Source organism: Streptomyces sp. NPDC041068 (assembly GCF_040647455.1).
Lineage (GTDB): Bacteria > Actinomycetota > Actinomycetes > Streptomycetales > Streptomycetaceae > Streptomyces.
Map to the genome: position 1 here is coordinate 390,591 of NZ_JBEZCG010000008.1, position 44,366 is coordinate 434,956.

Consider the following 44,366-nt stretch of genomic DNA (forward strand, 5'->3'; position numbering starts at 1 on the left):
CGGGGCCCGGGGTGATTCCTCGCGCGCGGGCGGCGCGTATGCCCGCAAAGGGAGGATAGTTGGGGCCCAGAAGCACTCTCCTCGGGTAGCAGGTCGTCGCTCGATGGCCTGTCGGCGGCCGACCCGTGGCCTGGGCGCGGCAAGGCTCATGTTCCAGGCCCCCGGGTGGGCTGGGGGCGGAAGGGGCGAAAGCATGCCGTACAGGAAGACCGCTGTGCTGGTGGGGTTGCTGTTCCTCTCGTCGACGCTCACCTTCTCCGTCGGCAGCTCGCTCCTGGAGGACTACTTCTCCGGCACGGACTCCGGAGAGGGAGGGCTCCGCGCGGGCGTACTGCTGGAGAGTTACACGGGTCTTGCGGTCGCCGGGATCGGCATCGCGCTGTTCCCCGTGCTGAAGCCGCACGGGATGCGCCTCTCGGCCGGGTATCTGGCTCTCAGGTGCGCGGAATGCGCTGTCATCATTGCGGTCGGGTGCTATTTCCTCGTGAGCAAGAACGAGTTGACGGATTACGATCTGCTGGTCTATGCGTTCTCCGGCGCCGGTGGTCTGGTCCTGTCCTACCTCCTGCTGCGTTCCGGGCTGGTCGCACGGTGGCTTTCGGTACTCGGACTCGTGGGCTACGCCGTTCTGCTGGCGGGAGTGGCGAGTGACCTGCTGGGGCTCGTGGACATCAACTCCGGTGCCGGGACGGCGTTCTACGTTCCCGGTGGCTTGTTCGAAGCAGTGCTTCCGCTGATGCTGATCTTCAAGGGATTCCGCCTCATCGCGCCGGAGCCCGGCATGGGCGATCGTGATGAGCGGCCGATGCCCAAGGGGGCCCGCGGATGACCCCGCCCGGCGGGGCCTCGCTGACGGTACGCGATGCCGCTCTGGTCGCGGGAACGGGAATCCTGGCCATGGCCTTGTTGGCGGTCTTCGCCAACTTCGGCGTGCTGGAGAACCTGGTCACCGAGGACGACGCGGCACGCACCGCCCGGGACATCCGCGGTTCCGAGGCACTGTTCCGCTTCGGCGTCGTCGCCCTGTTCCTGGTCGCTGTCCTGGACGTGGTGGTGGCCTGGGCGCTGAGGGTCTTCTTCCAACCGGCGCACAAAGGAATCGCGACGCTCGCGGCCTGGTTCAGGCTCGCCTACGCGGCTGTGCTCCTCGTCGCCGTCGCTCAACTCGTCGGGGCGTTGCCCCCGGCCAAGGACGCCGAGTCCCTGGGGGCGTACCGCGCGGACCAACTGGACGCCGAAGCACTCATGCGCATCGATGCCTTCCACGACATCTGGGACGCCGGGCTCATCTTCTTCGGCGTCCACCTGCTGTTGCTGGGGTACCTCGCCTTCCGGTCGGGCTACGTACCCCGGGTGCTTGGCGTCCTGCTGGTCCTCGCGGGGCTCGGCTATCTCGTGGACAGCCTGGGGGCGTTCCTCTCCTCCGGGTACTCGACCGAGGCGGCCGTGTTCACCGGCGTGGGCGAACTCATCCTGATGATCTGGCTCCTGGCCAAAGGCAGGAACGTCGGCTCACGGCTTCCGGCACAGGCCGAGACTGCGCCCTGATCCGACCACGCTCGCCCCCACTGTGGTGCAGCCCGGCATGTCCCAGGTCTCGCCCGCTCGTGGCCGCTTCTCCTTAGCCACGCGGTACGCGAGCCACGCGGTACGCGTCCGACTCCCGCAGCCGCAGCGCCGCCAGACCCAGCGCCTCGGCCGCGGTCGGACCGTCCGTCCCGCCGGGCTCCGGTCCTCCCAGATCGACGTCGGGCCCCTCGGGAACGGCCACGATGTTGACCCGCCCGTACCGGTGCGGCGTGGACCCGCCCCCGGGCCATGAGCGCACCGTGCTCCCCTGCGCGACATCCGGACCCAGTACCGCACGCTCCGTGACATCGAGGTTTCCGGCCATTGCCCTCACCCATTCCGCGTCGGCGGACGGAAGCCAGGACGTCCCTGCCTCACCCGGCTCCGGGCCTCACGCTTCTCCCGCCGCCGCAACCGTCAATACGCGCAGCCGTCGCCCGCCCCGGGCAACCTGGCGTACGTCCCTCGGCCGAGGAGGCACTGCCTCAGCACCAGCCGACCGCCTTGCTCCGCTCGTCGACGACCTTGAACGGTGGGGCCGGCAGCAGAGCGTCGCGTGAAGAGAGCCGGAGCATGGGTTCAGGTCCAAGATCTGTACCGATCCGAGGCTCTGCGCGCCGATCGTGGACCGGCTCACTGATCCGCGTTGCTCAGCTGCCCGGTCGCGTCACCGGGAGCGGGCGTACTGCCGGTTCGAGCAGTGACAAGGTCCGCTGTCGCGCGTCGAGGGCGACGCGGATACCGACCGGCATCGGCAGATTCGGGCCGGCGTGGCCGAACTCGACGTTGCCCAGGACCGGGATGTCACGGTCGCCGAGGACGTCGAGGACGATCTCGGGCAGGGTCGGAGACCCCTCGGGCGATCCGAGTCCGTCGATCTCGCGCGGGACGCCCACGACCATGCCGGAGATCCGATCGAGGACGCCACTGTGCCGCAGTACCTGGAGGTAGCTCCACACATGCGACGCATGGCCGCCCATCTCGTCCCAGAACAGCACCGCGCCGTCGAACCGTTCGAGCGGCAGCGCGAAACGCGTCGCCTGCGCCAGCACGATGCGATTCATTACCCCGCCGATCAGCCGGCCTTCGGTGCGGCCGGCACGCCAGCACTCCCACGACGGGCTGGCGGGCAGAGCACCGATCGGCTCCGTACCGGTCAGCAGCGTCGCGTAGAGCTTCTCAAGGTCTGCTCTACGTGCTGGGGGCGCGGCGTGCCAGTGCCCGCCGAGACCGGGCGTGGCCAGGTCGGCATGGAACCCGACCAGACCCGTGCGCGCGTAAAGCACCAGATGCAGCAGTGAGATGTCGCTGTAGCCGAGGATCGGCTTGGGATCGGCAGCGATCGCGTCGACGTCGATCAGGTCGAGGTAACCGAGCACCGTCGCGCCGCCGTCGTGCGCGATGATCGCGCGCACCTCAGGATCACGCAGCAGCCCATTGAACTCCTCGGCGATCTCCGCCGGCCGGGCCGCGCTCCACCAATGTTGCCGCCCTGCTTCGAGCAGGGGTGCCCGGCGCACGCGGAATCCCATCTGCTCGAGTACGACTACCGCCTGCTCGAGGTCGGGCTCGTACACGGCGTGGAGCGGTCCGGACAGCGATGCGACAACGACGAGATCTCCGGGCCTCAGGGCACGGGGGCGAAGCAGTCGAGGGAGTGCGGTGAAGGTCACCGAGGCAGTATCCCGACGCCCTCAGCACTATGCGACACATTTTCCGATGGACCGTCCAGCATGCGTTGCCTGGATACCCAGGCTGGTCCCAACGCCTGAGTCACTATGGTGTCCATCCAGCTAGCTCCTGGGCCCGGCGCAAGGCGCCATCTGGGCCCACTTGACGATGTGTTTGATCTTCGCGAACCATCCCTGAACCGGGGCCGGTTGGAGACTCCCCGGGTGGAGCCCCGAAGTGCCGCGCCGCCCTGGCCACCTGAGCGCGATGGTCCGTCGTGGGGCCCCTCCCTGACCGCTACTTGACCTCTGGGTGACGTGTCGGCGCGGCCGCGTCGGCCTTGACGACGTATACCTCCCAGGGTTCCTTTCCGGGGCCGTGGACCCAGACCTTGTCCTGGAGGGCGTAGCAGCAGGTGGTGTCCGTCTCCACCTGGGTGTCCAGGCCTTGGCCTGCCAGGCGGGTGGTGGCCGCGTGGACGTCTTCGGAGGAGGCGACTTCGACGCCGAGGTGGTCCATGCGCGTGTCCTGCCCGGGTTCGCCCTGGATGAGGACGAGCTTGAGCGGGGGTTCGGTGATGGCGAAGTTGGCGTATCCGTCGCGGAGTTTGGCCGGCTCGGCGTTGAACAGCCGGCTGTAGAAGGCGATTGATGCGTCGAGGTCGGCGACGCGCAGGGCGAGTTGCACGCGGGACATGGCGTTCCTCCTGGGGCGGTCGATGGCGCTTGGGGTGGGTCAGCAGCCGCCGGACGTAGGTGCCTGACCGGTGGCGGGAGTGCCGAGCTGGATCAGGGCCGGGGCCGGGGCCGGGGCCGAGGCGGGGGCGGGGCGCAGCAGCCGCCGGTGTCCGCCTCGTCGGTGTCGGGGGTGTCGAAGAGGCCGGCGCCGCCGCACACGCCGGTCTCGGGAAGGGTGAGTTCGATGCGGTCGGCGGAGTCGGTGTCCCCGGCGAGGGCGGCGACGACGGAGCGGACCTGTTCGTATCCGGTCATGGCGAGGAAGGTGGGGGCGCGACCGTAGGACTTCATGCCGACCAGGAAGACGCCCTGTTCGGGGTGGGACAGTTCGCGGTGGCCGTGCGGGTAGACGGTGTCGCAGGAGTGCTGGTTGGGGTCGATCAGCGGGGCCAGCTCGATGGGGGACTCAAGGCGCTCGTCGAGGCCCAGGCGGAGCTCGGAGAGAAAGGACAGGTCGGGGCGGAAGCCGGTGAGCACGATGACCTCATCGACGGCATCCAGGCGGCGGCCGTCCTCGGCGACCAGGACGAGCCGGCCCGCGGCGTCGCGCTCGATGGCCTCGGTGCGGAAGCCGGTCACCGCCTCGGCGTGCCCGTCGTCGACCGCCGCCTTGGCCGCGAGGCCGAGTGCGCCGCGGGCGGGCAGCTGGTCGGCCTCGCCGCCGCCGAAGGTGGAGCCGGAGATGCCGCGCCTCAGGACCCACAGGCCCTTGGTGTCGGTGCCGTCGTCGGCCTTGGCGAGGTCGGCCAGGTAGGCGAGGGCGGTGAAGGCGGAGGCGCCGGAGCCGATGACGGCGGTGCGCTTGCCCGCGAAACGGGCGCGTACGGCAGGGTCGTTGAGGTCGGGGACGCGGTAGGTGATCCGGTCGGCGGCGCTCTGCTCGCCGAGGGCGGGCAGGCCGCTGGCGCCCGCCGGGGAGGGGGTGGCCCAGGTGCCGGAAGCGTCGATGACGGCACGGGCGAACAGCCGTTCCTCGCGGCCGTCGCCGGTGCGCAGGTGGATGACGAAGGGCTGGGCCTCGCGGTCGGCGTCGACGATGCGGTCGCGCCCGGAGCGGGAGACGCCGGTGACGGTGGTGTTCGTGCGGACCCTTTCGCCCAGGGCGTCGGCGAGCGGCCGCAGGTAGTCATTCGCCCAGTCGCCGCCGGAGGGGTAGGTGGCCGGGTCGGGGCGGGTCCAGCCGGTGGGGGCGAGGAGCTTCTCGGCGGAGGGGTCGACGACCTCGCCCCAGGTGGAGAAGAGCCGCACGTGCGACCACTCGCGCACGGCCGCGCCGACGTGGGGGCCTGCTTCCAGGACGAGCGGCTCGATGCCCTGCGCGACGAGGTGGGCGGCGGCGGCCAGCCCGATGGGCCCGGCCCCGATCACGACGACGGGCAGTTCGGCGGTGGCAGGCGCGGTCACGGCGACCCCTTGTTTGTTTCGATGGATGTCGATGGGTTGTGCGGTCAGCATCGCACCTGCTTCGATAAGCGTCAACATAGACATTCGTCGAAACAGTGGGTTGGGTTATGCGGTACGCCGACATCGCCGTGATCGGTGGCGGACGGTCCGGGCCGGCCATCGCGTGCACGAGCGGCTGCTCAACTGGCGCCGCCCTGTCGGTCCTGCCTGTCCTGCTGCCGGGCACCGGTCTTCTCCAACAGCTGCGCGGGCGACGGCAGATGGCGGCCTACTCGACTCGTCCCCGCACCACGCCAGTCATCGTTCCCTTCGCCGCTCACGCCATGAGCGGCCCGGGCGCCACTGCCCGCGACTACGCAGACTCCTGTCGCGGCAGAGGCCTCACCGCGTGCACTTGAGTCGGCGAGCGGTGCCAACGCAAGTGCACCGTCGCAGTCACCGTCACAGCCGGCGTCGGAGAACTGTGCGGAATCCCCTTGCTCAATGGTCAAGAATCGTTGACCATTGAGCGCATGCCTGCTGATGATCTTCCCGAGACGTTTCACGTCACCACTGACGAGCAGCTACGCGCCGTCTCCAATCTCACCCGTCACCGGATCATGGCCGTGCTCCGCTTCGAACCGGCGACGATCACGCAGATCGCCGAACGGGTGGGCCTCGCGAAGGGGAGCTCCAGCTATCACGTGAGGCTGCTGGAGCGGGCCGGCCTGGTGAAGGTGGTGCGGACGCGGAAGGTGCGGGGGGTCACCGAGCGGTACTACGCGATGTCCGCCCGGTCGATCGTGCTGCCGGATCCGGGCGATGGAGGGCCGGATGTGCTGATGCGGCATGCCGTGGCGGACCTGGAGGCAGCGCCGGCGGCGAGCGAGCGGCACGTACGGATGGCGCATCTGCGGCTCACCGAGGAGCAGTTCGCGGAGCTGGGGGCACGGCTGCAGGCGCTGGCGGACGAGTACAGGGAGCTGTCCGATCCGTCGCTGCCGGACGCGTCGCTCGTCTTCGCCCTGTTCCACCCGGCACCGCGCGAACAGGCTGAAGGTGACGCCAAGTGACCTCAGACAGAAGGAAGTTGCCGCCCGGGTTCGGACGGCTGTGGACCGCGCAGACGGTGTCCTCGCTCGGTGACGGGGTGTCGCATGCCGCGCTGCCGCTGCTCGCGTTGACGTTGACGCGCGATCCGATGGCACTCGCTGTCGTCACGGCCGCCGGCACGCTGCCGTGGCTGTTCTTCGGGGTGCTCGGCGGCGCACTGGTGGACCGCTGGGACCGTCAACGCACGATGTGGGTCGCCGACGCGGCGCGCGCGGTGCTGCTCGCGATACCGGCGGCAGCGGCCGCGCTCGATGTGCTGAGCATTCCACTGCTCGCGGCCGTCGCCTTCCTGCTCGGCCTCGGCGCACTCTTCTTCGACACCGCCGCCACCGCCTATCTGCCGGATCTGCTCGGCCGCGACCCCGCACTCCTGGAGCGCGCCAACTCCCGCCTGCGCGGCGCCCAGACCGCCATGTCCGGCTTCGCGGGCCCGCCTGCGGGCAGTGCCCTGCTCGCGCTCGGCCGGGCGGTTCCGCTGTTTGCCGACGCGGTGTCGTTCGCGCTCTCCGCACTGCTCGTACGGTCGCTGCCCGCCGCACCCCGGCCCGCACCGCAGGCCCGTGAGTCGCTGCTGCGCCAGGCGCGGGCCGGAGCCTCGTACGTATTCCGGGATCAGTTGCTGCTCGGGCTCGCGCTGCGTCCAGCGGTCGGGAACATCGCCTTCCTCGCCGTGGAGACCGTACTCGCCCTCTTCGCGCACGACCGCCTCGGCATCGACACCTTCGGCTTCGGCCTGCTCCTCACGGCGGAGGCCACCGGCGGTCTGCTCGGTGCGGGCATCGCCTCCTTCCTCGGCCGACGGCTCGGCACCGGAACCGCGCTCACCTGCACGGCCGCAGCCGAAGGACTCGCCATCCTGGGGCTCGCCGCCGCCCCGAACCCGTATGTCGCGGGCCTCGCGCTCGCCGTCTGCGGAGCGGGCATGGGCGCCACCATGGTGCTCGGCCCCTCCCTCCGGCAGGCGATCGTCCCCGCCCACCTGATGGGTCGAGTCGCCTCCACCTCCCGCATGCTCGCCATGTGCGCCGCCCCGTTCGGCGCCTTCCTCGGTGGCTGGCTGGCCACCGCCTACGACGTACGCACCCCGCTCTACACCGCCGCCGGTCTCCTCCTCGCCATGACCGCCGTCACGTCGACCATGACCAGCAACCGCCGGGTCGAAGCGGCGCTGCGTAGTGCTGCCCCGGCCAGTGGTCCAAGCCGCCCGGAATCCGGGGATCCTGTTCAGGAGGGCGCACCCGAACCGTTGTGACCCTTTCGCGGAAGGCGTCACGACAGTGTGGCGCGGGCGTCGACCGGTGGGGTGGGTCGTCGTCAGTGCCGGCGCCACTGGTCCGGGCCCTGCCGGGAAGCCCGCGAGGGCCCGTACATCCTCATTGCTGTGCGTACGACGCCCCACCCAACTGGTCATCGCCGACGGCCGCTACCGCAGCGCTGCGGCGCCCCGACCGGCGTGCGCTGTTCACGGCGATCGAGGGCGTGAAGGCAGGCCGACCGGACGGCCTCGAGCGGCAGCGCAGCCTGTCGTAGAACTCGTTGCGCGGCGTGGGGCGGGGTGGGACCCGTGTTGCCCACCCGCTTGGTGGCCGCGGGGTCGGGGTCGGCAGGGCCTGACCTCACCCGCTGTTTCGACGTGTGTCAACATAGACGTATGTCGAATGCGAAGGCGCTGCCGCTGCTCGAACCGGTCGATCAGGGCGCCGCACCGTGCTGCCCGCCGCTGACCGAGCGGCCCTTCTCCGCGGAGGAGGCCGAGACCGCGGCCCGGATGTTCAAGGCGCTCGGCGACCCGGTCCGCCTGCGCCTGTTCTCGCTCGTCGCCTCCCACGAGGGCGGGGAAGCCTGTGTCTGCGACATCTCCGACGTCGGGGTCTCCCAGCCGACCATCTCCCACCACCTCAAGAAGCTCAAGGAAGCCGGGCTGCTCACCTCCGAGCGGCGCGGCACCTGGGTCTACTACCGCGTCGAGCCCTCCGTGCTCGCCGCCATGGGGCAACTGCTGGCCCTGCGCCCTGCGGCTAACGACGCTGTCTGACGGCACCCCGGTGCGCGCTCACAAGGACCGCACGGACATGCACGGCCCTGGACCGGCTCCGCCCTTTCAGGGACGAACGTCGGGGACGGTCTGTCCCCAAGCCTCTGATCTGCAGCTCTCTGTAACCGAATTGGTGATGGCAGAGGTATCACAGCGAGACGTTGCGGAGGGCGAGAGCCGCTCCGCCTGCCGCCTCAGTACTGTGACTTCGCATGACCGACACCGAGATCGAGATCACCGCAGACCTCGTCCATGACCTGCTGCAGGAGCAGCATCCAGACCTGGCAGGGCTGGCCATCCGCGAAGTGGCGGGCGGCTGGGGCAACCAAATGTGGCGTCTCGGGGACGAGTTGGCCGTGCGCATGCAGCGTATGGACCCCACCCCGGAGCTCCAGCTCAAGGAGCGGCGGTGGCTGCCCGTGCTGGCCCCGCGCCTGCCGCTCCCGGTGCCGATGCCGGTGCGGTTCGGCGAACCCTCCGAGCGCTTCCCCAAGCACTGGACCGTGATGACGTGGGTTCCCGGCGAGCCGCTGGACCACGGCTCGATCAGCCGGGGCGCACACGCGGCCGACACGCTGGCGGGTTTCCTCCGGGCGCTCCATGTGGAGGCGCCCGCCGAGGCGCCGATCGCCACGGACCGCGGTGCCCATCCCAGGAACTGTACGGACGGCTTCGAGTACTTCTTCCAGGCCGTTGCCCCCGACGACATCGCTGCCGAGGTCCGGGCCGTCTGGGCCGAAGCGGTTGCGTCCCACGCGTGGGAGGGCCCGCCGGTGTGGGTGCACGGCGATCTCCATCCCGCGAACGTCGTCGTCTCGTACGGAACGCTCTCGGGCGTCGTCGACTTCGGCGAGCTGTTCGCCGGCGACCCGGCGTGGGACCTCGCCGCCGCATGGGTGCTGCTGCCCGCGGGCACGGCCTCACGGTTCTTCGACGCGTACGCGCATGCAGACGAGTCGGCGATCCGGCGCGCCCGCGGGCTGGCCGCTATGAAGAGCCTCTTCCTGATGCTCATGGGACAGAACGGAGACCGGGGCCTTCCCGGCGGCAAGCCGAACTGGGGACCTGTAGGCCGGGCGGCACTTGATCGTGTTCTGAAGGGCCTTTGATTCACGCTTCTTTGGACTTTTTCTCGATCTCGATTCAGGGGCGTGCGGCAGCCCACCTTCGTGGGTTCATCGACACTCCTCGCTGAGGGCATCTGCCACGGGGGAAGGCTTTGTCTTCCGGCGTGATGATCTCGATGGCGCGACTCGGACGAACGGCCCTCGCGTACGTTCGAACGGCCCTTGAGCCCGTTTGCGTACTTGTGAGCGCGGGGCCTGTGCGCGCCGAAGCGTCCCATTTCGGCGTTCCAGGCAGACCACGTTTCCCCAGAGCAACGCCCATTGCGGCGTTCCAGCGTCCCGAAGTGCCCAGATCCAGTGGTGGCCGGGACGGATCACACTGCAAGTTCGGGTTGTTCACGTGGCCCGCCCACCGAGTTGGGGGGTGGGCCAGAGTTCGGGGTGCGCCCGTGTGCCGGCGCGCCCGTGTCACTGGAGATTGTCATGCGGCGTCTTGCCACCGTACTCGGCGTACTCGGCGTACTCGGCGCGAGCGTTCTGCTCACGCTCGGTCTGGCGCAACCGGCCTCTACCCCGCGACCGGAACCCTGAGCATCAACGGTCGCATCATCGACAACCCCACCGGCTGCAATACCGGTTCAATTCCTGGAAATCCCGCCGTGGTCGGCAACTGCACCAGCAGCATCGCGTACGTCTTCTCGGATCCGTTCTGTGTGAACGTTGTCAGCGTGGTGATGCCACGCACTTGCGCGGAAGTACCCCGAGGGCGGTCCGTCCTCTATCTCTGAGCCTCCACGCGACCCTGGGTGACGAGGACTGTCGCACACCGGATACAGGCAGAAAGCCGCCCGGTATCGGTCGTCTGCAGCGGTGGCGAGCAAGTGCAGCTCGGAGGACGAGTTCCGGGTGGTCGAGCTCGGCCCGGCTGGTGACCCTACGGTGGCGCCGCCGTCTTCAACCTCGCCTACACCATCGACACCAGCGGCGAGAGCCTCACGAGCCCGACCAACATCGAGGTGACGCCCCCCAACGAGACCCACAGCGTGACCCTGGAGTGGCCCTCGGGCGCGGGTGACATCAAGGGCGCCTACACCGACGTCCAGGTGTACCCCACCCACACCACCCACTAGGCGTGACGCTCGCGGTCGGCCCCGGTGACCAACCGCCGTATCCGGCCGGGATCCAGGCCCTTCAGCCGGCAGCCGGCGCGTGTCGGCGACGCCTGGCCTGCCCCGTGCGCGGCAGTTCTCGACTTGTTCACCGTTTCAGCGCGGGCCCACGCCGGTCATGCGTAGGAGCGGTGAGCCCGAGGACTCAGGGTAGGGCTGTGAGCTTGCCAGGCCCTCCGAACGTTCTGACCGAGCAGGGGAGAGAGAATCCGGGCATGGTGATGGCACGGCACTGGTACTCCTCCTCGCCCGTCGTGGACGGGCATCCGCTCCTGGACGAGCCGGATTTCTGGCCCCGCGCACTTGGCGGGCCTGTACGAAGGTTTCGCCCCGGAGGCCTTCGGCGCGGACGCGGGTGACGCCGATGCCATGCTGGACAAGCTTCACGATCCGTCGGCGTGGCCGGTGTTCACGGTGCCTTTGACCGACGGCTCGGCGATCGTCGTGCACTACAACAGCGGTGAAGAGTTCACGACCACGGATCACTTCCTCACGCATCCCGGCTGGAGCCAGGACCTTGTCCTGGCCAGCGACGATGAGGACCGTATCGGCCCAGGGCTGTGCTGGCCCGAGCTCGCCGCACTGCTGGAGGCCCCGCAAGATGCCACCGGTGTCACCGATCCCCATCGCCGACTTCTTCTCCTCCTGCCTGTGCTCGGGGACGCGGCGGCCTCGGAGGACGCGGTGGCCGCAGTTGCCCAGGCGCTCGTTGCTCAGGGTGCTCCCGAGGCGAGCGAGCCATTGGCCAGACGCCTGCTCCAAGGGCACCCCATGTGGGGCGCCCAGGACTGGTGGTTCGACCCGGACGAACAGAGCTGGATCTGCGAGGGCGATCACAGTCCCCGCAAAGTGCCTCTGGGAGAGCACCTTCCTCCGCAGCAGCGGGCTGCTCTCGAAGCCTGCCTCACACTTCGTGATCGGGCAGACGCCGCCGACTCCAACAGTCGGACCGTTGCGGCTGGTTGGAGCCTCCGGACCGGGCCGCCGGGTGGGTGCGTGAGACGATCGGGAAACAGGCCAGAAGGAGAGGAAATTCATGGGGGACAAGGGTCGGCTGCATGCCAGTGAGGAACTGGCGGGGGTGCTGGAGCGGATCGACGCGCTCGGCGGGATGCTCGATGAACGGGCCGATGCCGCCGAGGAGTTGGGGAGGCTGCCGGAGGAAACGGCGCGGGTGCTGCTGGACACGGGGATCGTACGGGCCGAGCTTCCGCTGAGCCTCGGGGGATACGAGTTCGCGCCGCGGCAGCTGATCGAGACGGCGGAGCGTGTGAGTTACCACGACGCCGCTGCCGGGTGGACCATGTTCGCGCTGCAGATGATGACCGGGACCACAGCGGCGTACCTCGCCGGGGACGCGGCGGCCGAACTGTTCCCCGACGTGCCGAACGGGAAGTACGCGCTGCTCTCCGGGCACGGCACACGCCCCGGCCTGGCCGTCCCCGTGGAGGGCGGCTACCGGGTCAGCGGCCAGTGGCAGTTCGCCTCAGGGATGGCGCACGCCACCCACATCCACAGCGCGATCCAGGTCGAGGGCACCGGTGAGCTTCGGGTCCTCGCGATGCCGAAGTCGCAGGTGACCCTGGACGGCAACTGGGACGTGCTCGGGCTGCGCGCGACACACAGCATCGACTACCACTGCACCGATGTGTACGTACCGCACGAGTACACCTACGTCGCGACCACGGACACCCCGGTCAACGGCGGCGCCGTATACCGCCTCGGCCTGGTCAACATGTCGGCGATCGGGCACACGGGCTGGGCCCTCGGTGTCGGCCGGCGGCTCCTGGACGAGCTGAAGCGGGTCGCCGCGGCGCGGACCGGTTCGCGGGGCGCCGCGGTCGACACCTCCCAGTTCCACGCCGAGTACGCGACCGCGGAGGCCGGGCTTCGGGCGGTCCGGGCGTGGGCGGACGACGTCTGGCGGGACGTCGAACAGACCCTGGACCAGGGTGAGTTGCCGAGCACGGAGCAGGACACTCTGATCCGTCTCGTCCTGAACCACACGACCTCGACCGTGTGCGAGGTGGGCCGCACCGTGCACCGCTGGGCCGGCTCGGCGGCGATCCGCCGAGGCCCGGTCGACCGCTTCCTGCGCGACCTCGGGACGGGCGCGCAGCACATCACGTCGAGCCCGGTCGTGCTCCAGAACTGCGGCAAGTGGCTGAGCGGCGCCCAGCCGGACGCCCGGTGGAGTTTCCTCGACCTGATCTGACCATCCCGGGGGCCGGTGAGCGAGGGCCCACCCCCTGGGGCCCCGCGGCCTCCGCCGCCGACCGGGCGGACCGCTATGCCGTTCGTCGACGACGCGCTCCCGTTGGATCGGTCCCGGGAACTGCTGGCGCGCATCGAGGGCGAGTGGCGCGCCGACGCAGCGGCCCCGGAGGTCGTGCGTGTCGAGATCGGCGACGACTTGGACGGTCATCTCGTGCTAGCCCGCACCGGCTTCGGCCGGGCCGAGCGCGGGGCGATCGGCTGGCTGGGATCGCGCGGGGTGACCTCCATCGTCGCTGAAACCGGGTGGTTCACCCGAGGGGAGACGGACAGTGGAACGAACGCGTTCCGCGAAGCGACTGATATGACTGGTGCATGCAGGAAGAGACCGCGCAGTCGGCGATCGACACATTCATCTCCGCGTTCAACGCCTCGGACGACAGCTACGTGACGGTGCTGCTCTCCCAAGCCCTGACCTCGGACGTGGTCCTCTGGGGACCATTGGGCCGCAGTGAGGGGATCGAAGCGGTCGAGCGGTTCGTGCTGGACATCCGGCGACATCCGGCGGGGACTGGCACGATGGTGCGCTGCTCAGCGGTGGACATGCCGGGCGAGTGGGCCAGGTACCAGTGGGTCTTCACCACGCCGGATGGAGGCCCCCGTCTGGCGGGAACGGACATCGTCCATCTGCGGCGAAGCCTCATCGACCAGATCATCGTCTTCGCGGGGGAGGTCAAACCGTCCGCCTCCTGAGCTGTTCTTCCCCGGCACTGACGGTCGACGGGGGCCGGGGCGGCCCCCGTCCATGACGTCTGGGTGCAAGTACCCCCACTTACCGGCACTGTTCGCGTCGGCCGGCCGCCAGCACGGGTGCGGCACCGATCGTTCGTCGCAGTGACACGAGTCGCGGCAGTCTTGGGTAGTGGGCAGGGGAGTGGGCGCCGCCCTGCTGGAGTCGGCTGAGGTGCCCCTGCCGTCTGGGGACGCATGCGTGAAGAGCACGTCGACGCGGCGGCGGGCGAGACATGTCAGGGCCTGGTTGTGCCCTTTCCCCTCGTCGCGTTTCCGCTGGCAATAGGTACGGGAGGCGGGGTTGGGCAGGGCCGCGAACGCCGCCAGGAAGAACGCGCTCTTCAGCTGCTTGTTGCCGCGCCGGGACGGGTTCTCGCCGTGGACGGAGCTGCCGGATCCGGCCAGGGCGCGGTGCCGGCATCCGGCAACCACGTTACGAAGAGCGTTGCCAGAAGTTCCGGCGCCCCTGCCCCTATCGGCGAACTACCGGCGCCTCCCGGTCCGGTGACACCACGACCCGGGGTCATCCGAAAGGTAACCGGGACACCCCGTGGGGCAGGCGGGGACGGACGTGCACTCCCTCGGGCCCCTGAGGCCCCGGGCTCGGGCACGTGGCGTGAGGGGCGTTCCCGGGGTCCTCATTCCCGCTCCCCGCAACACCCCACGCCTGGCAGGCAACTGTTGCCGGACTTGCGGGCCTCGGCAGGCGTGATTGTTCCTGCTCGTGCGTGCCCAGCGGGCTGATGGACATCGAGAGACGTCCGCTGTCGTGTTCCGCCAGCCGCCAGCCGCCAGCCGCCAGCCGCCAGCCGCCAGCCGCCAGCCGCCAGCCGCCAGCCGCCCGGTGCGGTGCGACAGGTTCACCGCTCCCCAGACCTTGACAACTCGATTGGTCTGGACCAGCTTTGCGCACAGTAACGGTGACCGCCGTCATGTACTTCCGTCTTTGCGCCCTTCATTCCTTCCTGGAGGCACTCCGTGGACCGTGTACGTCAGGGCAGACCCGGTGTTCGCCGGAGATTCGGCGCGGCGATCGCCGTCGGTGCGGCCGCCGCGCTCGCCGTCACAGCGCTCGCCGCGCCCGCGCAGCCGGCATCCGCCGCAGCAGCGGAGACCGCGGCAGCCGCTGCCGCGGCGGCAGACGTCAACGTTGCCAAGAACGCCGGGTTCGAGGCGGACCTGAGTAACTGGACCTGCAGTGCGAACAGCGGCGTGGCCGTCACGTCGCCCGTGCACGGCGGCGCGAAGGCGCTCAAGGCCAGCCCCTCGGGCCAGGACACCGCCGAGTGCTCCCAGATCGTCAAGGTGAAGCCCAACGCGACGTACAAGCTGAGCAGTTGGGTGCAGGGCAGCTACGCCTACCTGGGCGCCCGCGGCACCGGTACCACCGACGTGTCGACGTGGACGCCGGGCAACACGTCCTGGCAGCAGCTCTCCACCACCTTCACCACCGGCGCGAACACCACGTCGGTCACCGTGTACACACACGGCTGGTACGGACAGAGCGCGTACTACGTGGACGACGTGAGCGTCTTCGGGCCCGACGGGGGCGGCGGCACCGACCCGGTGGAGATACCGGCCGTGCCGACCGGCCTCGCGGCGGGCACGACGACGTCCACGTCGGTGGACCTGTCCTGGACCCCGGTGTCCACGGCCACCGGCTACACCGTCTACCGTGACGGCGCGAAGGTCGCCCAGGTCAGCGGTGCTTCCACGACCGTCACCGGCCTCACGCCGGACACCACGTACAGCTTCCGGGTGAGTGCCTCGAACGCGGCGGGTGAGTCCGCGAAGTCGACGGCGGTGTCCGCACGGACCGCCAAGGGTGATGGCGGCGGAGACGGCACCGTGCCCAGGCACGCGCTGACCGGCTACTGGCAGAACTTCAACAACGGAGCGACGGTGCAGAAGTTGCGGGACGTGTCCTCGCAGTACGACATCGTCGCCGTCTCCTTCGCCGACGCGACCAGCACGCCGGGGCAGATCACCTTCAACCTGGACCCGGCGGTCGGCTACGCCTCAACCGCCGACTTCAAGGCGGACATCGCCGCGAAGAAGGCCGCGGGCAAGTCGGTGATCCTCTCGGTCGGCGGCGAGAAGGGCACCATCTCCGTCAACAGTGACGCCTCCGCGACGGCGTTCGCCAACAGCGCCTACGCGCTGATGCAGGAGTACGGGTTCAATGGCGTCGACATCGACCTGGAGAACGGCCTCAACCCCACCTACATGACCAAGGCGCTGCGTCAGCTGTCGGCGAAGGCGGGTCCGAAGCTGGTGCTCACGATGGCGCCGCAGACCATCGACATGCAGTCCACGTCCGGCGGCTACTTCCAGACGGCGCTGAACGTGAAGGACATCCTCACCGTCGTCAACATGCAGTACTACAACAGCGGTTCGATGCTGGGCTGTGACGGCAAGGTCTACAGCCAGGGCAGTGTGGACTTCCTGACCGCGCTGGCCTGCATCCAGTTGGAGGGCGGCCTTGACCCGTCGCAGGTCGGGATCGGTGTCCCGGCCTCCACACGGGCCGCGGGCAGCGGGTACGTGGCCCCCTCGGTGGTGAACAACGCCCTGGACTGCCTGACCCGAGGCACCGGCTGCGGCTCGTTCAAGCCGTCGAAGACGTATCCGGCGCTGCGCGGGGCCATGACGTGGTCGACGAACTGGGACGCGACGGCAGGTAGTACGTGGTCGAACGCCGTCGGCCCGAAGGTGCACGGCCTTCCCTAGCGGAGGGGTGTCCGGGGCGGGTGACCGCCCCGGACAGCGGACAGCGGACAGCGGACAGCGGACAGCGGCCGTTCTGGGGCTGCCACGCTCTTGCGGTGGGTTGTAGTGTCCATGACTATTGGGTGCATGTCGCAGCAGACGGGCACTTCCCGGCGTACCGTCCTGACCGCAGCCGCGGCCGCCACCACGGCCGGAGCCGTCGGCCTGCAGACGGTCACCGCCGCCGCCCGCGACGGCGCGGGCCCCACCGCGCAGGAACCGCCGCGCGAACTGCGCGCGATCCTGCGGGAGATCGACCACCGGCGCATCGAGGCGACGGTGCGGCGGCTCGCCGCGTTCGGCACCCGGCACACGCTCTCCTCGCAGGACGATCCCGTACGCGGCATCGGCGCCGCTCGCGACTGGATCCTCGCCGAGCTGCGGCGCCACGCGCGGCCCTCGGGCGGGCGGATGAGCGTCGAACTCCAGTCCTACGTCCAGGAACCGGGCCCGCGCATTCCCACTCCGACGCGGATCACCAACGTCGTGGCCACACTGCGCGGTTCGTCGTCCCCCGACCGCCTGTACGTCGTCTCCGGGCACTACGACTCGCGTGCCAGCGACGTCATGGACTTCACGAGCGACGCGCCCGGAGCCGACGACGACGCCTCCGGGGTCGCGCTCGTCATGGAACTCGCGCGCGTCATGGCGACCCGGCGCGTCGGCGCGACGCTCGTGTTCGCGGCCGTCGCGGGCGAGGAACAGGGGCTGTTCGGCGCGGCGCACATGGCAGAGCAGTTCAAGCAGGGCAAGGCCGACGTCCAGGGGATGTTCACCAATGACATCGTCGGCAGCTCCACCGCCGACGACGGCACCCGAGACCCACGCACGATCCGCCTCTTCGCGGAGGGCGTCCCCTCGTCCGAAACGCCGGAGGAGGCCGCCGTCAGACGCTCGGTGGGCGGCGAGAACGACTCACCGTCACGCCAGCTCGCCCGCTTCGTCGAGGACGTGGCCGCGAACGACGCGACCGGGATGCGGGTGCGCGTCGTGTACCGCCGCGACCGCTACCTGCGCGGCGGAGACCACATCCCCTTCCTCGAACGCGCCTATCCCGCCGCCCGGTTCACCGAGCCCGCCGAGGACTACGCCCACCAGCACCAGGACGTCCGTGTGGTGGACGGCAAGCAGTACGGGGACCTGCCGGAGTTCTGCGACTTCCCCTTCGTCGCGCGCGTCGCCCGCGTCAACGCCGCCGCCCTGTGGAGCCTCGCCCAGGCCCCCGGCACCCCGCGCGGTGCGAAGATCCTCACCGCCGCGCTGACCAACGAGACCGAGCTGGTGTGGGAGCGCGGCACCGAGGCCGATCTCGCCGGGTACGAAGTCGTGTGGCGCGAGACGACCGACACCGCCTGGACCCATGTGATCGACGTCGGCGACGCCACCCGTCACACCGTCGACCTGTCCAAGGACAACGTCTTCTTCGGCGTCCGCGCGGTCGGCCGCTCCGGCCTGCGCAGCCCCGTGGCGTTTCCCGCGCCGCAGCGCTGAGGCGCGGGCGGGCAGCGGCTCGTACCCGCGCCGGGACCGTTCCTTGATGCCGTGGACGACCAGGAGCGCCGAGTCCAGGGACAGCGCCGAGCCCAGCCGGTCGAAGCGCGCACGCTCGGCACCCACGCTCAGGTCCGTATCCAGGGCCGATCGGCTACGGACGGCGGCCCGGTCGGCACTCGCCGGTGCCAGCTGGCGGCGCGACGCTGGAAGCAGGGAGAAGGACGGGAACGAGCCCCGAGGGAGGGCGAGATGAGCAGCATGATCGACAGGTTCCCGCACTGGCCGCAGGCGCTGCCGGACCTGTTCGGATGGATCGAGGGAGGGTTTCCCGGCCTGCAACCGGCCCCCGGAGTCCATGGCATCCGGATCGAGGAGACCTTCACGGACGGGACGTACACGTTGCGTGCCGAACTTCCCGGCATCGACCCCGCGAAGGACGTCGACATCACGGTGACGGAAGGCGTTCTCACGCTGTGCGCCGAGCGCAGTGGCGAACCCGTGGGAGAGCGGCACACGGAGTTCCGTTACGGCACCTTCGCCCGTGCCGTCCGGCTGCCCGCCGGAGCGCACGGCGACCGGGCGGCCGCGGAGTACGAGGACGGCGTTCTGACGATCACGGTCCCGGTGCCGCAGGGGAAGCCGGCCACCAGGACCATCCCGGTGCGGCACTCCTGAACGGGCTCCGCGGAGGTCGCACTCGCCCGCACGACCGAGTCGGCCCGGTCGTGCGGGCGCTGCCGCCCCCCCCGTACGCGGCTGCCTCACCTCCCGGGGCACCGGTCACCTCCGGTCCGGCCCTGATCGTCCCCGGAGCCGTCAGCTGTGCGCAACCGTCAGCTGTGCGCAATGACGGCGACCGGGCACTTGGCGTGGTGGATCACCGAGTGGGCCGTCGCTCCCAGGCGATCCTCGGCGGGGTCGCGGCGGCCGATGACGAGCAGGTCGGCCCCCGCCGCGGCTTTGACCAGATGGTGGCCGGCCATGCCGCGCACGAGCCGCTCGGTGACCTGCGTACCCGGGAACTTGTTCCTCCAGGGAGTGAGCGCGGCCGTGAGCAGGCGGGACTTCGCGTCCGCTGGTTCGGTGGCGTCGGCGCTGGGGACAAGGGGCACTGTCCAGGTGTGCACGACCTGGAGTGACGTGCGGTGGAGGGCTGCCGTGCGGAAGGCGAACTCCAGCAGCTCATCGCAGGGACGGTGCAGGTCGAGGCCGAGCACGACCGGACGGGGCGGGCCGGTCACCGAGTCTTCACGCTCGCCCTTCTCGTCCTTGCCGTTGCCCTTGCCCTTGCCCTTGCCCTTGCCCTTGCCCTTGCCATGCTTCTCCGCCCGCACCAGGACGACCGGGCAGGAGCACCGGGCCGCAACGGCCAGAGCCACCGAGCCGACCAGAGCGCCCTCGAGAGCGCCGAAGCCCTGCGAGCCGAGCACCAGCAGGGCCGAGGAGCCGGTCGCCTCCAGCAGCGCCCGCACCGGCGGTCCGGTGACCTGTTCGTCCAGGATTCCCAGGTCGGGGTGCGCGCCGGAGAGCTGAAGGACGGCGCGGTCCAGCGCACCGCTCTCCCGGTGGAACGGGACTTCGATCTCCGGCAGACGGCTTCGCTCCGCGGGCTGGTCGAAGGCGTGGACGAGATGCAGGGGCAGATCGCGGCGCAGGGCCTCGCGGGCCGCCCAGTCGGCGGCGGCCAGGCTCTCGGGTGAGCCGTCGATCCCGGCGGTGACGGTCTGTTGTGGGGTCATGGTGCGCACCTCCGCGGTGCGGTGGGGGATCAGTGGTCAGGCGTGCGGGACAACAGCAACCGGGCACGCGGCGTGGTGCAGCACCGCGTGGTTGACGGGTCCGAGTTGCATGCCGATGCGGCCCTGCCTGCGGCGGGCCCCGACCACCAGGAGGTCGGCCGTACGAGAGGCGTCGAGGAGCGCGGTGCGCGCGTGCCCCTCGACGACTCCGCGCCGCACCGTGACGTCGGGATGGGCGGCCATGGCCTCCCGCACCGCCTCCTCGACCAGAGCCTCGGCGCGCCGCTGGTGGTCGTCGTGGATCCTCGCGGGGAAGTCGGGGACCTCACGGGCCGGGCAGCGCCAGGCATGGACCACGGTCACGGAGGCGCTGTGCGTGCGCGCCTCGCGGAAGGCGAAATGCGCGGTCGGGACAGCCTCTTGGGGGTCATCCACGCCGAGGACGATGGCGCGCAGTTCGCCGTACACGTTGTTCTCATGGCCGCGTACGACGATCACGGGCGACGTGGCGTGCGCGGCGACGGACAGACCGACGGAACCGAGGAGCAGTTCGGCGAGTTCGCCGCGCCCCCGGTTGCCGACCACGACCGCACCGGCCTCCGAACCGAGCCGCACGAGTGCGAGGGCCGGGTCCTCGGAGAGCACTTCGCCGGTCACCTTCACCGAGACGGTGCGGCGCAGCGCACGCTCGACCGCCGAGGCCGCGATGTGATCCGAAAGGACCTGACCGGACGGCCGGTTGAGGCCGAAGGAGGGTTCGTGCCCCTCGTACCGCTCCCACCTCGATGCATGGACAACGTGCAGCGGCAGGCCGTGAGCTGCCGCCTCGCTCACCGCCCAGTCCAGCGCGCGCAGGCTCGGATTCGAGCCGTCGACTCCGACGATCAGGGGCTTGTCCACGGTGCCACCGCCTTCCGGCGCACCCCCGGCAGGGGCTCTGCTTCGGACGGTTCCACCCGGCGGGCGGATGGGGGAGGGGCGAACCGGCCCCTGTAAAGGCCCTTCGGCCCCTTGGTGCGGGCTCCGCCGCCCGCGCACAGTGGCAGCACGGCCCGGCGGAAGGGGGCGCGATGCCCATCCGTACGCGTATCGCGGTGATCGGCGTCGGGAACGCGTTCCGGCGTGACGACGGAGTGGGGTGGGCGGTCATCGCCCGACTCCGCGAGCGGGCCGCAGAGCGGCCTCCGCCCACGGGGACGGTGTTGGCCACCTGCGACGGCGATCCCGCCCGCCTGATCGGTCTGTGGGAGCGGGCGGATCTCGCGGTGGTCGTGGACGCCGCGCACGCCCACCCCGCCCGCCCCGGGCACGTGCACCGCCTGTCGCTCGACGCCGGTGCGCTGGAGCGGGCGCGGACGACCAGCTCGCACGGGCTCGGGCTCGGCGAGGCCGTCGAACTCGCCCGCGTGCTCGGCAGATTGCCCGACCGGCTGGTCGTGTACGCGGTGGAGGGCGCCGACACCGCACTGGGCGCCGGCCTGTCGGCGCGTGTCGAGGCCGTGGTGCAACCGCTCGTCGAAGACATCGAGGACGAGATCGTGCGGCACCGCGATGCCGCCGCGCGCCGTTGAGAGGAGTGGCCGTGCAGGACCGTGGCGCACTGCGTTTCGAGGTGTTCGGCACCGTGCAGGGAGTGGGCTTCCGTCCCTTCGTGCACCGGCTGGCGACCGGCCTCGGCCTGGACGGCTGGGCCGCCAACACCGATGGCCACGTGCGGGGCGAGGTCGCGGGATCCCCCTACGCCGTCCGGGAGTTCACCGCGCGGCTGCGCACCGGAGCACCCGCACTGGCCCGGGTGCGGCAGGTGCGGGTGACCGCCGTGCACGAGCAACTCCCCGCGCCGCACTCGGGCTTCGCCATCCGGCGCAGTGCGGCCGGCCGGACCGCGCCAGGAGGGCCGCGCGAGGTTCCGCCTGATGCCGCGATCTGCGCGGCGTGCCTGAGCGAGCTCGTGGACCCGAGCGACCGCCGGTTCCGCTACCCGTTCATCAACTGCACCGACTGCGGTCCGCGTGCCACGGTCATCGAAGACCTCCCGTACGACCGGATCCGCACCACGATGCGCCGCTTCCCGCTCTGCGAGGCCTGCGCCGCGGAGTACGGCGACCCCGCCGACCGGCGATTCCACGCCGAACCCCTGGCATGCCCGCTCTGCGGGCCACAGCTCTCCTGGAGTGACCTCAGGGGGGAAGCCGCGCTGTGCGCAGCGGTCAAGGCCGTGGAGAGCGGTGGCATCGTCGCGGTGAAGGGCATCGGCGGCTATCAGCTGGTGTGCGACGCCACCGACCAGGCGGCGGTCATGGCGTTGCGATCGCGCAAGCGCCGCCCGGCGAAGCCCTTCGCCGTCATGGTCCAGGACCTGTGCGTCGCACGGCAGTTGGCGCGGGTGTCGCAGATCGAGCAGGACCTCCTGGAATCCGCGGCGCGACCGGTGGTGCTGCTCGCCGCACGGGGAGGCGGCCTGGCGCCCGCGGTTCATCCGGGCATGCTCAGGGTCGGTCTGTTCCTGCCCACCACCGGGCTGCACCACCTCCTGCTGAGCGAGTCGGCGCGCCCCCTCGTCGTCACCAGCGGCAACCTCGCCGACGAACCGATCGCCACCGGTGACGCCGAGGCGCGTCGCGCACTGGCCACGGTCGCGGACGGCTTCCTCACCCACGACCGGCCGATCCGGGCCCGCTACGACGACTCGGTCGTACAGGTCGTGGACCGCACCGTCCTCACGGTCCGCAGGGCACGAGGCCTGGCACCGGCTCCGCTTCCGCTCGGGGTCGCCGCCCCCGTGCCCCTGGTGGCCGTGGGCGCCCATCTCAAGCACACGTTCACCCTCGCGGACGGAGAGCGCGCCCACCTCTCCCCGCACGGCGGAGACCTGGCGGATGTGACGGCGATGGAGGCCTTCACCCGCGCGTACGACGATCTCGTGCGGCTCACGGGGGTCACACCGCGCGCCGTCGCGCACGATCTGCATCCCGGCTATCTCTCCACCCAATGGGCACGGGCCCAGCCGATGCCGCGCATCCCCGTCCAGCACCACCACGCCCACCTGGCGGCATGCGCGACCGAGCACGGATTGCGCACCCCTTTCATCGGGGTCGCCTATGACGGACTCGGGCTCGGCGACGACGGAACGCTCTGGGGAGGAGAGATCCTCGTCACCGATCTGACCGGCTATCGACGGGTGGGTCGCTTCGCGACCGCACCGCTGCCCGGCGGTGAGGCCGCGATCCGCCACCCCTACCGGATGGCCCTCGGCTACCTGCACGGAACGGAGCTGCTGGGAGGCCCCCGCCCCTACCCCTGGCTGACGAAGCCCTTCACCGACCGTCTCGAACCGGGCGAAGCCGCGGTCGTACGAGCCATGGTCGCCCGGGGCATCAACTCCCCGCGCGCGTCGAGCGCCGGACGGCTCTTCGACGCCGTGTCGAGCCTGCTCGGCCTCGCCCACTCGGCGAGCTACGAGGGCGAGGCGGCCGCAGCACTGGAGGCCGCGGCCGGTACGCAGAGTGCACTGCCCCTCGACCACCGTCTGGTGCGGGTGGACGGGCTGTGGGTGTACGACCCCGGCCCGACGCTCATCGATCTTCTGGAGCGGCGGCACAGCGGGGAGAGCGTGCCCGTGCTGGCCGCGGCGTTCCACCTGACCCTGGCCATCGTGACCGCCGAACTGGTGACGCACGCCGTCCAGGACGGAGCCCCGCGCACCGTCTGTCTCGCCGGCGGCTGCTTCCTCAACCGCCGCCTGCTCACCGAAACCAGCCTCCGGCTGCGCGCACAAGGACTGCGGGTCCTGGTCTCCCGCGCCGTGCCGGTCGGTGACGGCGGCATCAGCTACGGACAGGCCGCGGTCGCCGCCGCCCGGCTCGCCGAGGAGTGAGCACCATGTGCCTGGGCATTCCCGGCCGGATCCTGGAGACCAGGAACGACGCCGGTCTCCGTATGGCCACCGTCGACTTCGGCGGCGTACGCCGTGAAGCGTGCCTCGCCTACACACCCGGGGCCAGGGTCGGTACGTACGTCATCGTGCACGTCGGCTTCGCCATCACCGAGGTCGACGAAGCAGAGGCCGTGCGGACCCTGGACGTGCTGCGGGCGATGGCCGCAGCGGTGGAGGCCGAACTCGGCGAGCCGCTGCCCGGCTCGTCCGCATAGGGCCGATCGGCCCTTGGCCGCACCCGCCCAGCCCCTGGGCGTCCCCCGCGCCTCGAACGATGCTCGAAGTGTCAACCCGCCGACAGGAGGCTCGAGATGACGCACGACGAGCACAGCCGACCTCCGGTCCACGCCTTGCTCGCCGACGGGACGACCACCTGCATCCGTGCGGTCGTTCCCGACGATCACGTCCGACTCCAGCGCCTCTACGAGGAGATGTCGCCCGAGAGCCTCCGGCTGCGGTTCTTCGCGGCGAGCCGCCGCTCCGCCGCACAGGCGGTCGACCGGGCCTGCGCCACTCCCCGCCCCGGACATCGCACGCTGCTCGCCGAGACCAAGGGGCAGATCATCGGCGTGGCCGAGTACGAGCGGACGGAAGAGTCCGGCACCGCCGAGATCTCGCTCGCCGTCGCCGAGGGCCTGCACCACCGGGGGATCGGCACCCTGCTTCTCGAACACCTGGTCTCGGCCGCCCGCGCCGACGGCGTCACCGCCTTCACGGCCGACGCGCTCGCCGAGAATCACGAGGTCCTGAAGGTCTTCGCCGACCTCGGACTGCGCACCGCCCGTCGCTTCGACGGACCCGAAGTGCGCTGCGTCATCCAACTGGCCCAGGACGAGACGTACTTGACCGCGGTCGAGGCGCGCGGCGGCGCGGCCGACGTGGCCAGCCTGGAGCCACTGCTGCGGCCCCGCTCGATCGCCGTGGTCGGAGCGGGCCGCAAGGCCGGTTCCGTCGGCCGCGCCGTCCTGCGCAACCTGCGCACCGGAGGCTTTCCCCGACGCCTGTTCGCCGTCAACCCGAGTGTGTCGTCGCTGATGAGCGTGCCCGCCTACCCGTCGATCGCCGCGCTGCCCCTGGTTCCCGACCTGGTGGTCCTCGCGGTGCCCGCACCGGCCCTGCCCGCCACTGCCGAGGAGTGCGGCAAGGCGGGCGTGCACGCCCTGGTGGTCGTCACGGCCGGCCTCGACGCCGGACAAGCAGCTGCCCTGCTGGGCACCTGCAGGGCGTACGGGATGCGTCTGGTGGGGCCCAACTGCCTCGGTCTCGCCAATACGGACAAGGCGCTGAAACTGGACTCGACCTTCGGCGCCCGGCACCCCCGCCGCGGCACCGCCGGTGTCGCCGTGCAGTCCGGGGGAGTGGGCATCGCGCTGCTCGACGGCCTCTCCCGTTTGGGGCTCGGCATCTCCAGCTTCGTCTCGCTCGGCGACAAGTACGACGTCAGCGGCAATGACCTGCTTCAGTGGTGGGAGCGCGACGGCGTCACGGACCTGGCCCTGCTGCACCTGGAGTCCTTCGGGAACCCCCGGGCGTTCTCGCGCACCGCGCGGCGCGTGAGCCGGCGCATGCCCCTCCTGACCGTCGACGCGGGCCGCACCGAAGCCGGGCGGCGAGCCGCCGCGTCGCACACCGCCGCGTCCGCCACCCGGACCATGACCCGGCAGGCCCTGTTCAGCCAGGCCGGCATCACCGCCACGCGTACCATCGGTGAACTCCTCGAAGCCGCCGCCCTGTTGCACTCCCAGCCCGCACCTGCCGGACGCCGGGTCGCCGTCGTCACCAACGCGGGCGGGGTGGGGGTCCTCACGGCGGACGCGTGCGCCGAGGCCGGGCTCACCCTGCCGCCGCTTCCGGCCGATCTCATCGACGCACTGCGCGTCGACCTGCCCGAGGGCGCCGCGATCGGCAACCCGGTCGACGCCACCGCTGTCGTCACCGAACAGCAGCTCAAGAACTGTGTGGACCGGCTCGTGCGGCACAGCGCAATCGACGCTGTGCTGGTGGTGCTCGTCCCCACCGCGGTCGCCGCGGCGACCGGCGACGATCTCGTCCGGGCCCTTGCCCACGCTCCCGGCCGTCGCTCCCGAACGGTCGCCGCGGTCTGTCTCGAGCAGGCGCTGCCCGTGCGGCTGCTGCCGGTCAAGGGAGGGGAATCCGTCCCCTCCTACGCCGATCCGGCAGCAGCCGCACGCGCCTTGTCCCACGCGGTCCGCCGCGCCGAGTGGCTGGCCCGCCCGCCCGGCACTGTCCCCGACCTCACCGGGGTGGAGACGCGACACGCCCACGCCGTCGCCGAGACCTGGCTCGCCGGGCATCCCGAAGGCGGCTGGCTCGACCCACGCACCTGTGCCGAACTCCTGGCCTGCTACGGCATTCCCCAACTGCCCTGGGCCTGGGCCGAGACCGAGGACGAGGCGGTCACCGCCGCCGAGCGGTTGCGCGGCCCGGACGGCCGGGTGGTGATGAAGGCCCACTGGCCGGGCCTGCTGCACAAGAGCGAGCAGCGCGCCATCCACCTCGACCTGCAGGGGGACAGCCAAGTACGGGCCGCCTTCCGGGACTTCGAGACCCGCTTCGCCGGGCTGCTCACCGGAGCGGTGGTCCAGCCACTGGCCGAGCGAGGCACCGAACTGTTCGCAGGCGTCGTCCAGGACGAGGTGTTCGGCCCGCTGGTGCTGTTCGGGCTCGGCGGTACGGCCACCGAACTCCTCGCCGACCACGCCGCCCGCCTTGCCCCGCTCACCGACCTCGACGTACACGACCTGATCACCGCGCCGCGCTGCGCCCCGCTGCTCTTCGGGCACGGGGGAAGCGGCCCCGTAGACCTCGAAGGCCTGGAGCAACTGCTGCACCGGCTGTCCCGCATGGCCTGCGACCTGCCGCACCTCGCCGAGGCCGACCTCAACCCCGTCCTGGCGAGGCCGGGCGGCATCACGGCACTCGACGTCCGCGTACGGCTGCAGCGCCGGGCCGCTCACGACCCGTACCTGCGCCGACTGCGCTGAGGAGGAGACGAGATGAAGCACAGCAAGATCGGTTCCGTGATGACCGACGAGGTCGTCAGCGCCCAGTACGGCACACCCTTCAAAGACGTGGCCAGGCGCCTCGCCGAGCACCGCATCAGCGGGCTGCCCGTGATCGACGCCGACGACAAGGTGATCGGCGTGATCTCCGAGACGGACCTGCTGGTGCGCGAGGCACAGAACCCCGACCCGCACCCGCGCCGCATCAGGCTGCCCCGGATGAGCAGCGCCGCACGCAAGGACCGGGCCAAGGCCACGGCTCGGACGGCGGGACAGCTGATGTCCGCCCCGCCCGTCTGCGCGCACGCCGACGACACCATCGCCGAGGGCGCCCGTTGCATGGCCCAGCGGAAAGTGGAGCGGCTGCCGGTCGTCGACGACGAGGACCGCCTGGTCGGCATCGTCACCCGACGCGACCTGCTCCAGGTGTTCCTGCGCGCCGACGAGGCGATCCGGCGCGAGGTGATCGAACAGGTCCTGGTGCGCACCCTGTGGCTGGCGCCCCAGACGGTCAGGATCGACGTGCAGGACGGTGTGGTGACCCTGGACGGCCAGTTGGAGCGCCGCAGCGAGATCCCCATCGCGCTGCACATGACGCGCGAGATCGACGGAGTCGTCGCCGTCGTCGACAAGCTCACCTGCCGCGTGGACGACGCCCACTTCCAGCCGACCGACCAGGCCCTGCGGGGTGTCGCCGACGACTGGCTGCGCAAGCTCTGAGAAGGGACAGATCGCCATGACCGTCAAGGTGCTGGTCGCCTATGCGACGCGCAACGGGTCCACGGCCGAGATCGCCCGCGTCATCACGGAGGTCCTGCGCAAGGAGGGCCTGGAGCCGCAGTTGCTCCCGGTGTCCGAAGTCCGTGATGTGCAGGCGTACGACGCCGTGATCCTCGGCAGCCCGATCTACGCGGGCCGCTGGCACAAGGACGCCCGCCGGTTCGTCAGGCGCAGTGCCCGCTTGCCGGACGGGCGGCCGGTGTGGCTGTTCAGCAGCGGTCCGCTCGACGCGTCGGCGGCTGAGCGGGACATCCCGCCGGTGCCCGCCGCGCGGCGGGCCCTCGTCCGGCTCGATGCCAGGGGCCACGTCACCTTCGGCGGCTGCCTGACCGAGGGCGCGAAAGGCCGCATCGCCCGCATGATCATCAAGTCCGGGAAGGGCGGCGACTTCCGCGACTTCGAGCAGATCTCCGCCTGGGCGCAGCACGTCGGCGCCGCGCTGCAGGGCGACGCGGCAGCGCGGCCGGAGGGGTACTGACGTGATGAACGCCCCGACACAGCCTCGTTTCCGGGCCGCGGGGTGGCGATGGCGCAGGAGTCCGCTGCGTCGCCGCAGCGATGTCGTCGAAGCGTGGACGGGACTGCTGCTGGGGGCCGCGGTGGTGTTCGTCGCGCCGTCGGTCGGGGCGTTGGCCGGGGCCTTCGCGTACGACACCGCGCATGCGCAGGCCGAGAGGCAACGGGGTGTCGGCCACGTCGTGCGGGCCACGCTCATGAAGAGCGCTCCGGCGGCCGACACCGTCGGTTCCCGTCCGCGCCACCCGGTCAACGTGCGATGGACCGATCGGGGCGGCACCGTGCACACGGCCGTTGCCAGGGTCGCCGCGGGCGCCGAGGCGGGCAGCCGGACCGACGTCTGGCTCGACGCCCGCGGCAGGGTCACCACCGCCCCGATGCCCGACGACCTCCAGTGGAGCACAGCGATCACCGTGGGCGCAGCCGCGACCTTCGTGGGCTGGGCGCTCATCGGAGGCGCCTGGGTGACCGTGCGGGTCGTGACGCACCGCCGGCGGATGGCCGAGTGGGAGCGGGCATGGGCCCGAGCGGGACCGCAGTGGACCGGCAGTCGACCCTGACCAGGGGATGTGGAAGGGCGGATGGAATGACGACCACAGGGTTCACGGCAGTCCTCGACCGGGACGGACTGGGCGCTCTCGTCACGGCCCTGGTGGCCGACGGCCGCACGGTCGTCGGGCCCACTGCGCGTGACGGCGCCATCGTCCTGGCCGAGCTCGATTCGGCCGACCAACTCCCGTACGGGTGGGGCGTGGAGCTGGAGGCAGGCCACTACCGTCTGCGACGCCGTGAGGACGGGGCGGCCTTCGCCCACTCCGCCGGTCCGCAGTCGTGGAAGAACTTCCTGCACCCGCAGCGCGAGAAACTGTGGAGCGCGGACCGCGGCCCCGACGGGCTGCCGGTCATCAGCGGCGGGCCCGCCGAGCGCCCCTCGTACGCGTTCCTCGGGGTACGGCCGTGCGATCTGCGGGCCATCGCGATCCAGGACCGGGTGCTCACCGGCGGTGCTTTCAAGGACGGCGGCTATGAGGAACGACGGAGGGGGGCATTCCTCATAGCCGCTGAGTGCACCGAGCCGGGAGCCACGTGCTTCTGCGTCTCCATGGGCGGCGGTCCCGGCGCGGACGCGGGCTTCGACCTCGCTCTCACCGAGGTCGTCGACGACGACGGTCACCGGTTCTTCGTACGCGTCGGCAGTCGAGCGGGGGCGGAGCTGCTGGCCAAAGTGCCGTGCCAAGAGGCCGACACCACCACACGGGACGCGGCCGTCACCGCGGTCGCCGCGGCCGTCGACAAGATGGGCCGATCCATGCCACCCGTGAGCCTGCAGCAACTGATGGGGGCGAGCCTTGAGGCCGCACGCTGGGACGACGTGGCATCGCGCTGCCTGACGTGCGGCAACTGCACGATGGTCTGCCCGACCTGCTTCTGTACCACCACCGAGGAGGTCACCGACCTCACCGGCGACCACGCGGAGCGCTGGCAGCGCTGGGACTCCTGCTTCGACCTGGACTTCTCCTACGTCCACGGCGGGCCGGTGCGCTCCTCCGGCCGCAGCCGCTACCGGCAGTGGCTCACCCACAAACTCGGCACCTGGCACGACCAGTTCGACAGCTCCGGCTGCGTGGGCTGCGGGCGCTGCATCGTCTGGTGCCCCGTCGGCATCGACATCACCGAAGAGGCCGAAGCCCTCCAGGCGGAAGCCGAGGCGAGGAAGAAGGAGAGGGAACGATGAGCAGCACCACGACCATGATCAGCGCCCTGCCCGCGGCACACCGCGAACGACTCATGCGGATCGCGCGCGAGGTGTCCTTCCCCGCCGGAACGAGGATCTTCGAAGAGGGCGGGCACGCCGACCGGTTCTGGATCATCCGCACCGGATCGGTCATCCTCGACATGCACGTCCCCGGCCGCCGCTCGCCCGCGATCGAGACGCTCGGCCACGGCGAACTGGTCGGCTGGTCCTGGCTGTTCCCGCCGTACGTCTGGCAGCTCGGCGCCGTGGCGCAGAGCCCGGTGCGCGCCCACGAGTTCGACGCCCTCGCGGTCCGCGTGATGTGCGAGGACGACCAGGCGCTCGGTGCGGCGGTCGGCCAGTGGGTCGGCCGGGTACTCGCCCACCGTCTGCAATCGGCAAGGACCCGCCTCCTCGACCTGTACGCCCCCTACGGCAGCGGAAGCGGTGTGCGGGGATGACGGCCACGCCGGTGCCGTACCGGGTCGTCGCCCGCTGGGCGGAGACGCCGGACACGGCCACGCTCCGCCTGGAGCCGGTCGGGGAGCCGCTGCCCGCCTTCGTGCCGGGGCAGTTCGCGATGGTCTGGGCGTTCGGGCGGGGCGAGATCCCGCTCTCGGTCAGCGCCATCCCCACCACCGGAGGCCTGGCGCACACGGTACGCAGCGTCGGTGCGGTCTCCGAGGGGCTGTACGCCGCCGAGGTCGGCGACGTCCTCGGTCTGCGGGGTCCGTACGGCACGGGCTGGGAACTGGAGAAGGCCATCGGCCAGGACCTCGTGGTCGTCGCCGGAGGCATCGGGCTGGCTCCTCTGCGTCCCCTCGTCCGGGACGCGGAGGCCGACCCGAAACCGTACGGGCGCCTGAACATCCTGGTGGGTGCCCGCACCCCGGCGGATCTGATGGCGAAGATCGAGACCCGGCAGTGGAAGACCGCGTACACGGGAGTGACCGTCGACCGGCCCGACAGCCGTTGGGCGGGCCAGATCGGCGTCGTCACCAAGCTGCTCGACCGGGCGCGGTTCGCTCCCAGCGAGTCCACCGCGTTCGTCTGCGGCCCCGAGCCGATGATCCGGGCGACCGCCCGCGACCTGCTCCACCGCGGCGTGCCCGCCGACCGCATCCGGGTCTCCCTGGAGCGCAACATGCGCTGCGCGACCGGACACTGCGGCCACTGCCAGCTCGGACCGCTGCTGCTGTGCAGGGACGGCCCCGTCGTCACCTGGGACCGCGCCGAACCGCTCCTCTACGTGAGGGAGTTGTGAGATGGGCCCCCCGACGCTCGCCGTGTTCAAGCTCGCCTCCTGCGACGGCTGCCAGCTCACCCTGCTCGACTGCGAGGACGAACTCCTGGGCCTTGCGGGGCAGGTGGAGATCGCCCACTTCCTGGAGGCGTCCAGCGCGGTCCGGCCAGGACCGTACGACCTCGCGCTCGTCGAGGGCTCCGTCACCACCCCCGCCGACGCCGAACGCGTCCACGGGATCCGGGCGGCCGCCCGCCATCTGGTGACCATCGGGGCCTGCGCGACGGCCGGCGGCATCCAGGCGCTGCGGAACTTCGCCGACGTCGAGGACTTCACCCGCACCGTGTACGCACGCCCCGACTACATCGACACGCTCGCCACCTCCACCCCCGTCTCCGCCCACGTCGACGTCGACTTCGAACTGCGCGGCTGCCCCATCGACCGCCGCCAGCTCCTCGAGGTCATCACCGCCTATCTGGCGGGCCGCAAGCCGGACATCCCGAACAACAGCGTGTGCTTCGAGTGCAAGCGGCGCGGCACCGTCTGCGTCACCGTCGCCCACGGAACCCCCTGCCTCGGCCCGGTCACCCACGCCGGCTGCGGGGCGATCTGCCCGGCCTACGGACGAGGCTGTTACGGCTGCTTCGGCCCCTCGGGGTCGGTGAACCTCCCCGCCCTCATCCCGGTGCTGCACCGCGACGGCATGGACGACCGTGACACCGAACGCTTCCTGCACACCTTCAACGTCGCCGCGTTCGAAGAGGAGTTACGCCGATGACGCATCGCGGCAGCCGTGTCCTGCACGTCGGCTCGCTCTCCCGGGTCGAGGGCGAGGGCGCCCTGCACCTGAGCGTGCGCGAGGGGACGGTCACCGAGGCTCGGCTGCAGATCTACGAGCCACCGCGGTTCTTCGAGGCCTTCCTCCAGGGGAGGGGGTACACCGAGCCGCCCGACATCACCGCCAGGGTGTGCGGAATCTGTCCGGTCGCCTACCAGATGAGTGCCTGCGCGGCGATCGAGGACGCCTGCGGGATCACCGTCGATCCGGCCCTGCGTGAGCTGCGGCGGCTGCTGTACTGCGGTGAGTGGATCGAGAGCCAGACCCTGCACATCTACCTCCTGCACGCCCCCGACTTCCTTGGCTGCGACGGCGCCGTCGAACTGGCCCGCACCGCCCGGGGACACGTCGAACGGGGCCTGCGCCTGAAGCAGGCGGGCAACGCGATCCTCGAACTCCTCGGCGGCCGCGCCATCCACCCGGTCAACGTCCGTGTCGGTGGCTTCCACCGGACCCCGACCGTGCGTGAACTGAAGCCTCTGGCGGCACAGTTGAGACGCGCCCAGGAGGACGCCTGGCAGACCGTCCTGTGGGTGTCGGGCTTCGACTTCCCCGACGCCGAGACCGAGGCCGACCTGTTCGCGCTGGCGGCTCCTGGAACGTACGCCATCGAGAGCGGCACCCCGGCCGTGCTGCGCGCCAACGGGGAGACGCCGGGCATGTTCCCGCTGCACACCTTCCTGGACCGGGTCCGTGAGGAGCACCTGCCGCACTCCACCGCCCTGCACGCCACCCTCGACGGGCGCCGACATCTGACCGGTTCGCTGGCCCGGTTCGCGATCAGCGGCCGGTGGCTGTCGCCCGCGGCGGTGGAGGCCGCCCGCGAGGCCGGGCTCGGCGATCCGTACGCGGGGGCGATCTGCCGCAATCCCTTCCGCTCGATCCTGGTCCGGGCCGTCGAGGTCGTGTACGCGGTCGACGAAGCGCTGCGGATCATCGACACGTACGAACCGCCGCGCCGCCCGTACACGGACGTCCCGGCCGCCGCGGGCACCGGTCACGGCGCGACGGAGGCCCCGCGCGGACTCCTGTACCACCGCTACCTCCTGGACGCCGACGGCACGGTCGCCGACGCACGCCTGGTCCCGCCGACCGCACAGAACCAGGGCGCGATCGAGGACGACCTGCGGCGCACCGCCCAGGCGGCCATCACCGGACAAGGGCTGGGGGACCAGGAGTTGACGCTCCTGTGCGAGCGCACGATCCGCAACCACGACCCGTGCATCTCCTGTTCCACACACTTCCTCGACCTGACCATCGACCGCAGCTGACGCGGCCGACGCAACTGACCTCCCGGGAGGACGCCGTGCTCCACACCCCGCGCACCGTGAGCGACGTGATGACCCACACCGTCATCGCCGTGGGCCGCGAGGCCCCCTTCAAGGAGATCGTCGCGCTGATGGAACAGTGGAAGGTCAGCGCGCTGCCCGTCCTGGCGGGCGAGGGCCGGGTCATCGGCGTCGTCTCCGAAGCCGATCTGCTGCCCAAGGAGGAGTTCCGCGACAGCGACCCCTCCCTCCTCCAGGCTCCCGGCTCCGCTCGAGCAGGGGGGACCCCCTCCGACCAGCTGCGCCGCCTTGCCGACCTGGCCAAGGCGGGCGGGGTGAGCGCAGGCGAGGTGATGAGCACCCCCGCCGTCACCGTCCACCCCGACACCACGCTCCCGCAGGCCGCCCGCATCATGGCCCTGCGGCACGTCAAGCGGCTCCCGGTGGTCGACGCACAAGGGCTGCTGCAGGGCGTGGTCAGCCGCAGTGACCTGCTCAAGGTGTTCCTGCGCACCGACGAGGAACTGGCCGACGAGGTGAGGCGCACCGTGACCGCCTTCCTCTTCCCCGACCGGGCCGTCACGGTGGCGGTCGAAGGAGGCGTGGTCACCCTGGGCGGCGAGATCCGCGACAGGACCCTCGTCCCGATCGCCGCCCGCCTCACCCGGGCCGTCGAAGGAGTCGTCGACGTCCGCATGGACCTCACCGGACCGGACCGGACCTCGCCGCGATGAAATACCTCGACGAGTACCGCGACCCCGCGCTGGCCCGGCAGTTGCTGGCGGAGCTGCGGCGCACCGCACACCACCCCTGGCGGATCATGGAGGTGTGCGGCGGCCAGACGCACACCCTGGTCCGCCAGGGCATCGACGAACTGCTGCCCGCCGGTATCCGCATGATCCACGGCCCCGGCTGCCCGGTCTGCGTCACCCCGCTGGAGACCCTCGACCGCGCCATGGCGATCGCCGCCCGGCCCGGCGTGATCCTCACCAGCTTCGGCGACATGCTGCGCGTGCCCGGCAGCACCACCGACCTGCTGGCCCTGCGTGCCCGCGGCGCGGACGTACGAGTGGTCTACTCGCCGATGGACGCGGTGCGCATCGCCGAAGAGCACCCGGAGCGTGAAGTGGTCTTCCTCGCCGTCGGGTTCGAGACCACGGCGCCGGCCAACGCCATGACGGTCCTGCACGCCGCCCGGCGCGGCCTGCCCAACTTCTCGCTCCTGGTCAGCCACGTCCTCGTACCGCCCGCGATGACCGCGCTCCTGGACGACCCCGAGTGCGAGGTCGAGGCCTTCCTGGCGGCCGGGCACGTGTGTGCGGTGATGGGCTGGACGGCGTACGAGCCGATCGCGGAGCGGTATCACGTGCCGGTCGTCGTCACCGGCTTCGAACCGCTCGACCTGCTGGAGGGCATCCTCATGGCGGTCACCCAGCTCGAAGAGGGCCGCCACGAGGTGGAGAACCAGTACGCGCGAGCCGTACGTCGCACCGGCAACAGTGCGGCCCAGGATGCCCTGGCTCGCGTCTTCCGGATCGCCGACCGGGCCTGGCGCGGTATCGGAACACTCCCCGCCAGCGGACTCGAACTCGCCCCGGAGTACGCGGAGTTCGACGCCGCCTGCCGATTCGACGTGAGCGCGGTGCACTCCGCCGAGGACCCCGACTGCATGGCCGGAGCCGTCCTCACCGGAGCCCGGCTGCCCACCGACTGCCGCGCCTACGGCACCCGTTGCACACCCCGTACCCCGCTCGGCGCGCCCATGGTGTCGAGCGAAGGCACCTGCGCCGCCTTCCACGCCGCCGGACGAACCAGGAGCGCACCGCGATGAACCTGGACTGCCCACTCCCGTACGACGAGCACGAACTGATCCAACTGGGCCACGGCGCGGGCGGCAGACTCACCGCCGAACTGCTGGACACGCTGGTCCTGCCCGCGCTGGGCGGACAGCCGGACGGCCCGCTCGAGGACGCGGCCCTCATCCCGGACGCGGATGAACTGCTGCTCTCCACGGACTCGTTCGTGGTCAGCCCGCTGAGCTTCCCCGGCGGGGACATCGGATCCCTCGCTGTCCACGGAACGGTCAACGACCTGGGAATGCGCGGTGCCCTGCCCCTCGCCCTGACGCTGTCGGTGATCGCCGAAGAGGGACTCCCGCTCGCTGAGCTCCGCTCCGTGCTCGACTCCGCGGGAAAGGCCGCGCACCAGGCGGGAGTCCCGATCATCACCGGGGACACCAAGGTCGTCGGACGTGGCTCCGCCGACCGGCTCTTCCTCAACACGACCGGCATCGGCCGCAGGATCCCCGGCCTGACCCCCTCCGCCGCCGGAGCCCGCCCTGGCGACGCGGTCCTGCTCTCCGGACCCATCGGCCTGCACGGCACCGCCGTCCTCTCCACCCGTGAAGGGCTCGGCTTCGAGACGGACATCGCCTCGGACACCCGCCCGCTGCACCGCCTGGTGCAGGCCCTCGCGCCCTTCGGCAGTGCAGTCCACAGTCTGCGTGACCCGACGAGGGGCGGCCTGGCCGCCTCCCTGAACGAGATCGCCTGCGCGTCGGGCCTCACGGTGGAGATCGAGGAGAGTGCCGTACCCGTCCCACCGGCCGTGGCCGCAGCCTGCGACCTGCTCGGCCTCGATCCACTGATCGTCGCCAACGAGGGCTGCCTGGTCGCGTTCGTGGCCGCGGACGCGACGGAGAGCATCCTCGCCGCACTGCGGGCGTATCCCGAGGGGGAGCAGGCCGTACACATCGGCCACTGCGGGGAACAGGCCCGCGCCCGGGTCGAGTTGCGCACGCTGATCGGCGCGCGACGGGTGGTCGACATGCCGCTGGGCGAGCAACTCCCACGCATTTGCTGAGAGACGGCGTCCCGGGCAGAGAGGGACGCGCCCCGCATGGATGGACCGCCCGACGCCAGAGCCATAGGCGGCGCTTATGGGGGCGTTGGCCGAAGGCCTCTACTGCGGCATGCGGCCTGCCCCGAGGCTGGGGCCATCACCGCACCGCGCAAGGGACGACGCAGTGAAACTGAAGTACATGGACGCGATCACCACTGCCTCCGTGATGGCTTCGACGACCCTCGGGACCACACCCGCGTCGGCGGGCGAAGCCCTCGACACGGCCGCGACGTTGCCTGACCGGGATGCGGAGGAAGGGCCGGGGGAGGAGGACGGCACGGGCTCGACGGCGGACGGGGCAGGGGGTCCCGAAGTTCCGTCCGCTGAGCGGGTGGCGGAGGCAGGTGTCCCCAAAACGGCCATGACGATGCTGCTCAGTCGGACGCGGGTTGCCGGGTGTGGTCGAAGACCACAGCTCCTGCTGAGAGCGGGGAGGAGCCGAGACCGGCAGCGACGCTGCGCCCGGCTGAATGCTCGGCGCCGGCGGCGCGTCGATCGCCGTGGGCACGGCGCTGGCCGCCGCTGCCCGCAGGCGCCGTCGTCCCACCTCCTGAGCGGTGCGCGACGAGGGCGGCCGAGGACGGGTTCTCGACCAGGCAACTGCTCTCGCCGGCCCGGCCGTCGGTGGTCCGGCCACCGGGTTCGTCGATGAAGGATTACGTGAATGTTCGATCAGTGGGACGTCTGGGATGCGCTGCCGGACAACGAGCGGCGGCGCTGGTCGCTGGAACCGTACGAGAGCGTGGGCCCACTCTGCTTCGGAATGCGGCCCGGCGATGTGACCGAGTCGCTCGGCGGCATCACGGCGAACCCGCAGTACTGCACGCGGGCGGCTCTAGCGCCGGGCCGGTACGGCACGGTCAAGGGGGAGTGCTGGGGGCTGGGCCTGACCTTTTACTACGGTCTCGACGAAAGACTGCGGGGGATATCGGTCGATGCCTTGAGAGGACCTCAGGTCTTCGCGGACGGCATGCCGTTGGTCGGCCAGGTGCCGTCGCGGGTCGAGCAGTGGATGATCGAACGCTCCGAGAGCCGTGAGCCCTTCACGGAGCTCCTCTACGTGAACCTCGGTGAACCCGTATCACGCAGTCTGGGTGTGGTGAGCTGCGTGCAGCGTGCGGGCGACCGTCTGCTCACGCGGCCAGTGCTCCTTCCCGGCGAGGCCATGGACGCCCCGGCGCGATTCCTCCCCGCGGAGGCGTGGGCGACGTACTGAAGTCCTGCGGGCCAACCGCCGTCCGAACATCCACCCCTTCACTTCGCCACGTAGGAGAGCCGCCATGCCCAAGGCGCCCGCTCACGCCATCTTCACCGGCCGTCGCACAATCGCCGGGGGACTTCGCCCTGCTGTTCTCCCTGGACGGCGGCCCCACCCGCCGCTCTCTCGTCGAGCTGGACCGGGCCGAGGTCGCCGCGTTCCTCGTCCGGCTCTGCGTCTCCGACACCTGACCGGCCACCGTTGCTCTGGGCCTCGCACCTGGTGGGCCGAGGGAGTCGGCCGGGGATGGGCGACCGCGGGGTTTCCGGAGGTTGACGCAAGAGAAGCTGGTCACGGACGCCTGCCGGACTGAGGAGCGTGGGCGATATGTGGGTGCATGACAGCAGCTTTGGGGTGCAAGCTGCCGGAGTGAACATGGAAGAGGCTGGCGTGCGGTTGGTAGGCCGATTCGGCCGCGAGGCCGAGGGCTGGCTTGCTGAGGTTCCGAACCTCGCTGCGCGGCTGGCCGCGCGGTGGGGGTTCGAGCTCGGTGAGCTGTTCGAGAGCGGAGCCTCCTCTGTCGTCTGGCGCTGCCGATGGCCGGACGGAACGCCCGCGGTTCTCAAACTCAGCCCGGATCGGGCGCTGTTGACCAAGCAGGTGGAGATGCTGCGCGTGTTCGCGCCGTCGGGTCGGGTGCCGACCGTCTTGTCTGCCGACGCGGAGGCCGGGGCGATGGTGCTGGAGGAGGTCCTGCCCGGCACCGAGGCCGAGGACATGCCGCAGGCGTCGTTGCCGCAGCAGTGGGGAGAGTTGCTGGCCGCACTGCACGCCGTGGCCCCGCCCGCGCACTGGCCACTGGACCTGCGCGGCCGGTGTGACGAGGCATTCGTCCGGATCGGCCGACGGCTGTCCGAGCCGGGCATCGGCGCACGGATCGACCGGGCCGCGTGGCAACGGGCGATGCGGCGCTGTGAGGCGTTGCTGGACAGTCAGGCCAGGCCCGTGTTGCTGCACGGCGACCTACACCTCGGCAACGTCCTGGACGGCGGCCCGTCGCGCGGCCTGATCGCGATCGACCCCAAGGCCTGCATCGGCGACCCATGCTTCGACGCCGTCGACTACGTGGTGGCCGGCGCCGGACACGAGGGTGTCGAGGCCCGTTGCCACCGGGTGGCGACCGCATGCGCGCTCGATGGGGACCGGTTGTACGCCTGGAGCCGAGTGATCGCACCCATGACAGCCATCGCGCACCTCACCTACGGCGGTCCAGAGCCGGCGATCGACGAACTCCTCGCTCTCTCTCGCTGATCCCCACGCGAATATCAGGTCATGCCGGTCAGAGCGCCCTCGGCTCTTGTTGGCCACGCGTCGTGCCGCCCGGCCGGTTTGCTCCCAGATCGATCTCCTTCGGCGCAGGGCTCGGGTTTTACGCGCTGGCCGAAGTCGGACGCGTCACACGTGGGTCTCCCGGTACCACTCGACCCTCTGACCGATACTGAATAACTCTCCGCCACACACCATGGGTTGACTATTCGTCGCAGTAGACAGGGCGCTCAGGTCAAGCGCATGGGGTGATGCTGATCGTCTCTCCGTTTGGAGGTCGGAGAGGCCAAACAGGAGGACTGGAACCGAGTCGTAGGTCGCATTCTCAGCATTGATCCCATCGGCCTGATGCGGCGCGCCCTGGCCAACCTGCGCCCCGAACCGCGGATCGTCGCCGCGGCGAAGCGTGCCCGCGCCGCTGGCGTCAAGGTCGCCCTGCTCAGTAACAGCTTCGGGGATCGAGCCCTACAACCCGTAAGAGCACAAGGGGATGCGGACAGACTTCTTCGACGCGCTGATCCTGTCGGAACTGGAGGGTGTACGGAAGCCTCCCCGCCCGTCTACCAGCGGGCGCTCGATGCTCTGGAACTGATGACCGGCCCGGAGTGTGTGTTCGTGGACGATCATGCGGAGAACCTGCCACCCGCCGAAGCCCTGGGGATCCGTACGGTGCACCACGCTACGGACCCCGCCGCCACCGCGACCGTCCTGGACGCTCTGCTCCTACCACCCCCGCCTGACGGCCGGGGACGTTCACGGGGGCCGTCTGCCTCAGATGGTGATCCGCTGTGCCCGCTGACGGCGCCCAGGTCGTCTTGACGGACGACCGCAACGGGGCGCATGCCGCGAACGCCGTAGAATGCTCGGCCACCTTCGTTACTAGGTGCGCAGTGAACGATGAGCGGAGCGAGACCGGTGAAATGCAGGCGCGGTCTCACCTGGGTCACTGAACCGTCAGAAATATGGAAGCAACTGTGGTGATGAACGGAACCCCCATGCCTCATCTCGTCGACTTTGCGTCGGACAGCGGCTCAGGAATGGGGAGCTACGCATTTCGCTTGGCCTGGGGGCTGATCGTGGGGCTCATCGGGATGACACTCGCGCTCGATGTGCGAAATTCAGCGATGCGCCTCACAGATCACTTCTCATCCCGCGCCCCCGGCGGCGAAACAAAGATCTTCTCATCCGTCCCAGTTCGGATCATCGGGGGAATCCTGGGCGTGTGCGCCTTGGGCGCCGCGGTCCTGGCGGCCGTGAAGATGGATTCCAGCGCGTAGTCGGATCCCGCTCGCGGAGCCCTTGACGACCGCCTGACGGGCGGTGGACGGATCTCATGTCCGGTCCGCCGCCCGTCCTGCTGTCGATCGAGGGCTTGCGCACCGCACCGACCGCGCCGCGGGTGCCGGAGTTGGCAGGTTTTGGGTGGGCAGCTGGCGTAGCGGCGCGTTCACCCGGGGCCCTCCGGACTCTGGGCCTCTGTGGCGCGGCAGCACACGCCCCCGCTCACAAGGGCGGTATCGGCTTGAGACAGACTGGACCCAAAATGAGTACAAATCTCGAAATGAGCTGAGCTGAGCTGACTGTGGGGCCGGTGGGCTCAGCGCGGACAGGGACTCTGCGGATGATCAGTACGTGGAAGGTGATTCCGCGCCGTTCAGGGAAGCCGATGCTGGTTGCTCGGCGCAGGAGCGGCCCCATCGGGGGCATCCCTCTGGTCCCGGCCGGCGGGGCGTTCGGCGTCTGGGCGATGGTCATGGGACGGGAGAGGAACGATCCCGGGGAGATGCCCTTCTTCGGGGCCGCCCTGCTCGCGCTCCTGCGGGTCATGTGGCGTGCGGTCGTCCGGCCTCGGATCGACGCGTACGCGGACGGATTGAGCGTCATCGGATTCTGGGCCCGGTACTGGACCCCTGGGGCGGCCATCCGTCGCATCGACGCCGAAGGCGGTATGACGGTCACCACCACGGGAGGCGACGTCATCGAGGTGTTCGCCTTCTCGCGGTCCACGCTGGACCGTGGCCAGGCGGCCGCCGGAGCCCAGCAGATGCGCCGCGCGAAGCCGGCCCGCCCGAGGCGGCCGGAAGAGGCCCCCGCCGTCCTCCGCAGTCCCGACTGGATGTGGGCGGACTTGCTGCATGTCATTGGGATTTCTCTGGCGGCGCGGGCTGGTGGACGCGATGGCGGTGCACGGGCGGCAGGCCCTTGAGGAGGCCGGGCCAGACGCAGTCCAGCACATGTGCGGACGGTGTGAACAGCGTGCCGGTGAGAGCGGGGAGGTCGGCGGGCCAGTGCCATTCCCAACGGTGGAACAGGTCGGGTTCAGTCACGGTGGGGATGCCGTGGTGTGCCGCGACACGGACGGCGGCGGTCAGGCGCGACACGTTGTGGGTGGTGTCCATCAGGATGGCGAGTACCACAGCGTCGTCCGCCGAGGCATTCAGCCCGGTCTCCTCGGTCAGCTCGCGTACGGCGGTCTGCTCGAAGGACTCGCCAGGGGCAGGCTTGCCACCGGGAAGCTCCCAGACTCCGCGAACTGATCGGCCGAGCAGCACGCGGCCTTGCTCGTCGGTGACCACGACACCGGCACCGATGAGCCCCTGCGGAGCGGGGCGTCGCTTGTCCGCGAAGGACACCGACTCTGCGGCCGGATGCCGCAGCACCAGCACGGCCAAGCCGTCGGCGTCGAACCGCTCCGCGGTTGCCCATCCGGCTGTGGCCAGGGCCAGTTCGTCTTCGTCCAGGGCGATGTCACGCCGTTCGGCGGGAACGGTGTCCGCGAGCGGAGTGATGATGCACAGGCTGCCGCCGGGCCGCAGACGCTCGCGCAGCCGGTTGAGGATCCAGGTGCGGTTTTGCAGGAAGGCGTAGCTCAGGCGGAACGTGATCAGGTCGTACGCGTCGTGTGGCAGGTCGGCAAGGCTGTCGTGTTCGATGTCGTGGCGCAGGAAGCGCACGTCGGCGTCGGCTGGAGCTTGAGCGGTGGCGAGGTCGATGGCCGACGCCGCGTAGTCGACGGCGTCGACCGCGTACCCCATCTCGTGTAGATGGAAGGCGAGTTCGCCCAGGCCGCAGCCCACGTCCAGAGCGACAGCGGACCTCTGCGGACGCAGTGCGGCACCCAGCGCTGCGCGTTCGCCGTCGGTCAGGGGCCGGAACGTCGCACCGCGGGCGTAGTGATCGTGCCATTCGTTCTGCTGTGTGTATCCCACTGACGCTGCTCCGTGTGGTCGAAGGGGTAAGAACCGGCCGGGGTCAGGCAATGAAGGCGCATTGGAGATGGACGCATGGAAGTGATGGCCCTGCATGAGACGGGCCACAGGCATACGCAGTGGTGGCGCGGGCCCGGGGCTCGGTGCGCTCGAGCCCAGGCTGAGAGACGAAAGTCGGCCTGCGGACTCAGAGATCGTGCGAGGACAGCTCGATGAGCCCGGTGTCGCGCATGACGAGGTCGATGGTGGCGGTGAGTGGTCTGACGGTGCCGATGACGGTCTCCGTCCTCTGAGGCAGAAGGAAGCGTTCGCGGTACCAGTCGCGCAGTTCCCTCTCAGTGACCTGCGCGAGACGCCGGGATCCGGTTGGGTAGCGTGACGCACCAGGGTCTCGGTGAGAGGGATGTCGAGGTAGTTGCAACGTGTTGTGCCGTGATGGTCACGGACGAGGTCCTCCAGTATCTCCCTATCTCCCTGCACCGGTCGGCACAGAGGACGCCTTCGAGGATCATGTGAGAGCCGGAATCGAGCGCGTAGCGTGCCACGTTGGAGATCAGGCCGATGTCGGAAGCTCCGCGGCGGTCCCTTTCACCGAGCACGACTCGGCGGAGATTGTCCTGCCCGACCAGAGCCAAGTCGCCACCGAACCGGTCACGGATCCCTGCCGCCACTGCGGGCTTGCCAGCGGCGTAGTGCAGGGCTTTGAAGGCGATCGTGGCTCCGGCAGCCGCCGATCGGCCAGAGCTCCCCGAACTGCCCGGTCACGGACGGATTCTCAGCGCCAGATGTAGCAGGCCCATGCGTGCAGGCAGCGGCTGTGTGTCCCGCGGATCCCCATGCACGTCGCCGGCCGAGGCATTGGGTGGAGCCGACGCCCGCGTAGGCTGCACGCGTGATTGTTCGGTGCACTCAGATCATCAGCCCGACCAGCGGCAAGGTGGTGAGTGACCACCCCGGGATCCGGATCGGCGCGGAGTACCCGGTCTTGGAGGTGATCACAACCACACGTCAGGTGCTGCTACGGCTCCCTGAACGGCCTGACGTCCTGGCAGAGCGTGATAGCCCGGCGCTGTGGGACGCGGCCATGTTCAGCGTGCTAAGCAGCCGGATGCCGGACTGCTGGGTCGCCGGGCTGGATGACGGCCAGTTGACCCTCGCACCGAAGGAATGGCAGCGCGCAGGGTTCTGGGACGACTACTTCGACGGTGAGCTGTCCGCAGGTGTCGAGTACGAACGCCTGCGAGCCGAGATCATGTCCCAGGAGGGCTGGCCGATCGGGGCGAATAACCGAGGCCACGAGGCTGCTGGGGATCTTTGACAGAGTCCCGTGCTGCCCCTCTCGCCATTCAGGCCGGCGTTCGACGGAGAGTGGAGTGCCGAGGAGCACCGTCCGTATGTCCGCTGGTGGCACTGCCCCGGAATGCCCAGGGCGTGCCGGCTGCCCGGCGAAACGGACGTCTAGGCTCTCGGCATGCAGCGCACCGATGTCACAAGACCCGATGGCACCTGGGTGGGCCTGTCCCTTGACATACAGGAACGCCACCAGCCGGGGCTGTGCGTATTCAGCACCGGGCCACAGCTGCTGATCTCCCAGCTGTCACGGCCCGTGCTGCTCGCCGTTGTCGACGAGCAGTTCCAGGGCGTGGACTTCTGGCGCACGGAGGAGTATCGCTCCGTCGTCCCGCCGTTGCGCGCTGATCTGGGCCGCACCGTGGCGGGCGACCACGAGCGGTGGGCTCATCGATTCGCGCAATACCTCATCGACTCGCCGGACAGTCCCCTGCACGAGGGGAGGTGGCTGCTCTCGTGTGAGGGCCCGCTGCACCGCTGGCGCCACGCCGACACCAGCCATGCCGAGTACTGGAGCTCGATGCTCGTCGAGGGCCATCCGAATGGATACATCGACTGGTTCGTCCATTCCGGTTCGTGGGAGGTCCTCGCACTACGACCGATGCCCGCTGCCGACGACAGCAGGGTCAAGGCGTACCGCAAGCAGGCGCGTGACGGGACCCTCCCGCCCGTCCTGCTGTGGTGGGTCAGTGGCCTGGACTGCCACCTGATCCTGGACGGTCACGCGCGGCTCGCCGCGGCCATTGCCGAATCCATCGAGCCTCCCCTTCTTCACCTGCACCGCACAGTGTCGCGTGATGACCTGGCCATGCGCACCGATGAGGCCGTGGACTTCTACGAAAACGAACTGGCACGTTTCGCCGAACTCCGCGCGGTTCACGGCCCCACCGTCCCGGACGGCGCCGCCACCGCCGGCCCACAGCTCGTCCGCCTCCTGCACGACTTGAACACCGCGGAACAGCCGACTTGGGCCTGGCCCCTGCCCGGCGGTGAGGACCAGTGGCATCGCACCGCACGCGAAGTGACAGCCGACCAGGGCTGGCCGCCCTTTACCTGAGTCCCGCCGAAACCTTCGAGGTGGCCGCGCTGCCCAGGTGTTCCACCGTCCGCCGCACACGCACGCAGCCCGGCATGGAGAGTGTGAAGGGAGGCAGCGACTGACCGGTCCGCCGGCTGGGAAACAGTAAGCGCGGAAGGCTCGGACCGAAGTGACTTCGGTGCGACCCCTGCCCCCGTACAGGGGGGGGTAGCCGAACCCCCAGGGTAAAAAAAGAAAAACTTGTACCCCCC

41 protein-coding genes and 2 pseudogenes are annotated in these 44,366 nt (G+C 70.4%); 34 read left to right on the forward strand and 9 right to left on the reverse strand.

Features of this window, described 5'->3' with window-relative positions; genetic code table 11:
• Positions 1 to 193: 193 nt before the first annotated feature.
• Positions 194 to 829: a DUF4386 domain-containing protein gene (locus tag AB0B50_RS21180; RefSeq protein ID WP_362333797.1), complete on the forward strand. Its 636-nt coding sequence runs from the start codon at positions 194 to 196 to the stop codon at positions 827 to 829.
• On the forward strand, positions 826 to 1,548 hold the full coding sequence (locus AB0B50_RS21185) for a DUF4386 domain-containing protein (protein ID WP_362333800.1): 723 nt from the start codon (positions 826 to 828) through the stop codon (positions 1,546 to 1,548). Before AB0B50_RS21180 ends, AB0B50_RS21185 begins: the two co-directional genes overlap by 4 nt.
• A 73-nt stretch (positions 1,549 to 1,621) precedes the next feature.
• Here AB0B50_RS21185 and AB0B50_RS21190 read toward each other — a convergent pair whose 3' ends face one another.
• The 4 genes and pseudogenes from AB0B50_RS21190 to AB0B50_RS21205 all read right to left on the reverse strand — a co-directional run bounded on the left by AB0B50_RS21190 (position 1,622) and on the right by AB0B50_RS21205 (position 5,381).
• Positions 1,622 to 1,828, reverse strand: coding sequence for a hypothetical protein (locus tag AB0B50_RS21190; RefSeq protein WP_362333803.1), 207 nt, complete (start codon positions 1,826 to 1,828; stop codon positions 1,622 to 1,624).
• Between the two features lie 391 nt (positions 1,829 to 2,219).
• A complete protein-coding gene (locus AB0B50_RS21195) occupies positions 2,220 to 3,242 on the reverse strand; it encodes an LD-carboxypeptidase (protein WP_362333806.1) in 1,023 nt (340 codons plus the stop codon).
• A gap of 295 nt (positions 3,243 to 3,537) precedes the next feature.
• Entirely contained in the window at positions 3,538 to 3,936 is a 399-nt protein-coding gene (locus tag AB0B50_RS21200; protein ID WP_362333809.1) for an ArsI/CadI family heavy metal resistance metalloenzyme, read from the reverse strand.
• Between the two features lie 39 nt (positions 3,937 to 3,975).
• A pseudogene (locus AB0B50_RS21205) lies at positions 3,976 to 5,381 on the reverse strand (NAD(P)-binding domain-containing protein).
• A 512-nt stretch (positions 5,382 to 5,893) separates the two neighbouring features.
• On the opposite strand from AB0B50_RS21205, the gene AB0B50_RS21210 reads away from it, so the two are divergent.
• The 4 genes from AB0B50_RS21210 to AB0B50_RS21225 all read left to right on the forward strand — a co-directional run bounded on the left by AB0B50_RS21210 (position 5,894) and on the right by AB0B50_RS21225 (position 9,617).
• Positions 5,894 to 6,433: a winged helix-turn-helix domain-containing protein gene (locus AB0B50_RS21210; RefSeq protein WP_362333812.1), complete on the forward strand. Its 540-nt coding sequence runs from the start codon at positions 5,894 to 5,896 to the stop codon at positions 6,431 to 6,433.
• Entirely contained in the window at positions 6,430 to 7,725 is a 1,296-nt protein-coding gene (locus tag AB0B50_RS21215) for an MFS transporter (protein WP_362333815.1), read from the forward strand. Before AB0B50_RS21210 ends, AB0B50_RS21215 begins: the two co-directional genes overlap by 4 nt.
• A gap of 399 nt (positions 7,726 to 8,124) precedes the next feature.
• Positions 8,125 to 8,508, forward strand: coding sequence for a metalloregulator ArsR/SmtB family transcription factor (locus AB0B50_RS21220; protein ID WP_362333818.1), 384 nt, complete (start codon positions 8,125 to 8,127; stop codon positions 8,506 to 8,508).
• A 212-nt stretch (positions 8,509 to 8,720) separates the two neighbouring features.
• Complete coding sequence (locus AB0B50_RS21225) at positions 8,721 to 9,617, forward strand: aminoglycoside phosphotransferase family protein (RefSeq protein ID WP_362333821.1); 897 nt, start codon at positions 8,721 to 8,723, stop codon at positions 9,615 to 9,617.
• Between the two features lie 526 nt (positions 9,618 to 10,143).
• Here AB0B50_RS21225 and AB0B50_RS21230 read toward each other — a convergent pair.
• Positions 10,144 to 10,320: a hypothetical protein gene (locus AB0B50_RS21230; RefSeq protein ID WP_362333824.1), complete on the reverse strand. Its 177-nt coding sequence runs from the start codon at positions 10,318 to 10,320 to the stop codon at positions 10,144 to 10,146.
• A 727-nt stretch (positions 10,321 to 11,047) separates the two neighbouring features.
• On the opposite strand from AB0B50_RS21230, the gene AB0B50_RS21235 reads away from it, so the two are divergent.
• From AB0B50_RS21235 to AB0B50_RS21245, 3 genes are all read left to right on the forward strand, one after another.
• Positions 11,048 to 11,812: a hypothetical protein gene (locus AB0B50_RS21235; protein WP_362333827.1), complete on the forward strand. Its 765-nt coding sequence runs from the start codon at positions 11,048 to 11,050 to the stop codon at positions 11,810 to 11,812.
• Positions 11,781 to 12,959 (forward strand): acyl-CoA dehydrogenase, encoded by a 1,179-nt coding sequence (locus tag AB0B50_RS21240; RefSeq protein WP_362333830.1) that lies wholly within the window; start codon positions 11,781 to 11,783, stop codon positions 12,957 to 12,959. Before AB0B50_RS21235 ends, AB0B50_RS21240 begins: the two co-directional genes overlap by 32 nt.
• 374 nt (positions 12,960 to 13,333) lie before the next feature.
• Positions 13,334 to 13,711, forward strand: a complete 378-nt coding sequence (locus tag AB0B50_RS21245) for a nuclear transport factor 2 family protein (protein WP_362333832.1) — start codon at positions 13,334 to 13,336, stop codon at positions 13,709 to 13,711.
• 240 nt (positions 13,712 to 13,951) lie between these two features.
• On the opposite strand, the pseudogene AB0B50_RS21250 reads toward AB0B50_RS21245, so the two are convergent.
• Positions 13,952 to 14,146, reverse strand: a pseudogene (locus tag AB0B50_RS21250) (transposase); the annotation flags it as partial.
• A gap of 582 nt (positions 14,147 to 14,728) precedes the next feature.
• On the opposite strand from AB0B50_RS21250, the gene AB0B50_RS21255 reads away from it, so the two are divergent.
• From AB0B50_RS21255 to AB0B50_RS21265, 3 genes are all read left to right on the forward strand, one after another.
• The gene (locus AB0B50_RS21255) at positions 14,729 to 16,480 is read left to right on the forward strand and encodes a glycoside hydrolase family 18 protein (protein WP_362333835.1); all 1,752 of its coding nucleotides are present in this window, start codon (positions 14,729 to 14,731) and stop codon (positions 16,478 to 16,480) included.
• Between the two features lie 126 nt (positions 16,481 to 16,606).
• The gene (locus AB0B50_RS21260; RefSeq protein WP_362333837.1) at positions 16,607 to 18,010 is read left to right on the forward strand and encodes a M20/M25/M40 family metallo-hydrolase; all 1,404 of its coding nucleotides are present in this window, start codon (positions 16,607 to 16,609) and stop codon (positions 18,008 to 18,010) included.
• A 252-nt stretch (positions 18,011 to 18,262) separates the two neighbouring features.
• On the forward strand, positions 18,263 to 18,688 hold the full coding sequence (locus AB0B50_RS21265) for an Hsp20/alpha crystallin family protein (RefSeq protein ID WP_362333840.1): 426 nt from the start codon (positions 18,263 to 18,265) through the stop codon (positions 18,686 to 18,688).
• 158 nt (positions 18,689 to 18,846) lie between these two features.
• Here the strand turns inward: AB0B50_RS21265 and AB0B50_RS21270 are convergent, their stop codons facing one another.
• Positions 18,847 to 19,752, reverse strand: a complete 906-nt coding sequence (locus AB0B50_RS21270) for a universal stress protein (RefSeq protein ID WP_362333843.1) — start codon at positions 19,750 to 19,752, stop codon at positions 18,847 to 18,849.
• Between the two features lie 36 nt (positions 19,753 to 19,788).
• Complete coding sequence (locus AB0B50_RS21275; RefSeq protein ID WP_362333846.1) at positions 19,789 to 20,652, reverse strand: universal stress protein; 864 nt, start codon at positions 20,650 to 20,652, stop codon at positions 19,789 to 19,791.
• Between the two features lie 170 nt (positions 20,653 to 20,822).
• Between AB0B50_RS21275 and AB0B50_RS21280 the strand changes: the two genes are divergently transcribed.
• From AB0B50_RS21280 to AB0B50_RS21375, 20 genes are all read left to right on the forward strand, one after another.
• Positions 20,823 to 21,323 (forward strand): hydrogenase maturation protease, encoded by a 501-nt coding sequence (locus AB0B50_RS21280; protein WP_362333849.1) that lies wholly within the window; start codon positions 20,823 to 20,825, stop codon positions 21,321 to 21,323.
• An 11-nt stretch (positions 21,324 to 21,334) separates the two neighbouring features.
• Positions 21,335 to 23,629 carry a carbamoyltransferase HypF gene (gene hypF, locus AB0B50_RS21285; protein WP_362333852.1) on the forward strand — a complete coding sequence of 765 codons (2,295 nt, stop codon included), beginning with the start codon at positions 21,335 to 21,337 and terminating at the stop codon, positions 23,627 to 23,629.
• 5 nt (positions 23,630 to 23,634) lie between these two features.
• The gene (locus tag AB0B50_RS21290; protein WP_362333855.1) at positions 23,635 to 23,904 is read left to right on the forward strand and encodes a HypC/HybG/HupF family hydrogenase formation chaperone; all 270 of its coding nucleotides are present in this window, start codon (positions 23,635 to 23,637) and stop codon (positions 23,902 to 23,904) included.
• Positions 23,905 to 24,000: 96 nt separating this feature from the next.
• Positions 24,001 to 26,694, forward strand: coding sequence for a GNAT family N-acetyltransferase (locus AB0B50_RS21295; protein ID WP_362333857.1), 2,694 nt, complete (start codon positions 24,001 to 24,003; stop codon positions 26,692 to 26,694).
• Positions 26,695 to 26,706: 12 nt separating this feature from the next.
• On the forward strand, positions 26,707 to 27,432 hold the full coding sequence (locus AB0B50_RS21300) for a CBS domain-containing protein (protein WP_362333860.1): 726 nt from the start codon (positions 26,707 to 26,709) through the stop codon (positions 27,430 to 27,432).
• 16 nt (positions 27,433 to 27,448) lie between these two features.
• On the forward strand, positions 27,449 to 27,970 hold the full coding sequence (locus AB0B50_RS21305; protein WP_362333863.1) for a flavodoxin domain-containing protein: 522 nt from the start codon (positions 27,449 to 27,451) through the stop codon (positions 27,968 to 27,970).
• A 4-nt stretch (positions 27,971 to 27,974) separates the two neighbouring features.
• Positions 27,975 to 28,568 carry a hypothetical protein gene (locus AB0B50_RS21310; protein WP_362333866.1) on the forward strand — a complete coding sequence of 198 codons (594 nt, stop codon included), beginning with the start codon at positions 27,975 to 27,977 and terminating at the stop codon, positions 28,566 to 28,568.
• Between the two features lie 26 nt (positions 28,569 to 28,594).
• Positions 28,595 to 29,743 carry a 4Fe-4S dicluster domain-containing protein gene (locus AB0B50_RS21315; RefSeq protein ID WP_362333869.1) on the forward strand — a complete coding sequence of 383 codons (1,149 nt, stop codon included), beginning with the start codon at positions 28,595 to 28,597 and terminating at the stop codon, positions 29,741 to 29,743.
• Positions 29,740 to 30,204, forward strand: a complete 465-nt coding sequence (locus AB0B50_RS21320) for a cyclic nucleotide-binding domain-containing protein (protein ID WP_362333871.1) — start codon at positions 29,740 to 29,742, stop codon at positions 30,202 to 30,204. The genes AB0B50_RS21315 and AB0B50_RS21320 overlap by 4 nt, the downstream gene beginning before the upstream one ends.
• Positions 30,201 to 31,007, forward strand: a complete 807-nt coding sequence (locus tag AB0B50_RS21325) for an FAD/NAD(P)-binding protein (RefSeq protein WP_362333874.1) — start codon at positions 30,201 to 30,203, stop codon at positions 31,005 to 31,007. The genes AB0B50_RS21320 and AB0B50_RS21325 overlap by 4 nt, the downstream gene beginning before the upstream one ends.
• A 1-nt stretch (position 31,008) precedes the next feature.
• Positions 31,009 to 31,764, forward strand: a complete 756-nt coding sequence (locus tag AB0B50_RS21330) for an oxidoreductase (protein WP_362333877.1) — start codon at positions 31,009 to 31,011, stop codon at positions 31,762 to 31,764.
• Positions 31,761 to 33,095 carry a nickel-dependent hydrogenase large subunit gene (locus AB0B50_RS21335; protein ID WP_362333879.1) on the forward strand — a complete coding sequence of 445 codons (1,335 nt, stop codon included), beginning with the start codon at positions 31,761 to 31,763 and terminating at the stop codon, positions 33,093 to 33,095. The genes AB0B50_RS21330 and AB0B50_RS21335 overlap by 4 nt, the downstream gene beginning before the upstream one ends.
• A 35-nt stretch (positions 33,096 to 33,130) precedes the next feature.
• Positions 33,131 to 33,826: a CBS domain-containing protein gene (locus tag AB0B50_RS21340; RefSeq protein ID WP_362333882.1), complete on the forward strand. Its 696-nt coding sequence runs from the start codon at positions 33,131 to 33,133 to the stop codon at positions 33,824 to 33,826.
• On the forward strand, positions 33,823 to 34,923 hold the full coding sequence (gene hypD / locus AB0B50_RS21345; protein ID WP_362333885.1) for a hydrogenase formation protein HypD: 1,101 nt from the start codon (positions 33,823 to 33,825) through the stop codon (positions 34,921 to 34,923). Before AB0B50_RS21340 ends, hypD begins: the two co-directional genes overlap by 4 nt.
• Positions 34,920 to 35,954 (forward strand): hydrogenase expression/formation protein HypE, encoded by a 1,035-nt coding sequence (gene hypE, locus AB0B50_RS21350; protein WP_362333888.1) that lies wholly within the window; start codon positions 34,920 to 34,922, stop codon positions 35,952 to 35,954. Before hypD ends, hypE begins: the two co-directional genes overlap by 4 nt.
• 703 nt (positions 35,955 to 36,657) lie before the next feature.
• Positions 36,658 to 37,209, forward strand: coding sequence for a hypothetical protein (locus AB0B50_RS21355; RefSeq protein ID WP_362333891.1), 552 nt, complete (start codon positions 36,658 to 36,660; stop codon positions 37,207 to 37,209).
• A 417-nt stretch (positions 37,210 to 37,626) separates the two neighbouring features.
• Complete coding sequence (locus tag AB0B50_RS21360; protein WP_362333971.1) at positions 37,627 to 38,502, forward strand: aminoglycoside phosphotransferase family protein; 876 nt, start codon at positions 37,627 to 37,629, stop codon at positions 38,500 to 38,502.
• 363 nt (positions 38,503 to 38,865) lie between these two features.
• Positions 38,866 to 39,336 (forward strand): HAD family hydrolase, encoded by a 471-nt coding sequence (locus AB0B50_RS21365; RefSeq protein WP_362333974.1) that lies wholly within the window; start codon positions 38,866 to 38,868, stop codon positions 39,334 to 39,336.
• Between the two features lie 143 nt (positions 39,337 to 39,479).
• Positions 39,480 to 39,794, forward strand: coding sequence for a hypothetical protein (locus AB0B50_RS21370; RefSeq protein ID WP_362333894.1), 315 nt, complete (start codon positions 39,480 to 39,482; stop codon positions 39,792 to 39,794).
• Between the two features lie 389 nt (positions 39,795 to 40,183).
• Positions 40,184 to 40,723, forward strand: coding sequence for a hypothetical protein (locus AB0B50_RS21375; RefSeq protein ID WP_362333897.1), 540 nt, complete (start codon positions 40,184 to 40,186; stop codon positions 40,721 to 40,723).
• On the opposite strand, the gene AB0B50_RS21380 is transcribed toward AB0B50_RS21375, so the two are convergent.
• On the reverse strand, positions 40,656 to 41,726 hold the full coding sequence (locus AB0B50_RS21380) for a bifunctional class I SAM-dependent methyltransferase/NUDIX hydrolase (protein WP_362333899.1): 1,071 nt from the start codon (positions 41,724 to 41,726) through the stop codon (positions 40,656 to 40,658). The genes AB0B50_RS21375 and AB0B50_RS21380 overlap by 68 nt on opposite strands.
• Positions 41,727 to 42,618: 892 nt before the next feature.
• Here AB0B50_RS21380 and AB0B50_RS21385 point away from each other — a divergent pair.
• On the forward strand, positions 42,619 to 43,044 hold the full coding sequence (locus AB0B50_RS21385; RefSeq protein ID WP_362333902.1) for a hypothetical protein: 426 nt from the start codon (positions 42,619 to 42,621) through the stop codon (positions 43,042 to 43,044).
• A 153-nt stretch (positions 43,045 to 43,197) separates the two neighbouring features.
• Entirely contained in the window at positions 43,198 to 44,133 is a 936-nt protein-coding gene (locus tag AB0B50_RS21390) for a hypothetical protein (RefSeq protein ID WP_362333904.1), read from the forward strand.
• The last annotated feature ends 233 nt before the right edge of the window (positions 44,134 to 44,366 follow it).

Bases quoted from the DNA above. Each gene is read 5' to 3' on its own strand.
- AB0B50_RS21355 (WP_362333891.1), top strand. From the start codon at position 36,658: ATGTTCGATCAGTGGGACGTCTGGGATGCGCTGCCGGACAACGAGCGG.
- AB0B50_RS21280 (WP_362333849.1), top strand. From the start codon at position 20,823: ATGCCCATCCGTACGCGTATCGCGGTGATCGGCGTCGGGAACGCGTTC.
- AB0B50_RS21240 (WP_362333830.1), top strand. From the start codon at position 11,781: ATGGGGGACAAGGGTCGGCTGCATGCCAGTGAGGAACTGGCGGGGGTG.
- AB0B50_RS21390 (WP_362333904.1), top strand. From the start codon at position 43,198: ATGCAGCGCACCGATGTCACAAGACCCGATGGCACCTGGGTGGGCCTG.
- AB0B50_RS21300 (WP_362333860.1), top strand. From the start codon at position 26,707: ATGAAGCACAGCAAGATCGGTTCCGTGATGACCGACGAGGTCGTCAGC.
- AB0B50_RS21325 (WP_362333874.1), top strand. From the start codon at position 30,201: ATGACGGCCACGCCGGTGCCGTACCGGGTCGTCGCCCGCTGGGCGGAG.
- AB0B50_RS21305 (WP_362333863.1), top strand. From the start codon at position 27,449: ATGACCGTCAAGGTGCTGGTCGCCTATGCGACGCGCAACGGGTCCACG.
- AB0B50_RS21375 (WP_362333897.1), top strand. From the start codon at position 40,184: ATGCTGGTTGCTCGGCGCAGGAGCGGCCCCATCGGGGGCATCCCTCTG.
- AB0B50_RS21370 (WP_362333894.1), top strand. From the start codon at position 39,480: ATGGAAGCAACTGTGGTGATGAACGGAACCCCCATGCCTCATCTCGTC.
- AB0B50_RS21200 (WP_362333809.1), bottom strand. From the start codon at position 3,936: ATGTCCCGCGTGCAACTCGCCCTGCGCGTCGCCGACCTCGACGCATCA.
- AB0B50_RS21265 (WP_362333840.1), top strand. From the start codon at position 18,263: ATGAGCAGCATGATCGACAGGTTCCCGCACTGGCCGCAGGCGCTGCCG.
- AB0B50_RS21360 (WP_362333971.1), top strand. From the start codon at position 37,627: ATGGAAGAGGCTGGCGTGCGGTTGGTAGGCCGATTCGGCCGCGAGGCC.
- AB0B50_RS21310 (WP_362333866.1), top strand. From the start codon at position 27,975: ATGAACGCCCCGACACAGCCTCGTTTCCGGGCCGCGGGGTGGCGATGG.
- AB0B50_RS21210 (WP_362333812.1), top strand. From the start codon at position 5,894: ATGCCTGCTGATGATCTTCCCGAGACGTTTCACGTCACCACTGACGAG.
- AB0B50_RS21290 (WP_362333855.1), top strand. From the start codon at position 23,635: ATGTGCCTGGGCATTCCCGGCCGGATCCTGGAGACCAGGAACGACGCC.
- AB0B50_RS21220 (WP_362333818.1), top strand. From the start codon at position 8,125: ATGTCGAATGCGAAGGCGCTGCCGCTGCTCGAACCGGTCGATCAGGGC.
- AB0B50_RS21330 (WP_362333877.1), top strand. From the start codon at position 31,009: ATGGGCCCCCCGACGCTCGCCGTGTTCAAGCTCGCCTCCTGCGACGGC.
- AB0B50_RS21270 (WP_362333843.1), bottom strand. From the start codon at position 19,752: ATGACCCCACAACAGACCGTCACCGCCGGGATCGACGGCTCACCCGAG.
- AB0B50_RS21180 (WP_362333797.1), top strand. From the start codon at position 194: ATGCCGTACAGGAAGACCGCTGTGCTGGTGGGGTTGCTGTTCCTCTCG.
- hypE (WP_362333888.1), top strand. From the start codon at position 34,920: ATGAACCTGGACTGCCCACTCCCGTACGACGAGCACGAACTGATCCAA.
- AB0B50_RS21260 (WP_362333837.1), top strand. From the start codon at position 16,607: ATGTCGCAGCAGACGGGCACTTCCCGGCGTACCGTCCTGACCGCAGCC.
- AB0B50_RS21185 (WP_362333800.1), top strand. From the start codon at position 826: ATGACCCCGCCCGGCGGGGCCTCGCTGACGGTACGCGATGCCGCTCTG.
- AB0B50_RS21295 (WP_362333857.1), top strand. From the start codon at position 24,001: ATGACGCACGACGAGCACAGCCGACCTCCGGTCCACGCCTTGCTCGCC.
- AB0B50_RS21365 (WP_362333974.1), top strand. From the start codon at position 38,866: ATGCGGCGCGCCCTGGCCAACCTGCGCCCCGAACCGCGGATCGTCGCC.
- AB0B50_RS21320 (WP_362333871.1), top strand. From the start codon at position 29,740: ATGAGCAGCACCACGACCATGATCAGCGCCCTGCCCGCGGCACACCGC.
- AB0B50_RS21315 (WP_362333869.1), top strand. From the start codon at position 28,595: ATGACGACCACAGGGTTCACGGCAGTCCTCGACCGGGACGGACTGGGC.
- AB0B50_RS21335 (WP_362333879.1), top strand. From the start codon at position 31,761: ATGACGCATCGCGGCAGCCGTGTCCTGCACGTCGGCTCGCTCTCCCGG.
- hypD (WP_362333885.1), top strand. From the start codon at position 33,823: ATGAAATACCTCGACGAGTACCGCGACCCCGCGCTGGCCCGGCAGTTG.
- AB0B50_RS21245 (WP_362333832.1), top strand. From the start codon at position 13,334: ATGCAGGAAGAGACCGCGCAGTCGGCGATCGACACATTCATCTCCGCG.
- AB0B50_RS21225 (WP_362333821.1), top strand. From the start codon at position 8,721: ATGACCGACACCGAGATCGAGATCACCGCAGACCTCGTCCATGACCTG.